Annotated in this window: 57 protein-coding genes and 1 tRNA gene (2 of these 58 cut by a window edge); 30 read left to right on the forward strand and 28 right to left on the reverse strand. The window is 45.3% G+C overall.

The genetic code is table 11. The annotated features are described in order from the left end of the window. From IQP38_RS13415 to IQP38_RS13430, 4 genes are all read left to right on the forward strand, one after another. A protein-coding gene (locus tag IQP38_RS13415) for an AraC family transcriptional regulator (RefSeq protein WP_193837654.1) crosses the window boundary here: on the forward strand, positions 1-489 show its final stretch. The gene continues 2,889 nt to the left of window position 1, outside the view; only the last 489 of its 3,378 coding nucleotides appear in the window; its start codon lies beyond the left edge, outside the window; the stop codon is at positions 487-489. 832 nt (positions 490-1,321) lie between these two features. Beyond that, on the forward strand, positions 1,322-1,549 hold the full coding sequence (locus IQP38_RS13420; protein ID WP_005382190.1) for a FeoA family protein: 228 nt from the start codon (positions 1,322-1,324) through the stop codon (positions 1,547-1,549). Then, the gene (gene feoB, locus IQP38_RS13425; protein ID WP_193837655.1) at positions 1,549-3,825 is read left to right on the forward strand and encodes a Fe(2+) transporter permease subunit FeoB; all 2,277 of its coding nucleotides are present in this window, start codon (positions 1,549-1,551) and stop codon (positions 3,823-3,825) included. The genes IQP38_RS13420 and feoB overlap by 1 nt, the downstream gene beginning before the upstream one ends. Next, positions 3,822-4,052, forward strand: a complete 231-nt coding sequence (locus IQP38_RS13430) for a FeoC-like transcriptional regulator (RefSeq protein ID WP_005382192.1) — start codon at positions 3,822-3,824, stop codon at positions 4,050-4,052. The genes feoB and IQP38_RS13430 overlap by 4 nt, the downstream gene beginning before the upstream one ends. Before the next feature lie 108 nt (positions 4,053-4,160). Here IQP38_RS13430 and IQP38_RS13435 read toward each other — a convergent pair whose 3' ends face one another. The 3 genes from IQP38_RS13435 to argS form a co-directional block, all read right to left on the reverse strand. After that, positions 4,161-4,682, reverse strand: coding sequence for a YqhA family protein (locus tag IQP38_RS13435; RefSeq protein WP_005382193.1), 522 nt, complete (start codon positions 4,680-4,682; stop codon positions 4,161-4,163). A 150-nt stretch (positions 4,683-4,832) separates the two neighbouring features. Then, entirely contained in the window at positions 4,833-5,261 is a 429-nt protein-coding gene (locus IQP38_RS13440; protein WP_005382194.1) for an HIT family protein, read from the reverse strand. 124 nt (positions 5,262-5,385) lie between these two features. Next, positions 5,386-7,119 (reverse strand): arginine--tRNA ligase, encoded by a 1,734-nt coding sequence (gene argS, locus IQP38_RS13445; RefSeq protein WP_005388349.1) that lies wholly within the window; start codon positions 7,117-7,119, stop codon positions 5,386-5,388. 220 nt (positions 7,120-7,339) lie between these two features. Between argS and IQP38_RS13450 the strand changes: the two genes are divergently transcribed. After that, the gene (locus IQP38_RS13450; RefSeq protein WP_017634806.1) at positions 7,340-7,939 is read left to right on the forward strand and encodes a VOC family protein; all 600 of its coding nucleotides are present in this window, start codon (positions 7,340-7,342) and stop codon (positions 7,937-7,939) included. A 74-nt stretch (positions 7,940-8,013) separates the two neighbouring features. Here IQP38_RS13450 and purU read toward each other — a convergent pair whose 3' ends face one another. Beyond that, positions 8,014-8,847 (reverse strand): formyltetrahydrofolate deformylase, encoded by an 834-nt coding sequence (gene purU / locus IQP38_RS13455; protein ID WP_005382206.1) that lies wholly within the window; start codon positions 8,845-8,847, stop codon positions 8,014-8,016. A gap of 218 nt (positions 8,848-9,065) precedes the next feature. Here purU and IQP38_RS13460 point away from each other — a divergent pair, with 218 nt between their 5' ends. From IQP38_RS13460 to rnd, 7 genes are all read left to right on the forward strand, one after another. Then, positions 9,066-11,006 carry an ATP-dependent DNA helicase gene (locus IQP38_RS13460; protein WP_005382210.1) on the forward strand — a complete coding sequence of 647 codons (1,941 nt, stop codon included), beginning with the start codon at positions 9,066-9,068 and terminating at the stop codon, positions 11,004-11,006. Positions 11,007-11,035: 29 nt separating this feature from the next. Further along, the gene (gene tsaB, locus IQP38_RS13465) at positions 11,036-11,737 is read left to right on the forward strand and encodes a tRNA (adenosine(37)-N6)-threonylcarbamoyltransferase complex dimerization subunit type 1 TsaB (RefSeq protein WP_017634804.1); all 702 of its coding nucleotides are present in this window, start codon (positions 11,036-11,038) and stop codon (positions 11,735-11,737) included. A 60-nt stretch (positions 11,738-11,797) separates the two neighbouring features. After that, positions 11,798-12,103 carry a hypothetical protein gene (locus IQP38_RS13470; RefSeq protein WP_005382213.1) on the forward strand — a complete coding sequence of 102 codons (306 nt, stop codon included), beginning with the start codon at positions 11,798-11,800 and terminating at the stop codon, positions 12,101-12,103. A 41-nt stretch (positions 12,104-12,144) separates the two neighbouring features. Then, complete coding sequence (locus IQP38_RS13475; protein WP_005382214.1) at positions 12,145-12,702, forward strand: Slp family lipoprotein; 558 nt, start codon at positions 12,145-12,147, stop codon at positions 12,700-12,702. 6 nt (positions 12,703-12,708) lie between these two features. Beyond that, positions 12,709-13,563, forward strand: a complete 855-nt coding sequence (locus IQP38_RS13480) for an alpha/beta fold hydrolase (RefSeq protein WP_005382215.1) — start codon at positions 12,709-12,711, stop codon at positions 13,561-13,563. 106 nt (positions 13,564-13,669) lie between these two features. Next, positions 13,670-15,361: a long-chain-fatty-acid--CoA ligase FadD gene (gene fadD, locus IQP38_RS13485; RefSeq protein WP_005382216.1), complete on the forward strand. Its 1,692-nt coding sequence runs from the start codon at positions 13,670-13,672 to the stop codon at positions 15,359-15,361. Positions 15,362-15,440: 79 nt separating this feature from the next. Beyond that, a complete protein-coding gene (gene rnd, locus IQP38_RS13490) occupies positions 15,441-16,559 on the forward strand; it encodes a ribonuclease D (RefSeq protein ID WP_031777213.1) in 1,119 nt (372 codons plus the stop codon). 77 nt (positions 16,560-16,636) lie between these two features. On the opposite strand, the gene minE is transcribed toward rnd, so the two are convergent. Genes minE through minC form a run of 3 tightly spaced genes read right to left on the reverse strand, consistent with a single transcriptional unit; the run spans position 16,637 to position 18,395 of the window. Next, complete coding sequence (gene minE / locus IQP38_RS13495; RefSeq protein ID WP_005388332.1) at positions 16,637-16,900, reverse strand: cell division topological specificity factor MinE; 264 nt, start codon at positions 16,898-16,900, stop codon at positions 16,637-16,639. Between the two features lie 2 nt (positions 16,901-16,902). After that, the gene (gene minD, locus IQP38_RS13500; protein ID WP_005388331.1) at positions 16,903-17,715 is read right to left on the reverse strand and encodes a septum site-determining protein MinD; all 813 of its coding nucleotides are present in this window, start codon (positions 17,713-17,715) and stop codon (positions 16,903-16,905) included. Positions 17,716-17,732: 17 nt separating this feature from the next. Continuing rightward, positions 17,733-18,395, reverse strand: coding sequence for a septum site-determining protein MinC (gene minC / locus IQP38_RS13505; RefSeq protein ID WP_005382304.1), 663 nt, complete (start codon positions 18,393-18,395; stop codon positions 17,733-17,735). A 197-nt stretch (positions 18,396-18,592) separates the two neighbouring features. On the opposite strand from minC, the gene IQP38_RS13510 reads away from it, so the two are divergent. From IQP38_RS13510 to IQP38_RS13525, 4 genes are all read left to right on the forward strand, one after another. After that, positions 18,593-18,874, forward strand: a complete 282-nt coding sequence (locus tag IQP38_RS13510; protein ID WP_005382303.1) for a YcgL domain-containing protein — start codon at positions 18,593-18,595, stop codon at positions 18,872-18,874. Between the two features lie 48 nt (positions 18,875-18,922). Beyond that, a complete protein-coding gene (locus IQP38_RS13515; protein WP_017634802.1) occupies positions 18,923-19,894 on the forward strand; it encodes a lytic murein transglycosylase in 972 nt (323 codons plus the stop codon). An 88-nt stretch (positions 19,895-19,982) separates the two neighbouring features. Next, positions 19,983-20,927 carry a LysR family transcriptional regulator gene (locus tag IQP38_RS13520; protein WP_017634801.1) on the forward strand — a complete coding sequence of 315 codons (945 nt, stop codon included), beginning with the start codon at positions 19,983-19,985 and terminating at the stop codon, positions 20,925-20,927. 257 nt (positions 20,928-21,184) lie between these two features. Next, on the forward strand, positions 21,185-22,384 hold the full coding sequence (locus tag IQP38_RS13525; RefSeq protein ID WP_005382298.1) for a NupC/NupG family nucleoside CNT transporter: 1,200 nt from the start codon (positions 21,185-21,187) through the stop codon (positions 22,382-22,384). Positions 22,385-22,451: 67 nt separating this feature from the next. Here the strand turns inward: IQP38_RS13525 and folD are convergent, their stop codons facing one another. Beyond that, the gene (gene folD / locus IQP38_RS13530; RefSeq protein ID WP_005382297.1) at positions 22,452-23,312 is read right to left on the reverse strand and encodes a bifunctional methylenetetrahydrofolate dehydrogenase/methenyltetrahydrofolate cyclohydrolase FolD; all 861 of its coding nucleotides are present in this window, start codon (positions 23,310-23,312) and stop codon (positions 22,452-22,454) included. Between the two features lie 203 nt (positions 23,313-23,515). On the opposite strand from folD, the gene IQP38_RS13535 reads away from it, so the two are divergent. Continuing rightward, a tRNA-Arg gene (locus IQP38_RS13535) sits at positions 23,516-23,592 on the forward strand. Positions 23,593-23,777: 185 nt separating this feature from the next. On the opposite strand, the gene IQP38_RS13540 is transcribed toward IQP38_RS13535, so the two are convergent. The 17 genes from IQP38_RS13540 to IQP38_RS13620 are packed head-to-tail and all read right to left on the reverse strand — an operon-like array spanning position 23,778 to position 38,992. Continuing rightward, positions 23,778-25,001, reverse strand: coding sequence for a beta-ketoacyl-ACP synthase (locus IQP38_RS13540; RefSeq protein ID WP_193837656.1), 1,224 nt, complete (start codon positions 24,999-25,001; stop codon positions 23,778-23,780). Further along, complete coding sequence (fabG, locus tag IQP38_RS13545) at positions 24,998-25,723, reverse strand: 3-oxoacyl-ACP reductase FabG (RefSeq protein ID WP_193837657.1); 726 nt, start codon at positions 25,721-25,723, stop codon at positions 24,998-25,000. Before fabG ends, IQP38_RS13540 begins: the two co-directional genes overlap by 4 nt. Beyond that, positions 25,720-26,184, reverse strand: a complete 465-nt coding sequence (locus IQP38_RS13550) for a hotdog family protein (RefSeq protein WP_193837658.1) — start codon at positions 26,182-26,184, stop codon at positions 25,720-25,722. The genes fabG and IQP38_RS13550 overlap by 4 nt, the downstream gene beginning before the upstream one ends. Next, positions 26,177-27,364, reverse strand: a complete 1,188-nt coding sequence (locus IQP38_RS13555) for a beta-ketoacyl-[acyl-carrier-protein] synthase family protein (protein WP_017634798.1) — start codon at positions 27,362-27,364, stop codon at positions 26,177-26,179. The genes IQP38_RS13550 and IQP38_RS13555 overlap by 8 nt, the downstream gene beginning before the upstream one ends. A gap of 20 nt (positions 27,365-27,384) precedes the next feature. After that, positions 27,385-27,996 (reverse strand): DUF3261 domain-containing protein, encoded by a 612-nt coding sequence (locus IQP38_RS13560; protein WP_017634797.1) that lies wholly within the window; start codon positions 27,994-27,996, stop codon positions 27,385-27,387. Continuing rightward, a complete protein-coding gene (locus IQP38_RS13565) occupies positions 27,993-30,335 on the reverse strand; it encodes an MMPL family transporter (protein ID WP_064369068.1) in 2,343 nt (780 codons plus the stop codon). Before IQP38_RS13565 ends, IQP38_RS13560 begins: the two co-directional genes overlap by 4 nt. After that, on the reverse strand, positions 30,307-30,927 hold the full coding sequence (locus IQP38_RS13570) for a LolA family protein (RefSeq protein ID WP_017634795.1): 621 nt from the start codon (positions 30,925-30,927) through the stop codon (positions 30,307-30,309). Before IQP38_RS13570 ends, IQP38_RS13565 begins: the two co-directional genes overlap by 29 nt. Then, positions 30,927-31,373 (reverse strand): acyl-CoA thioesterase, encoded by a 447-nt coding sequence (locus tag IQP38_RS13575; protein WP_005388315.1) that lies wholly within the window; start codon positions 31,371-31,373, stop codon positions 30,927-30,929. The genes IQP38_RS13570 and IQP38_RS13575 overlap by 1 nt, the downstream gene beginning before the upstream one ends. Continuing rightward, positions 31,373-32,926, reverse strand: coding sequence for an HAL/PAL/TAL family ammonia-lyase (locus tag IQP38_RS13580; protein ID WP_193837659.1), 1,554 nt, complete (start codon positions 32,924-32,926; stop codon positions 31,373-31,375). The genes IQP38_RS13575 and IQP38_RS13580 overlap by 1 nt, the downstream gene beginning before the upstream one ends. Next, positions 32,910-34,616 (reverse strand): glycosyltransferase family 2 protein, encoded by a 1,707-nt coding sequence (locus tag IQP38_RS13585; protein ID WP_193837660.1) that lies wholly within the window; start codon positions 34,614-34,616, stop codon positions 32,910-32,912. Before IQP38_RS13585 ends, IQP38_RS13580 begins: the two co-directional genes overlap by 17 nt. Next, positions 34,609-34,977, reverse strand: coding sequence for a 3-hydroxyacyl-ACP dehydratase (locus tag IQP38_RS13590; RefSeq protein WP_193837661.1), 369 nt, complete (start codon positions 34,975-34,977; stop codon positions 34,609-34,611). Before IQP38_RS13590 ends, IQP38_RS13585 begins: the two co-directional genes overlap by 8 nt. Before the next feature lie 10 nt (positions 34,978-34,987). Next, positions 34,988-36,388, reverse strand: coding sequence for an AMP-binding protein (locus IQP38_RS13595; protein ID WP_193837662.1), 1,401 nt, complete (start codon positions 36,386-36,388; stop codon positions 34,988-34,990). 4 nt (positions 36,389-36,392) lie between these two features. Next, entirely contained in the window at positions 36,393-36,953 is a 561-nt protein-coding gene (locus tag IQP38_RS13600) for a hypothetical protein (protein ID WP_025766967.1), read from the reverse strand. Continuing rightward, positions 36,953-37,210 (reverse strand): acyl carrier protein, encoded by a 258-nt coding sequence (locus IQP38_RS13605; RefSeq protein WP_005382279.1) that lies wholly within the window; start codon positions 37,208-37,210, stop codon positions 36,953-36,955. The genes IQP38_RS13600 and IQP38_RS13605 overlap by 1 nt, the downstream gene beginning before the upstream one ends. Before the next feature lie 15 nt (positions 37,211-37,225). Continuing rightward, positions 37,226-37,486, reverse strand: a complete 261-nt coding sequence (locus IQP38_RS13610) for a phosphopantetheine-binding protein (protein WP_193837663.1) — start codon at positions 37,484-37,486, stop codon at positions 37,226-37,228. 13 nt (positions 37,487-37,499) lie between these two features. Then, a complete protein-coding gene (locus IQP38_RS13615; protein WP_005388305.1) occupies positions 37,500-38,267 on the reverse strand; it encodes a lysophospholipid acyltransferase family protein in 768 nt (255 codons plus the stop codon). After that, entirely contained in the window at positions 38,264-38,992 is a 729-nt protein-coding gene (locus IQP38_RS13620; RefSeq protein WP_193837664.1) for a beta-ketoacyl synthase chain length factor, read from the reverse strand. Before IQP38_RS13620 ends, IQP38_RS13615 begins: the two co-directional genes overlap by 4 nt. Positions 38,993-39,068: 76 nt before the next feature. Here IQP38_RS13620 and IQP38_RS13625 point away from each other — a divergent pair, with 76 nt between their 5' ends. From IQP38_RS13625 to IQP38_RS13685, 13 genes are all read left to right on the forward strand, one after another. Next, complete coding sequence (locus IQP38_RS13625; protein ID WP_005382272.1) at positions 39,069-39,467, forward strand: hypothetical protein; 399 nt, start codon at positions 39,069-39,071, stop codon at positions 39,465-39,467. A gap of 27 nt (positions 39,468-39,494) precedes the next feature. Next, complete coding sequence (locus tag IQP38_RS13630; RefSeq protein ID WP_193837665.1) at positions 39,495-40,562, forward strand: methyltransferase; 1,068 nt, start codon at positions 39,495-39,497, stop codon at positions 40,560-40,562. Between the two features lie 7 nt (positions 40,563-40,569). After that, positions 40,570-41,814, forward strand: a complete 1,245-nt coding sequence (locus IQP38_RS13635; RefSeq protein WP_193837666.1) for an NAD(P)/FAD-dependent oxidoreductase — start codon at positions 40,570-40,572, stop codon at positions 41,812-41,814. A gap of 210 nt (positions 41,815-42,024) precedes the next feature. Further along, complete coding sequence (locus IQP38_RS13640; RefSeq protein ID WP_081008346.1) at positions 42,025-42,765, forward strand: transglycosylase SLT domain-containing protein; 741 nt, start codon at positions 42,025-42,027, stop codon at positions 42,763-42,765. A gap of 99 nt (positions 42,766-42,864) precedes the next feature. After that, on the forward strand, positions 42,865-44,073 hold the full coding sequence (locus IQP38_RS13645) for a DEAD/DEAH box helicase (RefSeq protein ID WP_193837667.1): 1,209 nt from the start codon (positions 42,865-42,867) through the stop codon (positions 44,071-44,073). Positions 44,074-44,322: 249 nt separating this feature from the next. Further along, positions 44,323-44,985, forward strand: a complete 663-nt coding sequence (locus IQP38_RS13650) for a potassium channel family protein (protein ID WP_053303271.1) — start codon at positions 44,323-44,325, stop codon at positions 44,983-44,985. Beyond that, complete coding sequence (locus tag IQP38_RS13655) at positions 44,982-46,349, forward strand: TrkH family potassium uptake protein (protein WP_193837668.1); 1,368 nt, start codon at positions 44,982-44,984, stop codon at positions 46,347-46,349. The genes IQP38_RS13650 and IQP38_RS13655 overlap by 4 nt, the downstream gene beginning before the upstream one ends. A gap of 360 nt (positions 46,350-46,709) precedes the next feature. Further along, the gene (locus IQP38_RS13660) at positions 46,710-49,694 is read left to right on the forward strand and encodes a M6 family metalloprotease domain-containing protein (protein WP_193837669.1); all 2,985 of its coding nucleotides are present in this window, start codon (positions 46,710-46,712) and stop codon (positions 49,692-49,694) included. 172 nt (positions 49,695-49,866) lie between these two features. After that, positions 49,867-50,679, forward strand: a complete 813-nt coding sequence (locus IQP38_RS13665) for a sugar transporter (protein ID WP_193837670.1) — start codon at positions 49,867-49,869, stop codon at positions 50,677-50,679. A gap of 176 nt (positions 50,680-50,855) precedes the next feature. Next, positions 50,856-52,325: a protein adenylyltransferase SelO gene (locus IQP38_RS13670; RefSeq protein WP_193837671.1), complete on the forward strand. Its 1,470-nt coding sequence runs from the start codon at positions 50,856-50,858 to the stop codon at positions 52,323-52,325. A gap of 212 nt (positions 52,326-52,537) precedes the next feature. Beyond that, the gene (locus IQP38_RS13675) at positions 52,538-53,536 is read left to right on the forward strand and encodes a TRAP transporter substrate-binding protein (RefSeq protein ID WP_017634784.1); all 999 of its coding nucleotides are present in this window, start codon (positions 52,538-52,540) and stop codon (positions 53,534-53,536) included. Between the two features lie 70 nt (positions 53,537-53,606). Beyond that, positions 53,607-54,281, forward strand: coding sequence for a TRAP transporter small permease (locus IQP38_RS13680; RefSeq protein WP_193837672.1), 675 nt, complete (start codon positions 53,607-53,609; stop codon positions 54,279-54,281). Between the two features lie 3 nt (positions 54,282-54,284). Further along, a complete protein-coding gene (locus tag IQP38_RS13685; RefSeq protein ID WP_005382255.1) occupies positions 54,285-55,646 on the forward strand; it encodes a TRAP transporter large permease in 1,362 nt (453 codons plus the stop codon). Between the two features lie 33 nt (positions 55,647-55,679). On the opposite strand, the gene IQP38_RS26430 is transcribed toward IQP38_RS13685, so the two are convergent. The 3 genes from IQP38_RS26430 to IQP38_RS13695 all read right to left on the reverse strand — a co-directional run. Then, a complete protein-coding gene (locus IQP38_RS26430; protein ID WP_021034161.1) occupies positions 55,680-55,862 on the reverse strand; it encodes a hypothetical protein in 183 nt (60 codons plus the stop codon). Positions 55,863-55,940: 78 nt separating this feature from the next. Further along, a complete protein-coding gene (locus IQP38_RS13690) occupies positions 55,941-57,278 on the reverse strand; it encodes a sigma-54-dependent transcriptional regulator (protein ID WP_017634783.1) in 1,338 nt (445 codons plus the stop codon). A gap of 4 nt (positions 57,279-57,282) precedes the next feature. Next, positions 57,283-57,671, reverse strand: the 3' end of a protein-coding gene (locus IQP38_RS13695) for a sensor histidine kinase (RefSeq protein WP_017634782.1). The gene runs 1,417 nt beyond the window's last position; 389 of the gene's 1,806 nt are visible here — the last part of the coding sequence; the start codon falls outside the window, past its right edge — the gene reads right to left on this strand; the stop codon is at positions 57,283-57,285.

Below are 57,671 nucleotides of genomic sequence, written 5' to 3' on the forward strand. Positions count from 1 at the left end.
GTGACAACGAGTGGTGGTTATTTGGCTGTCTTCTCTTCTGATGCTCAAAACAAAGTCGAGATTACATGGCCATCTGCGAAGGAAAGTAGTTATCTGGATGAACCGCAGCAAGAACTCAATCCTGTAACTATTGCAGAAGATCAAGTCACACCAGAGAAAGAGTGGTTGCAAAAAGTCTATCAATTAGTGGCAGAGCATTACCATGATCCTGAATTTGGCACTGCGTCAGCCGCTAAAATGCTGTATATGTCTGAACGCTCTTTGCAGAGACGTTTTAAATCTGCCTCGTCAAGAACGTTAAAAGACTATGTCACAGAGGTTCGTTTGGAAACGGCGTGTGAAAAGTTATTGGCGGGTGAGAAAATCAGTGAAGTCGCCTTTAACTGTGGCTTTAATGATCCATCTTACTTTAGCCAAAAGTTTAAGCTGCATTTTGGTTTGCCCCCTTCCAAGTTTGCTTTGACTCAAGAAAGCCAAGAAATTAACTAGAAAACCTTCATTATACGCTCCCTAATTAATAGTTAAGATGCTGGGGAGCTGCATACAGTGCTCTATTATTGCTGCAGTTGCTAACGCAGTAAGTTTCATTGTTTCTTCATCACATCTAGCCTACAAATCCATTCTCAACACGTAAGCACGATCACGTTCTATCTGTTAGTCGCGATGTTCATAGCAATAAGCATAAATGGCTTCAAGAGAATGATTTACTGATAGTTGCAACAAATAAATGACAGTTGTATTGCTGTATCAAAAGAGCGTTGTTCATTTGGGGGAGTGATGGCATGCGACATTCGTGAAAACGAAAACTGTGTTGAAAAGATGGATAAGGTAAAGAAGTTTTGAAAGAGGTGAAAAAAATATCGTGGTATAGCCGGGGGGACTATACCACGGGTGTCAAGGACACCTTCGCTTGCTGCCGGAGTGACATGTTGCCATGCCACCTCTGGAATTTATTAGAGAGGTTGCCCTCTCGATGGAGTAACTATACGAGAGGTTACTTATTTTTCTTATAAAAATAACGCCATGTTTATATGAGAAAAGCGACAACGTTTTGTTTTTTAATTAACCCACTGTTTTAATTTGCATTTTTTGTTTTCTATCTTGGTTTGTGACATTTTTGTTTCGTTAGGTGTCATTTTTAATTGTTAATTTTGACGTAAATAACGAGAGGAAATTTACGAAGTTAACGTTTGAAAGCGTGAAAACATTTACGGAATCTTTGATTTCACACAAGGATTGAAGGGGTATAGGGGAGTAATATTGGCAACCTAAACTTATTAAATAATAATATTTCTCATTAGCAATACTCTTAAGGGCCACTATGAAGTTATCAGAGATTAATCCTGGCGATACGGTGACGATTCGGTTGTTAGATGGTCTTTCATCAGATATCAGAAAGAAACTCATGGTAATGGGGCTGCTTCCCAATACAGAAGTCAAAGTGATTCGACGTGCGCCAATGGGCGATCCTTTACAAGTCGAAGTCCGTGGTGTGTCTGTCGCATTGCGAGAAACAATTGCTCAGAAAATTGAAGTGGAGCGAGTGTAATGCAATATCAAGTGCTAACCGTAGGTAACCCTAATAGTGGTAAAACGACGCTATTTAATGGTTTAACTGGCGCAAAACAGCAAGTTGGTAACTGGGCAGGCGTCACGGTTGAAAAGAAAACGGGACAATTCAAGCATGCTGGGGATGAGTTTTTGCTCACTGACCTTCCGGGTATTTACTCATTAGACAGTGGTAATGATAGTAATAGTATTGATGAATCCATCGCATCGCGTGCGGTTCTAACTCATCCTGCTGATCTCATTATTAACGTGGTGGATGCTACAAGTTTAGAGCGCAGCTTATATATGACGCTGCAACTTCGCGAACTTGGTCGCCCTATGATTGTTGTCCTCAACAAGATGGATGCGCTAAAGCGTGAACGTCAGATGATTAACGTTGCAGAGCTTGAGAAAACGTTAGGTTGTCCGGTTGTCAGTTTATCTGCAACCAATAAAACTCAAGTGGCAGAGTTTAGAGAAAAGCTCCATAAATCCATCGTTCAAGGAGTGCCACTTAAAGAATTGTCTTTGCATTACGGTGAGAAGATGGAGTCGGCAATTCAAACGGTTTCCGCACTTTTTAATGACCAAAACGTCGCTCATCGTGCACTAGCGATTCGTGCGCTTGAAAAAGACACAATGGTGCTCAATAGTCTTTCTGATATTGATAGAAGCAAAGTCTTGGAAGTCATTACGACGTTAGATTTGGATATCGATTTGCATGTCGCGGATACTAAGTACACGCATCTGCATGAACAGTGTAAAAAAGTTCGCCGAAGCGAAGGCAAGTTAAGTCGTAGTGTGACTGAAAGACTCGACCAGTTTATTTTGAACAAGTGGATTGGAATTCCTTTCTTCTTTGTTGTTATGTACCTGATGTTTATGTTCTCGATTAACATCGGTAGTGCATTTATCGACTTTTTTGACATTGGTGTGGGCGCATTGTTGGTTGATGGTGGGCATCACTTGTTAGACGGTCATTTGCCTGTGTGGTTAGTGACGGTTCTTGCTGATGGTATCGGTGGTGGTATCCAGACGGTTGCAACCTTCATTCCGGTTATCGCGTGTTTGTACCTGTTCCTAGTGGTACTTGAGAGCTCAGGTTACATGGCTCGTGCAGCATTCGTACTAGATAAAGTGATGCAGAAGATCGGCCTACCGGGCAAAGCATTTGTACCGTTGGTTCTTGGTTTTGGCTGTAACGTACCGTCAATCATGGCAACTCGTACTCTAGACCAAGAACGTGAGCGTAAACTGGCTGCATCTATGGCGCCATTTATGTCATGCGGTGCTCGTCTGCCTGTATACGCGCTATTTGCTGCGGCATTCTTCCCAGGTTCTGGCCAGAACATTGTATTCGCACTTTACCTACTTGGTATTGTGGCAGCGATCTTCACAGGTCTTTTCCTTAAGCACACGCTTTACCCAGGTAGCAGTGATAGCCTAGTAATGGAAATGCCAGACTATGAGCTTCCGACGCTACAAAACGTGGTGATCAAAACTTGGCAAAAGCTAAAGCGCTTTGTACTTGGTGCAGGTAAAACCATCGTTATCGTTGTTGCTATTCTGAGTTTCTTCAACTCATTGGGTACTGATGGCAGTTTTGGTAATGAAGACAGCGAAAACTCGGTGCTTTCTAAAGCTGCGCAAGTTGTAACTCCAGTATTCGCGCCAATCGGTGTTCAAGAAGATAACTGGCCAGCGACGGTTGGTATCATTACCGGTATCTTCGCAAAAGAGGCGGTAGTTGGTACGCTTAACAGTCTATACACCACGCCAAGTGACGGTGAAGACGCAGAATTTGATCTAATGGGCAGCCTAGAAGAGGCAGTAATGAGTATCCCTGAAAACTTAGCCGGTTTGAGCTACTCAGATCCACTAGGCATTGAAGTGGGTGACTTAACTGACTCAAATGCCGTTGCCGAAGAACAAGAAGTCGATGCTTCTATCTTCGGTAACATTAAATCGCAGTTTGCTTCTGGCAATGCCGCATTTGCTTACCTAATCTTTATCCTACTGTACACTCCTTGTGTGGCGGCGATGGGTGCTTACGTACGTGAGTTTGGTCATAAGTTCGCACGCTTTATCGCGGTTTGGACAATGGGCTTGGCTTACCTATGTGCGACGTTCTACAACCAATTGACGCATTTCGCAGATAGCCCAGTAACAAGTGGTATTTGGATGGCTGTGATCGTAGCTATCTTCTTTGGCACATACCGTGTGTTCAAACAAGTTGGTAAGAAACAAAACGGTGCATTAGAGGCGCAAGTAGCATGATTTTAAAAGAGCTTTATCAATACATTGCAGACAAAGGAACCGTCTCCCAGTCAGATCTGGCTAAACAGTTTGGGATGAGTGAAGATGGCGCCGACGCGATGTTAAACGTGTGGATTAAGAAGGGCAAAATTAGCCGCCTAGTCGACACTAATAAAGCTCATGACGTGACTCGTGTTCGCTACTCAGTGACTAAACAAGATGGTTTGTCTCTGACAGTCACCATGTAGCGACTATCAAAATTAGTCACCTAAAAATTATCACGTAAAAACGACAAAGCCGCATCAGCAATGATGCGGCTTTTATTTTGCTGGTTATTGTTTGTGAATACAGCGAAATTAATGTTCTTCAGAGTGTTTAGTCGCGCCTAACTCTAGGAACTTTAAACCAAGACTTAAAACTAAAATCGAAATAGGTAATGTTAAGATCGTCCAATCTAAGCTGTCGAAGTTAATCAGCACGAGCTCTAAGAACTTCACAAACAAGATCACGATGATGACTTCAGCCAAAATGTTTTTTAGATGGCCGATGTTTGGGGTTCTGATCCAATGCAAAACCGACTGCTCTTGTGTTTTCGCTTTAGCTTTGTTGGAAATAAATAGTGTGTAGATGCCGTGAGCAAAGATGAACAAAACTAGTGCGACAAGAAACGTATCCAGTGACTTGATCAAATAAGCGATCGCGATGTCTGCTTTATCTAAATGTGCGAGTGCTTCTGGAGGTGTTTGATTGAGAATGAAGACCGCAAATGCCGAATAGGTTTTTGCTGCACCCATAAGAAAAAGCAAGAATGAAGCAGCCATAGAACAGATAATGGCGATCCAGCTGACGTATCGGAATGTGTTGAAGACTTGTTTCATGATGACCCTCTCTAACTGAGCTGGTAGTCTAAACAAGTTTTATTTTAGTGATAATCCCAGAAAAATGAGAAAGATTGTTACAAATACGTATTAATCTTTCTCTGTCTATTTCAGCCGTATTCAAAGGCGAATTATTTTCGCTAGCAGTGCTTATGCTTTTTGGAAAATAGAACTCAGTGACAGCACATTTTTAATGCGACCAAGCAATTCGTTTTGCTCTTCTTCTGTACGGAATTCACCTTTGGTGTTACCCCAAACCGGTCCCGGCCATGCTACGTCATCTTTGAAGCGAGCAATATGGTGAATGTGCAGCTGTGGCACCATATTACCTAGCGCACCAAGGTTTAGCTTGTCTGGACGGAATGTTGCTTCCAGTGCTTGGCTTACCGCTTGAGACTCTAGCAAAAACTGTTGCTGTTCTTGCATTGGCAAGTGGTGAAGCTCTTTTAGGTTTGCACGTTTAGGGACCAAGATAACCCATGGCACGGCGTTATCTTTATGCAGAAGCGCCACACACAGTGGGAAGTGGCCGATAACGGTGGTGTCTTTTGCCAGTTGAGGGTGCAGTTCAAAACTCATTATGTTGTCCGATTTGAATTGAATGACATCAGTATACGCCAGATAAAACAAAAGGTTGACGCTTTCACGTCAACCTTTGTCATCATTTAGCTTGTGCTACTTAAGCTACCTACGTAAAAGCGGATTACATACGCTCTAGAGTATCAATACCTAGTAGAGACAGACCTTGCTTGATGGTCTTCGCTGTTAGCGCAGCTAGTTTCAGACGGCTTTGTTTCACAGCTTCGTCTTCAGCAACTAGGATAGGGCACGCTTCGTAGAAACTAGAGAACTGACCTGCTAGTTCGAATAGGTAGCTACACATGATGTGCGGTTGGCCTTCGCGAGCGACAGATTGAACCGCTTCTTCGAACTGCATAAGTTTAGCAATAAGTGCTTTCTCTTTCTCATCAGTGATTTTGATGTCGCCTTGGAGAGCGTCCATAGCAACACCAGCTTTAGCGAAAATAGAAGCTACGCGAGTGTATGCATATTGCATGTATGGTGCTGTGTTACCTTCAAACGCTAACATGTTGTCCCAATCGAACACGTAGTCAGTCGTACGGTGTTTAGATAAGTCAGAGTATTTAACCGCTGCCATTGCAACTGTTTTAGAGATCTTCTCTTTTTCTTCCGCATCCAGCTCAGGGTTTTTAGATTCGATCAGTTGTGCTGCACGAACTTCTGCTTCATCTAGAAGGTCGGCAAGGCGAACGGTACCACCCGCACGAGTCTTGAATGGCTTACCATCTTTACCAAGCATCATGCCGAACGCGTGGTGCTCAAGAGATACTGACTCAGGTACGTAGCCTGCCTTACGAACAATTGTCCAAGCTTGCATTAGGTGCTGGTGTTGACGTGAGTCGATGAAGTAAAGCACACGGTCTGCGCTTAGCTCTTCATAACGATATTTTGCACATGCGATGTCTGTTGTTGTGTATAGGAAACCGCCATCGCGTTTTTGAACGATAACGCCCATTGGTTCGCCATCTTTGTTCTTGTATTCATCTAGGAATACAACTTGCGCGCCATCATCTTCAACGGCAAGACCTTGTTCTTTTAGGTCTGCAACGATCTTAGGAAGCATGTCGTTGTACATGCTCTCGCCCATCACGTCGTCACGAGTCAGTGACACGTTTAGACGGTCGTAGTTGCGCTGGTTTTGGATCATGGTTACATCAACGAGTTTTTTCCACATTTCTGCACAGTACTCGTCACCGCTTTGCAGTTTCACAACGTAGTTTCGCGCCTTTACTGCGAAGTCTTCATCTTCATCGTACAGCTTTTTCGATTCGCGGTAGAAGCCTTCAAGGTCCGCAAGCTCCATAGAAACTTCGCCAGACTCTTGTTGTACACGTTCAAGGTTTGCGATAAGCATACCGAACTGAGTACCCCAGTCGCCGATGTGGTTCGCACGGATCACTTTGTGACCTAGGAACTCAAGAGTACGTACCACCGCATCACCGATGATGGTTGAACGTAGGTGACCAACGTGCATTTCTTTAGCTACGTTTGGTGCAGAGTAGTCAGCAACGATAGTTTGAGCTTCGTCTGCTGCAACGCCAAGACGTGAGTCAGCCAGTGCTGCTTCCGCTTGTTTTGCTAGGAACTCTTCGCTTAGGAAAATGTTGATGAAACCAGGACCAGCGATTTCTGTCTTGCTTGCAATACCATCTAGGTCTAGAACATCCAGTACTTTCTGTGCAAATTCTCGTGGGTTAGTACCCAGTTTTTTAGCAACGCCCATTACGCCGTTTGCTTGGTAGTCACCAAATTGTGGCTTTGCTGATTGGCGTACTGCCGCAGGACTGCCTGCAGGTGCGCCAGCGGCTTCTAGAGCCTGAGATACTTTGTCATTAATAAGTGCTTGGATATTCACACGCGTTTCCTTCAATTCAAGGACGAAGAACTCGGCGAAGTAAGTGCCGAGTTCTGTTGGAGTTCACAAAAATGGGGCTAATGATAACAACTTTATTGCTTTTCATACAGAGAGGAATTGGGGAAATTTATACTTTTTCGATTGAATGGAAATGTGGTTTGGTTTGAGTTTACTATTGCGCTCAGAGTAATGAGATAAATCGCCCCAAAAGAGAGCCACAATGACGACTCAACTAGTTGAAAAACGCCTAGCGCCTAAATTGATGATCCAAGATCTGGATGCATTTATGGCGAAGATTGAAGAGCTTGCATCCCTGTTAAAACTGGATCTGAGCTTTGCTCAAGCTGACCATATTGCGCTGCGAATTAATGATACTGAAACAGCAAAAGCCGCGCATGAAGCATGGAATCAATACGGTAAGGTGATTTCACAAGCGAAAATCAACGGTCGCCCAATCATCGTTATCGAATTCGATAAAGCGTTGGAAAGTCGTGGCTGGAAGATTGAGTGTCTGGAACTGCCATACCCTGCGGAAGGCAAAATCTACTCAACTGAAAGCTGGGAACATGTGGAGTTTGTTATTCCGTCTCATGCCGAAACTGCAGACGAGTTTCTTGCTGATTTGAAACACACTTACCCAGCGTTTGGGGCGCGTTTTAATGAGTTGGAAGAGCTGGGTGTGAAGATCAAACTGTCGAGCCCGAAAGGGGATGGCGAACGCTTGAACAACCCAACGGTGGCGTTTAAGTACCAAGACATTTGTATCAAACTGCACCCGCATTCACTTAAGCGTATTGTGGAGTCTGAGCAGGCTGAATAAGCAAGTTTTGAACGACTAGAAAGAAGAAAGGTTTGCAAATGAGCAACCCTTTCTTTCATTCAAAAGCGATGAACTTAAAGGATCACTGTCTTATTCCCATAAACAAAGACGTGGTCATTGATCACTTTATTCAAAGCCTTACTCAATACGTTCTTCTCTACATCGCGTCCCGCTTGCGCCATATCTTGGGCATTGAATGTATGGTCGACAGGAATTACGTCTTGCTTGATGATCGGCCCTTCATCTAAATCATTAGTCACGAAGTGTGCTGTTGCACCGATGATTTTCACACCGCGATCGTAAGCTTGTTGATATGGCTTCGCGCCAATAAAAGCAGGTAAGAAGCTGTGATGAATATTAATGATTTTGTGGTGATATTTCTCAACAAACGTCGGCGTTAATACGCGCATGTATTTAGCTAGCACCAAAAAGTCAGCATCGTATTGATCGATCACTTCTAGCATCTTCTGCTCGTGTTCTTCACGGCTAAGGTTTTCATGGGTCACATGGTGGTAAGGAATGTCGAAGCGTTCAGTGAGAGTTTGCAGTTTGTCGTAATTCCCCACCACAGCGGCGATCTCAACATCTAGGCTTCCATCGTAGGTTTTCATCAGAATATCGCCTAAACAATGCGCTTCTTTTGTGACGAGAATGACGATGCGCTTACGGCGAGAGCCAACCAATTTACGCTTAGCACCTTGCGGGAGAGCTTGGTCCAAGTCGGCAAGAAACGTTTGATCGTTGAAGTACCCCTCCAACTCCGTTCTCATGAAAAAGTGGCCACTGGTATTATCAACAAATTCGTTATTGTGAACGATGTTGAGTTGGTGCTTGTAACAGATATTAGTAATTTTCGAGATGAGACCCGGGGCGTCAGAACAGTGGGTCAACAGTGTTTTCTTTTCCATAAATCAGGTACTTCCATGCATTAATATTTTAGCGTACGAATTTGTTATTATTCCCTGGCGGGTGTAACTGTACTGCCATGTTTCACCATAAATAATCTATTCTTACGTTGGTTTCAACAAAATATCCGCGTGTCGCCGCAAGCTGGTCAGATTGTGGGCTGATGTCACTCCTATTCCTCTGATATACTCTCGATAATTTTTCAAACTCAATACCAAGCATGATCGCAAAAACTTTTTCCTCTGATGGCGCGTTAGGTAAGGCCATTCCTGGCTTTCAAGCTCGTCAGCCACAAATCGATATGGCGGAAGCCGTCAGCAGTGCGATCAAAGATCAAACCCAGTTGGTGGTGGAGGCAGGAACCGGAACCGGTAAGACCTTCGCCTACTTAGTCCCTGCGCTGTTAAGCGGTAAAAAAGTGATCATCAGTACAGGCTCGAAAAACTTGCAAGAGCAGTTGTACCATCGTGACTTACCGCTCATGGTCAATGCGCTTGGTTTTTATGGCCAAGTGGCGTTATTAAAAGGGCGTTCTAATTATCTGTGTTTGGATCGTTTGAGCCGCCAAATGGTCGAAAGCCACACTAATGAATCTGACCCGACGTTATTAACTCAACTGGTTAAAGTGCGTGCTTGGTCATCAGAAACCAAAACAGGTGACCTTGGTGATTGTGATGATCTGCCAGAAGACAGCATGATCATTCCGACTATCACCTCAACCAATGATAACTGTTTAGGTAAAGAATGTCCGAGCTACACTGATTGCTTTGTATTGAAAGCGCGTAAGCGAGCCATGGATTCCGACATTGTTGTAGTGAACCATCACTTGTTTCTTGCTGATTTAGCGATCAAAGAAACAGGATTCGGTGAACTGATTCCAGAAGCCGATGTGTTTATTTTTGATGAAGCTCATCAGTTGCCAGATATTGCGAGCGAATATTTCGGCCAGTCAGTTTCAAGCCGCCAAATTCACGATCTTGCCAAAGACATTGAAATAGCCTATCGCACCGAAGCCAAAGATATGCGTCAATTGCAAAAAGTGGGCGACAAACTCATGCAAAGCGCAATGGACATGCGGATTGTATTGGGTGAGCCAGGCTTTCGTGGCAACTGGCGTGAGGCGTTGCAATCAGGTTCTATTAAGCGAGAATTATTGCGCTTAACTGACAGCCTCGAATTGGCGATTGATGTACTCAAAATAGCCTTAGGGCGCAGTCAATTACTGGATACCGCCTTTGAACGAGCAAATTTGATCAAAGGCCGTATCGACCGGGTATGTGATGTCGATATTACCGGTTACTCATACTGGTACGATACCTCGCCTCGTCATTTCGCTCTGCACATTACGCCTCTTTCTGTCGCGGACAAGTTCCATGAGCAAATAGAGATTAAACAAGGCGCTTGGATTTTCACGTCAGCAACCCTAGCCGTATCGGGCGATTTCAAGCACTTTACTGAGCGCCTTGGCCTCAAGCCTACAAAGCAATTTTCTCTGCCGTCCCCCTTTGATTATCAAAAGCAAGCGCGCCTTTGTGTGCCAAGGTATTTGCCAGAGCCAAACAGTAACGGCTTAGCGGATAAGTTAGTCCGAATGCTTGCTCCGGTGATTGAAGAAAATGATGGTCGCTGCTTCTTTTTATGTACCTCGCACAGCATGATGCGTGAACTAGGTGAGAAGTTCCGAGAAGTACTTGAGCTGCCTGTGTTAATGCAAGGGGAGATGAGTAAGCAGAAAACCTTGGCGGAGTTTATGGAACTGGGTAACGCTTTACTCGTGGCGACGGGCGCTTTCTGGGAAGGGATTGATGTTAGAGGTGATGCGCTGAGCTGTGTTATTATCGACAAATTACCGTTTACCGCCCCTGACGATCCGTTACTCAAAGCCCGTATCGAGGATTGTCGATTACGTGGCGGTGAACCATTTGCTGAAGTACAAATCCCGGATGCAGTGATTACGTTAAAGCAGGGAGTCGGGCGATTAATTCGAGATCAGAAGGATCACGGTGCGTTGATCATTTGTGATAATCGCCTCGTCACGCGAGACTATGGTGGTATTTTCCTCGGAAGCCTACCACCTATCCCAAGGACGCGAGACTTAGATGGAATCAAAGCATTCCTGAAAGCAGAACAATCTGTCACAGACGCAAGTGCTGAGGCATAACCCAATAAATGAAAGTTGTAGAGAGTTAAATGAGCGCAAAAATTCTTGCTATCGATACAGCGACTGAAAACTGTTCAGTTGCGTTGTTGGCTAATGATCAAGTGATTTCACGTAGCGCGGTTGCACCACGCGATCACACCAAAAAAGTACTGCCAATGGTTGATGAAGTACTCAAAGAAGCTGGCCTGACTCTACAAGAGCTGGATGCGTTAGCGTTTGGACGTGGTCCAGGTAGCTTTACTGGCGTTCGTATCGGTATTGGTATCGCACAAGGTTTGGCGTTCGGTGCTGACTTACCTATGATCGGCGTTTCAACGCTGGCTGCAATGGCTCAAGGTAGCTATCGCTTACATGGTGTGACCGATGTCGCTGTGGCTATTGACGCACGTATGGGTGAAGTTTACTGGGCACGTTACACTCGCCAAGCAAACGGTGAGTGGGCAGGGATGGATGCAGAGTGCGTAATTCCACCAGCACGTCTCGTTGAAGAAGCACAAGCAGACGACAAAACGTGGACGACAGCAGGTACTGGTTGGGATGCTTACCAAGAAGTATTAGCAGGCCTACCGTTTAATTTGACGCATGGTGACGTTCTGTACCCTGATTCACAAGACATCGTGATTCTTGCTGAACAAGAATTTAAAAAGGGTAATATCGTGCCGGTCGAAGATTCGAGCCCTGTTTATTTACGTGATAATGTGACATGGAAAAAACTTCCTGGTCGCGAATAGTCCGTTTTTCATTAACCTGACAAAAAGCAGGGCGTTTGCCCTGTATTTTTATGGAGTGCTATGGCGTCGATTAATGGCTTGCCTCCTTCTTTGATTCCCGGTGCAAATCGCACTAATAAAGCCAGTCAAAAGAAGCCGGTAAATAAATCACAAACAAAGCAGCCTGTAGGTCAGCCTTCAAAGGTTGCTAACGCCGTGGCGCACTCCATAAAACACGTGGATGAGTCCCAAATTCACCGAGCTCAAGTGCAATATGACCTTCCTGAAGGGGGCGCACGTAAAGCAATGGAGCAGTACATGGATGTCATGAATCGAGCTAAAAAAGAGGAACTGGCTCAATTACTTGGTGTCGATATTTACGTGTGAGATCTCCCCAGCTTGGGGTTACTAATATTGAAAGGTGGTTTATGAAGGTTTTTGGACGGTTTTTTCTCGCATTATTTGCTACGGTTGGTTTGTCTGCGTGTAGCTCGTTGCCTGAGGAGCTAAATGCAAGCACAGAATTGGTCGTTACAGACTATAAAGCTTTTGCTGAGTCTCAGGGGCAAGTGAGTGAAGATGTTCGCCTTGGTGGAATCATCGCTAAAGTGGATAACTTTAAAGATAAAACGCGTCTAGAGATTGTAAACCTTCCTATCAGTAAGTCTGGTAAACCTGATATCGATGAAGAGCCTACGGGGCGTTTTGTCGCCTATTTTGATGGCTATTTAGAGCCTGTCGCCTTTAGTGAAGGCCGTTTGGTGACGGTTGTAGGCAAAGGAGCAGGGGAAGAAGAAGGAAAGATCGGTGAGCACGGTTACATCTTCCCGGTAATAAAGGGGGAAGGGTACCGTTTATGGAAAATTGAAGAACGTGTACGCATGTATGACTCGCCAACCTACTTTTACCCATGTTACTCGATTAACTGCCGCATGTGGCGTAATGATTTCCCACAAGACGGTAAAGTGATAAAACAGGTCAAATAATCTGCGATGCATGAGCGTCAATTCGAGCTTCCTGCCGGCAAAATGGCAGCCCTTGAGATAGGGAACGAGAAAACGGCTGACTTGTCAGTCGTTTTTCTTCATGGGTGGTTAGATAATGCGGGCAGCTTTAAAGCGCTCATGGAGCAGTTGAATCAACTTAATCCTCACTTACACCTCCTAGCCATCGATCATTTTGGTCACGGTTTATCGAGTCATAAATCTCACGATAATTATTACCCCTTTCACGACTATATTGCCGATTTGTATCAGTTTTTGGACGAATTATCACCAAACAGACTGATATTAGTAGGGCATTCACTTGGTGCTTTAATCGCAAGTTGCTATAGTGCAGCGTTTCCAGAGCAGGTCGAAGCTCTTGTGCAAATTGAGGGAGCAGGACCTCTTCATGAGGATCCTACTAACAGTTTGCCTCGTCTTCGCGATGGCGTTTTAAGTCGAATAAGACAGCAAAACAAGCCAGAGCGAGCCATTGCCTCCTTCGATCTGGCGTTAAAATTACGCATGCAAGCCAACCAATTAACCGCTGAGCAGCTTCTACCGATAGTAGAGCGTGGAACAGAGCAGCGAGGAGATAAATGGTATTGGCGGCATGACGCCAAGTTAAAATGTGCGTCGCTTTACCGAATGGCGCAAGCGCATGCTAACTCGATTACCAGCCAAATACGTTGTCCTCATTTGATTGTATTAGGCGATCAAGGATTTCAGAATTTACCATCTAACCAAGCTGATTGGGGAGAGAACCCACCGCAAGTGGTTTCTGTCAAGGGTGGTCATCACTGTCATTTAGAGCAAATACTCGAGGTCGCAACGCGAATTCTTGGTGTAGTTAACAAAATTTAAACAAGTGTTTGAGAGTTGCGTGCTCAAGCACGTTCGCTGTGCTGTAATAGCTTTCAAAATAAAAAGGACGCTATTTTTTAGCCAGTTATAAACGAGGAGTAACATCGTGGATAAACCATGGCTTTCACGTTATCCAAGTGACGTACCTGAAACCATTAATCCAGAGCAATATGAGTCTTTGGTAGAAATGTTTGAACAGTCTGTACAAAAATATGCAGACCAACCAGCATTCATGAACATGGGCTCGGTTATGACCTTCCGTAAATTGGAAGAGCGTAGTCGCGCATTCGCAGCGTATCTGCAAAACGAGTTAAAACTGCAAAAGGGTGACCGTGTTGCTCTGATGATGCCAAACCTACTGCAATACCCAGTGGCGTTGTTTGGTATTTTGCGTGCAGGTTGTATCGCCGTAAACGTTAACCCACTTTACACTCCTCGTGAACTTGAACACCAATTGAATGACTCAGGTGCGACGACGATTGTGATTGTGTCTAACTTTGCGAATACGCTAGAACAAATCGTCGATAAAACACCAGTCAAACACGTAGTGTTAACCAGTCTTGGTCAAATGCTGCCACGAGCGAAAGGTACGATTGTCGATTTTGTCGTGAAGTACGTTAAGGGCATGGTGCCTAAGTACGATTTACCTGGTGCTATCTCAATGCGTCAGGCTCTACGTAAAGGTCGTCGTCTACAATACGTTAAACCGTTTATGTCTGGGGATGACATTGCATTCCTGCAATATACGGGGGGGACGACAGGTGTCGCGAAAGGTGCGATTCTGACTCACCGCAACATGATTGCGAACGTTCTACAGGCAAAAGGCGCGTACGGACCGGTTTTATCTCCGGGGCGTGAATTAGTCGTAACAGCGTTACCGCTGTATCACGTATTTGCTCTTACCGTAAACTGTCTGCTGTTTGTCGAAATGGGTGGTCGTAACTTACTTATTACCAACCCTAGAGATATTCCAGGGTTCGTGAAAGAGCTACAAAAGCATCCGTTTACTGCGATTACGGGCGTGAATACCTTATTTAATGCATTGGTCAATAATGAAGATTTCCACGAGTTGGATTTCAGTAATCTACGTTTAGCTGTTGGCGGCGGCATGGCAGTGCAGCGCTCAGTGGCAGAAAGATGGCAAAAGACCACGGGTTGCTACTTGCTCGAAGGTTACGGTCTAACAGAGTGTTCTCCGTTGGTGGCGGCATATCCGCATGATCTTGTTGAATACAATGGCTCTATTGGTCTGCCGGTACCATCAACAGAAGTTCGTATCGTGGACGAAGAAGGCAACGCTCTTGCGAATACTGAAACTGGTGAACTTCAAGTTCGTGGTCCTCAGGTTATGCAAGGTTACTGGCAACGACCTGAAGCAACGAAAGATACGATTAACGAAGACGGCTGGCTATCAACTGGCGACATCGTTAAGTTCGATGACGAAGGCTTCCTGCATATCGTTGACCGTAAGAAAGACATGATCTTAGTATCAGGCTTTAATGTTTACCCGAACGAAATCGAAGACGTTGTAGCACTACACGGCAAAGTACTTGAAGTTGCTGCTATTGGTCAGCCGCATGAAGTGTCTGGTGAATTAGTGAAGATTTATGTCGTGAAACGCGATCCGAGCTTGACCAAAGACGAAGTGATCGCGCATTGTCGAGAACACCTAACTGGCTACAAAGTTCCGAAGTTGGTTGAATTCCGCGAAGACTTACCTAAAACCAATGTCGGTAAGATCTTGCGTCGTGTTTTACGCGAAGAGAATGACGCTGAACTTGCGAAGAAAAGCGCATAAGCCGATTTCGTCGAGTCGAGAGATTTAAAAAATGATAGAATGCCAGCGTTTTGCTGGCATTTTTTATAGCGAGAAGTATGTGAACTATCAAATTATTACTAAAAACAAAGACCTAGAAGAGGTTTGCACTCATGCCCGAGAGGCAGACGTAGTGATGCTGGATACCGAATTCGTTCGTATTCGCACTTTCTACCCGCAGTTAGGTCTGATTCAGCTTTTCGATGGTAATCGCCTCTCGCTGATTGATCCGACTGAATTAACGGATATGACGCCGTTTGTAGCGCTATTAAAAGATACTTCTGTGCTAAAAGTGCTGCACGCATGTGGTGAAGATTTAGAAGTTTTCCAAAACGCTTTTGGTTGTACACCATTCCCTATGGTGGATACGCAGCTGATGGCCGCTTTTCTCGGTCACGGCCTATCGACAGGCTTCGCATCGCTGGTGGAAGAATATTTAGGCGTAGAGCTCGACAAAAGTGAATCACGTACCGACTGGATGGCTCGTCCACTGACACAAAAGCAATTAGATTATGCTGCCGCAGATGTTCATTACTTGTTACCCTTATACGAAAAGCTGTTCGATAAGGTGACGCAAGCAGGTTGGTGGGAAGCTGTACAGCAAGAAAGTGATTTACTCGTTTCGAAACGTATTCGCGTAACCAATGAAGAGAATGCCTACCTTGATATTAAGGGCGCTTGGCAATTAAAACCTTCTGAGCTGGCGATTTTAAAGCCATTGGCGACGTGGCGTTATCGTGAAGCAATCAAACGAGATTTAGCGCTGAACTTTATCTTCAAAGAAGGTGATCTATTAACGGTCGCTCGTCTTGGTTTAACGAACTTTAAGAAGATGGAAGCAGAAGATATTGATATCCGAGCGATTAACCGCCATGGCGCGAAGATTGCCGCGATTGTTAAACAAGCGAAGCAAACACCTTCTGAAGAGTATCCTGCGAAAATTGAGCGTTTAATGGACTATCCGGGTTACAAGCAGGTCTTCAAAAATATGAAAGACTTGGTGAAATCGGCTTCGCAGAAGTCAGGTTTAGCCACGGAGTTCCTTGCCTCTAAAAAGCAGATCAATCAGTTGATCAGTTGGGTTTGGAAAAAAGATCGTGACCCAGAAGTATTGCCTGATTTGATGCAAGGGTGGCGTTTGGATTTACTCGGCGACAAGATGAACAAAGCATTAAAGTAATGAAAGATGAAAAAGGTTGGCCTCGATGCCAACCTTTTTCGTTCTAATTAGAGTATTCGTCTTGCGAGAGAAACTGATTACTTTTCTTCGTCTGGTAGCTTCACATTCAGCTCAAGAACTGAGATATCGTCGTCTTTGTGCTCAAATGTTAAGTCAACCATATTTGGATCAATTGCCACGTACTTGCTGATCACCTTCAAGATGTCTTCTTTTAATTGAGGCAAGTAAGACGGCGCAGGATCATTTTGGCTGCGGCGCTCTGCGACAATGATTTGCAAACGCTCTTTAGCTAGATTCGCAGAAGTTTTCTTCTGTGGACGGAAAAATTCTAATAATGACATGTCTAGCCTCCAAAGAGTCGTTTAAAGAGTCCTTTCTTCTCCTCAGTAAGGAAACGAAATTCAACCTGATTGCCTAATAAGCGATCAACGGTGTCAGAATAAGCCATACCCGCATCGGTGTTATCGTCAAAAGTGACTGGCACACCTTTGTTTGACGCGTTAAGCACGGCTTGGCTTTCTGGAATCACGCCCAGTAGTGGAATATGTAAGATCTCCTCTACGTCTTCAACGCTTAGCATTTCGCCTTGAGTGACGCGAGATGGGTTGTAGCGAGTCAGTAACAGATGCTGTTTTACTGGCTCTAGCCCTTGTTCTGCACGCAGTGACTTAGAATCTAAAATACCGAGAATGCGGTCAGAGTCACGTACAGAAGAGACTTCTGGGTTCGTTGTGACAATGGCTTCATCGGCATAGTACAAGGCCATTAACGCGCCTTGCTCGATACCTGCTGGTGAATCACAAATAATGAAATCAAAGCCCATTTCATCAAGTTCGCCGAATACGCGCTGAACACCATCTTTTGTCAGTGCGTCTTTATCACGAGTTTGAGAAGCAGGAAGAATAAATAGGTTGTCCGTGCGCTTATCTTTGATCAGCGCTTGGTTTAATGTCGCTTCACCGTTAATGACGTTTACAAAGTCATACACGACGCGGCGCTCACAGCCCATGATTAGATCGAGGTTACGCAAACCGATGTCAAAATCGATCACCGCGGTCTTTTTTCCCTTAAGAGCTAGACCAGAGGCGATGGCTGCGCTTGAAGTGGTTTTACCAACGCCACCTTTACCAGACGTTACTACAATAATGCGTGCCATTTTTTTTCCTTTTTAGATTAAATCGCGAGAACTTCTAAATGTAATGATTCATCGGCTTTACTGATCATTACTTTCTTTTGCCAGTACTCGCTTTCAATTTGATCGCTTAACCAGTAGTCACCCGCAATGGATACCAGTTCTGCTTGTAAATCGTGGCAAATAATACGCGCTTCCTGCTGACCACTTGCTCCTGCAATCGCACGACCTCGAAGTGTGCCATGGATATGAATAGAGCCGTCAGCAATGACTTCAGCACCAGCACTTACGTGCGCTAGCACCACCAAATCACCATCTTTTGCGTAGATCTGTTGTCCTGAGCGGACAGGCGTACGAACTACTTTCGTTGGTGCCATTTTGGCAGGTGCTTGGCTTGGTGATTTGCTCGCCGACATAATGGCGAAGCCAGCTTCGGAAGCAAGGTTTTGTACACGCTTGTCTTTACAGCCCGTTACACCGACCGGAATAAAACCAGCATCTGAGATGCCTTGTTTAAGCTTAGGGAAATCAATGTCGCCTTGTACTTTTGCTATATTGATTACCAAAGGCGCGGATGCAAAAAAAGAAGGTGCTTGAGAAACTTTTTCTTGCAAAAATTCGACAGTCTTTGCGATCTCATTGTCAGAAAGGTGTAAAACTGACAATGTAAAACTGCTACCTTTAAGGTCTGGTGAATGGGTCATCGTGGACTTCTTGCCTTTATTGAAAGAGCGTTGCCTTAAACTAGGTATGTCATGTTATATTTCATCCTTTGACGCAGCAAGTTCTCTCGTGGGCAAATAGGTGAATTAATCTCAAATTTGCTATTAAGTTTGCGAGAATTTGACGTTTACAACCTAATCCGCACTCAACGCGGCTAAATCAGCATAAAAGGCGTGTCATGCTTTGTTCTATTTATAAAAGCTCGAAAAAAGAAGGTACTTATCTCTATATTCCGAAAAAGGATGATTTTTCACAGGTTCCTGACACCTTAATGCAGATGTTCGGTAAGCCTATCGCTGTCATGACGATTAAACTTGATGGCCGTAAATTGGCACAAGTTGATATCGAAAAAGTGAAGGCTTCATTACAAAATGATGGCTTCTTTCTTCAGGTTCCACCGCCGCCGGAGAACCTATTAGAAAAGTACAAAGAACAAAAAGCCCAGCAGAAAGGCGAATAACGTCATCGTTTTTCATCTGGGATTTCTGCCTTGCTCAAGGAGGGCAATATGAAAAAGATACTGGCTACCATGCTTAGCGTTGGTATGTGTACCTCGGCTTTTGCAAGTAGCGAGGGTTTTGATGAATACTTGAATAAGCTGCGTGCTGAAGCTCGTGATAAAGGTATCTCAGAGCAGGTCATTAGTGCTGCTTTTGCTAATGTTGAGTACAAGCCCCGAGCAGTAAAAGCGGACCGAAACCAACCAGAAAAGAAACTGACATTGGATGAGTACATTCCTCGCGCGGTGCCTGAATGGAAGGTGAAGCAAGCCAGACAACTCTACAAAGAGCATTACACCGAGCTAAAGCGTATAGGCGATGAGTACGGTGTCCACCCGCGCTTTGTTGTGGCACTTTGGGGAGTTGAAAGTAACTTTGGTAAGTTTACCGGCAACTTTAAAGTGATTGATGCACTATCCACAATGGCATTTGAAGGCCGTCGTGAAGAGTTTTTCCGTAAAGAGACTATGTCGGCACTTCAGATCCTCGATCAAGGCCATATTGAGCTAGAGAACTTTAAAGGCTCATGGGCTGGTGCGATGGGTCAATGCCAGTTTATGCCAAGCTCTTTCCTTCGTTTTGCTGCTGACGGCAACGGTGATGGTAAAAAAGACATATGGCAATCTGAAGCGGACGTGTTTGCATCAACCGCTAACTATTTGAGCAAGTCTGGTTGGGATGATAAATATACTTGGGGTCGCCAAGTTAAGGTTCCTAAAAATATTGATCGCAGCCTAGAAGGGCGCACGGCTGAAAAAGGCAAATACCTTCAAGAGTGGAGCCAATTAGGTATCACAAAATATGACGGTAGCCCGTTGCCAAAACTGGATGAAGACATCAAAGCATGGTTGATCATGCCGGACGACGAGAATGGTCGTACGTATCTGGTTTACAATAACTACAACGTATTGATGAAGTGGAACCGCTCTTACTACTTCGCACTTGCTGTGAGTCACTTGGCTGACCGCATTAAATACTGATCTGCCATCAAACAATTTGGCATTCAGTCTTCAATACAAGGGCTCTTCGGAGCCCTTTGTTTTTTCTATAACCAAATCGAGGTAAAGCGTGTTATCTGAACGTGCCGCACAAATGGTGATTTTCTCCGCTCTTCTTAAACACAAAAGCTTCACAGCTGCTGCAAAGAGCTTAGGCGTGTCGGTGTCTCATGTGAGTAAACAGTTGAGTCAGTTAGAAGCGTCTCTTGGTATCAAGCTTGTTCAACGCACTACGCGAAGCTTTACGCCGACTGAGGCAGGGAAAACCTTTTTTCATCACTGTGAGCAAGTGGTACAAGCGGTGAGCAGCGCCACATTAGAGATGGAAACCCAGCGGGATGAAGTAGCAGGTTTGGTACGTCTTGGGTTGTCGCAATCATTTGGTACCTTACACATTATTCCAGCGATTCAAGAGTTACGCGAACTGTATCCTCAACTTCAAGTGGAAGTACATCTGTTTGACTATAAGGTCGATATGTTAGCCGAAGGGCTCGATTTATGGGTAACCAACAACGAGCATTTGCCTGAAGGTTACATTGCGCAGCGTTTGACGGATTGCCAGTTTGTTGTTGCGGCATCGCCAGATTACTTATTGAAACATGACACGCCAACAGAACCGGATGACCTATCTGCTCACAACTGCCTCATATACAGAAGCTGGGAGCGTGACTATACGGGGTGGGCGTTTACCAAAGATCAGCAAGAATTGAACGTAAAAGTCTCGGGTAACTATTCAGTAGATCTGGCAGAAGCCGTTCGGGATGCGGCTATTGCAGGTTGGGGTATTGCCTACCTTGCCACTTACTTGCTGGGTGATGAGTTCAGAACGGGTAAGTTAATACAGCTGTTACCTGATTGGAAAGCCAGCCAGTCGATGCCGTTTTATGCGGTATACCCAAGCCGCCAGCATATGCCAAAAAAAATATCCGCAGTGATTAACTTTATCAAACAGAAGATCGGCAACCCTTGTCATTGGGACCAACGTTTGGCGCCTTACATCTCTATTCCTAAATAACAGGATCAATGACGTTGTAGAACGACACATAAGGTGATTCACTTCACAAAAATTTTTCCTGAATCAGAAACATATTTTCCATATGGAAACAATTAAAATAAGCAAACGTTTATCTTCAATAAATTCAATTGGTTATTTTGTTGGTCAGTTATTGGTCGCTTAAACTTTTCACACTGTTAACATCCTCAACTTGCAGCATTTTGAGTCCGCTATACAATCCGGTGCCTTCTATATCCCCCTTCTGTCGGATTCATTTTATGAACTCAATTATTGGTATCGTAGCCATACTATTCCTAGCATGGCTACTTTCTACAAATAGAAAAAATATAAAGCTGAGAACGGTGTCGTTTGCGTTTGCTTTGCAGGTACTGTTTGCGTTGTTGGTTTTATATGTACCAGCAGGACGAGATGCGCTGAATTCAGTGAGCAGTGTTGTGTCGAATTTGATCAACTATGGTCAAGAGGGCATTGCGTTTTTATTCGGTAATTTGGCGACAGGGGGCTTCACCTTTGCGATCAATGTTCTGGGTATCATCGTTTTCTTCTCCTCTCTTATCTCAGGTCTTTATCACATTGGTGTGATGCCAAAAATCATTAACTTTATCGGTGGTGGTATTCAAAAGCTGCTGGGTATCGGTCGTGCTGAGTCTTTGTCTGCTACGGCGAATATCTTTGTTGGCACCATTGAAGCACCATTAATGGTAAAGCCTTACCTAAAACACATGACTGACTCGCAGTTCTTTGCAGTTATGACAGGTGGTTTAGCGTCAGTTGCTGGCGGAACGTTGGTTGGTTACGCATCACTGGGTGTCGACCTCAACTATCTTATTGCTGCTGCATTTATGTCGGCACCTGCCGGCTTGTTGATGGCAAAAATTTTAATGCCAGAAGATACGGATAAAGCAGCAGATATCGACATTAGCCAAGTTGAAATTCCACGTGCAACCAACGTAGTAGAAGCATTAGCCGATGGTGCCATGGCGGGTGTACGCATTGCTGTATCGGTCGGTGGTACGTTACTGGCGTTTATTAGTGTCATTGCAATGCTAAACGGCATGTTAGGCTGGATAGGTGATCTGATTGGGACACCATTAAGTTTTGAGCTCATCCTAGGTTTTGTGTTTGCGCCAGTCGCTTGGTTGTTGGGTATACCATGGCAAGAAGCAACCACAGCAGGCTCGCTGATTGGTAACAAGATTGTGGTGAATGAGTTCGTCGCTTTCATCCAGCTTGCAGAAGTGAAGTCTCAACTTAGTGAACACTCACAAGCAATCGTGACGTTTGCTTTGTGTGGCTTTGCAAATATCTCAAGCATGGCGATGCTGATTGGTGGGTTGGGCTCTTTGGTACCAGAAAAGCGTGCATTTGTTTCTAAGCATGGTTTCCGTGCGATTATCGCTGGTGTCATGGCGAACTTAATGAGCGCTTCTATTGCGGGCGTGATTTTAAGTCTGTAATTGAAATAGATATCAACAATTAGCAAAAAGGCTCCTTGCGGAGCCTTTTTCGTATCTGAAATTTACGTTATTTGTCTGTGTGGAACTGTTCGCAAGCGAGCATCGTGTTCTCAATTAAACTTGCGACGGTCATTGGGCCAACGCCACCAGGAACAGGAGTAATAAAGCTCGCACTTTCACGTGCTTTGTCGTATTCCACGTCGCCAACTAGTTTGCCTGAATCAAGACGGTTAATACCGACATCGACCACCACTGCGCCTTTTTTAATCCACTCACCAGGGATGAAGTTAGGTTTACCAACCGCAACCACGACAACGTCAGCTTGACGCACATGACTCTCTAGGTCTTTGGTAAAACGGTGACATGTTGTTGTTGTGCAGCCCGCAAGCAGCAGCTCAAGTGTCATTGGACGACCAACAATGTTTGATGCGCCAACCACAACCGCATGCTTACCACGTAGCTCAATGTTGTAACGGTCGAGTAGGGTAATGATGCCCTTTGGCGTGCAAGAGCGAAGCTTTGGAATACGTTGCGCAAGACGGCCAACGTTATAAGGGTGGAAGCCATCCACGTCCTTCTCTGGGTGAATGCGCTCTAAAACATGTGTTGTGTCTATGCCCGCAGGAAGGGGTAATTGCACTAGAATGCCGTCAATTTCATCATCATTGTTTAATTCATCAATCAGCGCTAGTAACTCTTCTTCTGAGCTAGACGCAGGAAGGTCAAAAGACTTAGAAACAAACCCAACTTCTTCACATGCGCGGCGTTTGCTACCGACATAAACCTGAGAGGCAGGATCTTCACCAACTAGAACCACTGCTAAACCAGGAGCACGTAGCCCAGCTTCAACACGTGCTTTAACACGTGCAGCCACTTCGGATCGAACAGTTTGGGAAATGAGAGTTCCGTCTATATTTTGAGCAGTCATGACTTTCCTTATAAATTAAGAAGGCAGATTATCTGCGGCGCATTGTCGCAGAATTTCTTATCAACATCCATACGCAAACGTTTGCTTTGTGGTGTTTTTGAACATTAAGCGTTTTAATGGACTTTTTTTAGGCATTCAGATCAGAATGTTATGAAAACCCGTTGATTTACCCGTTTGAACTCGTATAATCCTGTCCCTGTAGCGCGCCCTTAGCTCAGCTGGATAGAGCACGTCCCTTCTAAGGATGTGGTCATTGGTTCGAATCCAATAGGGCGTGCCATTTATTCAAAAGCCCCGATAACTCTTTGAGTTGTCGGGGCTTTGTCGTTTTTAGGTTTTTGGCTGTAATTGCCACTCTATCTACAACTTTTGAATGGCATTCTAGCCATTGCAATTTCTAGCAATCTGGATAGCCACCAACAAAAAAGCGCTGGTTAACCAGCGCTTTTGCATTTACTAAGGGCATTACATCTTTTTAAAGATGATGGAGGTGTTGATGCCGCCAAAGGCGAAGTTGTTACTCATCAAATATTTCACGTCCAGCTCTCGGCCTTGTCCGGCGATGTAGTCTAAATCGCCACATTGCTCGTCGAGGTTTTCTAGGTTGAGCGTTGGGTTAAACCAACCTGTGTGCATCATTTCTAAACCTAGCCACGCTTCAATCGCGCCACAGGCGCCTAGTGTGTGGCCAAAGTAGCTCTTGAGTGAACTGATTGGCACTTTGCCCAGAGCATTCGCTGTTGCGTTGCTTTCCGCAATATCGCCGCGGTCGGTGGCAGTGCCGTGAGCAGATACATAGTCGATCTTCTCAGCAGGAATGCCCGCGTTTTGCAAAGCCATTTCCATACAGATTTGCATGGTTTCCATCTGTGGTTGAGTGACGTGTGTGGCATCACAGTTGCTGGCAAAACCGATGATTTCTGCATAGATTTTCGCGCCACGAGCGACGGCGTGTTCGTACTCTTCCAGAACTAGCGTTCCCGCACCTTCACCAATCACCAAACCATCGCGATCGGAGTCATAAGGTCTTGGTGTGCTTTTCGGGTCTTCATTCTTCAGACTGGTGGCAAAAAGGGTATCGAAGACAGCGGATTCCGTTGGGCACAATTCTTCAGCGCCACCAGCAACCATTACCGTTTGGTAGCCATGTTTGATCGCTTCGTAGGCGTAGCCGATTGCTTGGCTGCCAGAGGTACATGCACTGCTGGTTGGGATCACTCGGCCTTTCAAACCAAAAAATAGACCAACGTTCACTGCTGTGGTATGCGGCATCATCTGCACGTAAGTCGTTGCGGTGATCGCTTTGGTGGTTTTCTCATTCAGCATGACACCAAATGCACCGATTGCGTCAGTACTGCCTGTTGATGAGCCGTATGCGATACCCGTTTGACCATTGGTGAGTACGTCGTTACCAATCAAACCTGCTTGGCTCAGTGCGTTTTCTGTTGCGACGGTCGCCAATTTAGAAACACGCCCCATGCCGCGTACTTGCTTGCGCTTGTAGTGCTTTGGCAGTTCAAAATCTAAAATTGGTGCCGCGAGCTTGGTGTTCAAACCATCATACTGTTCGTAAGAAGGCATGTATTGCGTCGCGTTCTGGCAGTCACGCAGTTTTGGTTCGACAGATTGCCAATCGTTACCAAACGCAGTCACGCCCGACATTCCGGTTACAACGACTCGACGGTTCATACTAGGCCTCCGTTTACCGAAATGACTTGGCGAGTTACATAGCCTGCGATGTCAGACATAAGGTAACTGACTAAACCAGCGACTTCTTCTGGTTCTCCCATGCGGCGCAAAGGAATTTGCGGCATCGCGTGTTCTTTTACGTGTTCGTCTACCATGCCTGTGTCGATAAGTCCCGGTGCAACGCAGTTAACGGTGATTTTGCGTTTTGCCAGTTCAAGTGCGAGTGATTTTGTCGCACCAATTACACCCGCTTTTGCTGCGCTGTAGTTGGTTTGACCACGGTTACCCATCAGGCCAGAGACTGATGCAAGGGTAACAATTCGACCACCTTTACGCCTTTGCACCATTGGCATAACACAAGGGTGAAGAACGTTGTAGAAGCTATCTAGGTTGGTATGAATCACGCCATCCCATTCTTCTTCGGTCATCGCAGGGAAAGCGGTATCTTTTGTGATGCCAGCGTTGTTCACGACGCCATAGTAAGCGCCGTGTTCGGCGATATCGGCTTCTAGTTTCTCTCGGCAATCTGCGCGGTCACTGATGTCGAATTGGATAAGACGACCGTTACCCCCATGCTGTTCGATGGTGTCTAGGGTATCTTGCGCGCCTTGTTGATCGCCCATGTAATGGACAATGACTTGGAAACCATCTTTGGCTAATTGAACGGCAATGGCTTTACCGATGCCTTTGCTGGCACCTGTAACGAGGACTTGTCGGGTCATTGTTGACTCCTGATTTTCATTTCTTGTAATTTTTCTTCTGATGGAACGTAAACGTTCAATTGGCAAGTCGCTACAACAGTTCCTTGTAGCTCAATACGGGCTGAAAAAACCGCCATACCGTTATCTTCCATAACTTTTTCAGCATACACATCGAGCATTTGTCCGCGAGAAAACGTATCGCATTCAGACGTGTATCGACGGCTACCAAGCAAAAAGCCAATCGGTGGCGCTTGTTCCTTCATTAATGCGTGGTAACCAGACCACGCCGCGACAGATTGCGCCATAAACTCAATGCCAACGTAAGCTGGCACGGTTTGAGAGGTCGAGTCGAAGAACGGGTTGTGTTCTGCGATATCAACCTGGCAGTGAATCGTATCTTGTTGAACATCCAAAGCACGATCAACCAAGATCATTGGTTTGTCGTGTGGCAAAAGTTGTTCGATGGGAGGAAGTTTAGTCATGAGCGTAACCAAAAATAAGACTAATATTATTGCCACCAAAAGCAAAAGAGTTGCTGAGAATCGCTTTGTTACCCAGTTTGGTTGGCGTCTCAACTAACGATATATGGATATCGTCTGCTTTGGTTTCGCAGTGTTGTATTGGCAAATCAAGGTTGTACTTGAGAATATGCCAAGCGATAGCCGCTTCCGTTGCACTTGCTGCACCTAATGTGTGTCCGGTAAGTGGCTTTGTCGAGCTTACGGGAACGGAGTCTCCAAAGCAGCGATGAATGGCTTTGCTTTCCATCGCATCGTTTAACGGCGTTGCTGTGCCATGCGCGTTGATGTAACCAATGTCTTGCGCTGTAAGTCCTGCATTGGCCAACGCTTTTTTCATCGCTTCTTCTGCGCCTAACCCTTCTGGATGTGGTGCGGAAATATGGTGTGCGTCTGAGCTGTCGCCAGCTCCGAGAAGAGCAACGGGCGCAGGTGTTTTGCTTAGCAACATTAATGCTGCGGCTTCACCGATATTGATGCCGTTGCGATGTTGGTCAAACGGCTTACAAAGGGTATCGGATAGAGCTTCTAAACCGTTAAAGCCGTTTAGTGTGAGGCGACAAATGGTATCCACACCACCCACAATAACCGCATCAACAATGCCAGAGCGAATCATGCGTTGCGCGGTTAAAAAGACACGGCCACTAGAAGAACAGGCGGTTGAAACTGAGTAATGTGGGCCGCTCAAATCAAAGTAGGCGGCAATAAAATCGCTGCAGTTGCCAAGCTCTTGTTTGGTGTAATGGTAGTCGGCAGGAAAATTACCGTTTGCCAGCTTTTCGCCAAATGCGATTTCGCCATCTGAAATGCCAGATGTGCTGGTGCCGATCACGACTGCGATACGGTCACGACCATATTTAGCAATGGCGTCACGCACGTCGCCTTCGATTTGCAGCAAAGCCGAAAGTGCGAGGCGGTTGTTTCTCGTATCAAACTGGCTGAGTGCGGTCGGTAATTGCGGTAACGTCTGTGCAATTCGACCGATTACTGTTTGGCGGCCTGAATTTAAAATATCTTGGTCAACCACCATGTTGGATGGCTTCGCTCCTGATAAACACTGGTGGATGAGCGCATCATCTTGTCCCATGGCAGAGTGAAAGCCACAGGCCTGAATATACAAAGGTTGAGAAGAGCGAATAGGCATATTGTTATTCTAAATTGTTCTTAATTAATCTGATGTTGCAGTGTTTGAATAGAAATTGAAAACTGATGTTTGAGGTGATGAAAATCAATCTTACCCTCTAACTTGTTAGAAGAGCTGTATTGAATCTTAATGATCTTTTCACCGTCGCTATCAAAGATGGCGCGAGAATTATTTTTATCAATAATTCGCCACCTTACCTCATTTAACGACCCTTCCCAAGCGGAACTCGGCCAGAGCGTGATCATCAGGTTAAATAATACCTGTTCTGGCTGCGGTAGCGAACCTTGTAAACCGTTGAGCACTTCGGTTTGAATTTGTTCTCCATCGTAAGACAGTGAGAGTACTCTCGTCCCCCAGGATGAGAAGCCTGCCAGCACCACTTCGTTGTTGATCACTTGCAGTTGTACCGGAAGTTGCTCAGATTTGGTTTTACCATCTATTGCCCAAGAAGCCGTAATTAACTGACTGGCAGACAACTGATAGCCCAAGCTTGCGGGAGTGGGCAAGCTAACTTGGGTGTGCTCGGCAATGTCGACCTGAGGCGTCGATTGGTGAGGGACCAAGCTGCATGCACTTAAAAACAGGCTCAGTGCGAATAACGTCGCGCAGCGAAAGGCGTGATTGAAAATCATGACGTCGTTTCCTCTGTTTTAATTGCAATCGGAGAGAGCAGCCAAGCGACAAAAATACCACTTAACACCGTAATGCCGAAACTGTGAATCGCGTGAGTTTGGCTGAGTGACAGCAACCCAAATGACAACACAGTGGTCATTGCCGAAAGGGTGATCGCCAATAGTGTGCTCACACTGCGGGCTTTCTCGGCAAAGAACAGAGTGTAATCGATCCCGATACCAAGAATGAGCACCAAGCCAAGCAAGTTGAACAGGTTTAATGTTGTTCCCATCGCGACAGCAGTTGCAAGACCGCAGGCGCAAGCAATCAATGATGGCAGTAAAACTCGCCAACTGTGTTGCAGACCGTACCGCTTGATTAATACCAGAAAGATCACAGCACTGGCGGCTGCCAATAGCTCCATGATTTTGATTCGGTATTCACCAAATAGGGCGGATATTTCTTCAGCTTTGTTTAGGTAAACAACATCAGACTGTGATTTGGCAAATGCCTTAACAACAGCGGAGTCTTGCAATTGGTTTAACACCACAACCGTTGCCGATTTTTCTTTAATTTTACCCAAATGAAGAAAACGTACAGGCGCTGATACCGGGTTTTGCAAGTACTGTTCAACCGTAACAGGGATAAAGTCGGCGTCCATTTTGGGCTTTTTACTTAAGCCCAACCCGGAAGTAAGTGGGCTGGATTGTGTCGCGTAAAGATCGCGAATCAATTGATAGTCTTGTTGCTGACGTTCCACTGAGCTCAAGTAGCGGCTCAGGCTCTGGTAGCTTTCGATGGTGCTTTCCGCTTTCCACGCTTCTAAAGTTGGTGTCAAAGACTCCAGCTTTTTCATTAGGCTTTCGTCATCGTCGGCGGTAACGACCAACATTTGCTGCGAAGATTGCATGCCACTGAGCGTCGTAATCAAGGTTTCTTGCTGCTTGAGATCTTTCGGCATCGTTTGCAGCAGACGAATGTCGTCATCGTAGTTCAATTGCAGCAAGAAAAAGCCACTCGCAACCACACATAACATCGGTAATCCGACTTTAATTCGAGGTTGATTCCAAAGCGTTAACCATTTCGCCAACAGTGATTGTCCTGGTAAGTTCGAAATGGATCGCGATGGGTTACGAGCCAGTATCGGATACCAAGCCACCACGGTGATGTAAGCAGCAATCAGACCAATGGATGAAAACAGCGCAAGCTGCTGCAAACCTGGAAACGGTGCCACTAACATGCCCAAATAGCCGATCAAACTGGTGATTAAGCCAAGTGTGATAGCTATGAAAATATGCTTTAATCCTTGCTCGCTATCCCATTCATTTCCCGCCGCAAGACGTTCGGTTAGGTAGTGGAATGCGTAGTCGATAGACACGCCGATTAAACTTGCGCCAAACACTAAACTGAACAGATGGACTTTTCCAAAAATCCACGTCGTAACGGACAAAGCAACGAGCAAACCAATGGTGATGGAAAGCAGTGCCAGAGACAGTGGCATCACACTACGAAAGACCAACACGAGCAATGCAATGATACCGAGCAGAGAGAACACACCGATGGTACTGATCTCCGATTTGGCACTTTGCGTACCAAAGTCGGCGTAAAATAGAACGCCAGTATGTGCCACTTTAGCGCCATATTTCTGCGCGACGCTTTGCTCTAGCGCTTGAATGTCAGGGACGGCAAGCTGCCCAGTTAGGCTATAAGGCGAGTCTTTTAGCTCAGCAGTAATAAGCAAGTATTGAGCACCGTCTTTTTCGACGGACAGATAGCCGTTATCCAATCGGAAAGAGGACGATTGCTGGGTAACTTGGCTTAAATAATCACGAAATAGCAAGAAAGGATCATTTTGTAACTCTTGCCCAGTCACTCCAGAAAACGGGTTGTACAGAGACTGAATCACATGCTGCACTTGCTGTTCTGGATTTTTGCTTAAACGCTCTCGTTGTTCAGGCGTCAGCAATTGGAAACGGTGCTTAAAGTAGTAACTCGCCCAAGCTTGCTGCTCTTGAGGTGAGATTTTTCCCACCACATCGCGAAAATGATTACTTTGTCGTAACCCCTTATCAAATTCAGTGGCCGCTGCAAAAAGGGCATTTTTGTCCGGCGCTGTGATCACGAAAATGACTTTGTCGCTCATACTTGCCGAGACCGACTCAAAGGCTTGCTCTGCCACTGGGTTTTGTTGGTTCTTCGGCAACAGTTTTAAAATGTTGGTCTCAATCGGAGATTCTGCGCTCCAAACCCATTGTTTGAGTAGCAACGCGCCCGCTAAAACAACGAGATTGAGCCAAACCAGAGCAAAGGTATGAGTGCCAAGACTGAGTTTAGAAACGGAATTGAGCGTCTTCGGCATCCGTGAGTTCCTGAGGTAGAGAGGTCTGGTTCGTAAACGTGATTTCGGTCTTATCGCCACGCAGCTCTTGTAGGGTTAGGCGATCAATGTGCGTTTTACCGGAAAGAGTGATGGATTGAAACACCGCATTTAATGGCGACTGTTTTGGCACTAAAACGAGCTGCCATTGATTGTTCTCAACTGAAAAATCGAGTGTGAATTGTTCTTGCAGTGCAGAAGTATCCCCGTGGAACACGGATAAAAACACATGGCTAAAGTAGAACGCCATTGGGTTTTCTTCAGCAGAAATCGTTTTCGGAGCTTGGTCGGCAAAAGTCTGACGAAGTTTGTTTTCCGTCAATACCAAATTGACTGCGAAAGGTTCAGTTTGTTGCCACAACAAGCCATGTGTTTTGCTCAGTGTGAACTGACCTTTAGAGGTTAAAGGTTGACTAAACATTTCCAGATGACGCTGCTGCGTAAAATCTCCGCGTACGATTTCATGCTGAGACAACTGCTGTTGAAGCGATGCCAAATCCGTTACGTTTGCTGTCGGTGTGGCCAGTGCTGGAACAGAAAATATCAACAAAAAAGAGAGTAACCACTTTTGCATTAGTTCAGGCTCCCATGGTTGTGCCATTGCTCTACTTTATCTAAAAAGACTGCTGGAGAAACAAAGCACATCTCTTGCTTTTCAATGGATACGGCGACTTGCGTTGTATGCGCTTTGCACATACGTTGATTCGTTTCGGCGTCGTAAATCACGTAATCCACACGCAAGCGGTTTTCCCACTCCGTGAGTTGCGCGGTAATGCGAATGGTGTGATTAAACGGAATCGCCTTGACGTATTTAACGCGCGTGTCGATGATCGGCCACATATACCCAGAGTCTTGCATATCGCGATAGCTGTATTGGATCTTCTCCATCAGCACACGACGCGCTTCTTCAAAATACCGAAAGAAGTTGCCGTGATATATCACGCCCATCGGGTCAGCATCTTGGAATGAGGTGACCATAGTCACCTCCGCTTCTAATGGGTAGAGAACCTGCTCTTGCATTATACCTCCGCGTAGAGTGGCCAATGACGTTGCTGAATGCGTTCAATGAAATGACGCAAATCTTGTTCCAATGGGCGATCTTCAATCACAAACTCAAACTCGCTCAGCACGGCGTCACGAATTACTCGCAAACTCTGACTCATGTGGTGTTCGTCCAATTCGTTATGACGACGACGTATCTCAACCGCTTGAACGCTTGCTAGGAGTGAAGCCGCAGCAACTTGCTCTGTTAACTCAAGTACGCGTAAGCAATCACGAGCCGCAATGGTGCCCATGCTCACTTTGTCTTGGTTGTGACATTCGGTTGAGCGAGAAAAAACGCTCGCTGGCATGGTGTTTTTCAACGCTTCTGCCGTCCAAGCTGAGATACCAATCTGAACCGCTTTAAAGCCGTGGTTGATCGGTTTACGCTCGCCTTCTGCACCGGTTAAGTTAAACGGCAGGCCGTTATTGAACTTGTAATCCATCAGTTGCGCCATCTGACGGTCCAGCAAATCAGCTAAGTTGGCAATGTTCACTTTCAACGTATCCATCGCCATTGCGATATGACCACCGTAGAAGTGACCGCCGTGCAGAACGCGCTCGTTGTCGCCATCGATAATTGGATTGTCGTTGGCACTATTTAGTTCATTCTCAATCAATTGACGTAGCCAAGGCAGTGAGTCTTGCACCATGCCAATTACGTGTGGCGCACAACGCAGCGAGTAGCGATCTTGCAGTCGGTCGCTATTGCGTGGCGGACGCTCAGCATTGAGATCATCACGCAGCCAAGCCGCAACTTGCTGTTGACCAGGGTGAGGCTTTACCGCAAACAACGCTTCATCAAAGTGGAAGTCATTACCTTGCATACCCACAGAGACCATCGCGGTAATCTTGGTGCAAAGCTGAGCTAGGTATTCTGCGCGTTTGTAGGCAAGACAGGCGAGAGCAGTCATCACGGATGTACCGTTCATTAACGCCAAACCTTCTTTTGGTTTTAGGCGAATTGGCTCAATGCCCAGTTCTGAAAACACTTCTTGTGTTGATCGCACATCGCCTTTGTAAAGTACTTCACGCTCGCCAATCAAGGTCGCCGCTAGGTACGACAGAGGCGTTAAATCGCCACTTGCGCCCACCGAGCCTTCCTGTGGAATACGCGGCGCAATGTCGTGGTTGATAAGCGTAACGATTTGGTTCAACAGATCGTGAGACACGCCAGATACGCCTTGCGACAATGAACATAAACGTGTTGCTAGCACCGCACGAGCTTGCTCATGAGAAAGGATTTGACCTAAGCCACAACCATGGAAGCGTGTAAGGTGCAACGGAAGTTCATCCACAAGAGCGGGTGGAATCGCCACAGTACATGAATCGCCGTAACCCGTGGTCACGCCGTAAATAACGCCTTCTTCTTTCAGTAATCGTTCCAGAAACGCCACGCCACGATCAATTTTCGCGGTAAATTCTGGCGAGGTGTTCATGCTTGCTTTTGCACCTTGAGCAATGGCAACGACATCTTCGATGGTTAAAGATTGGGCACCAAAAGTGATGTTGTGATTATTGTTGTTTGTCATGTGGCTGATTACTTAAAGTCCAGAAGTTAAAAAAGTTGTACCACTGTAACGGCGCTTGCAGTGTGTGGTGTTCTAATCTGTGTGCGTACTGTTGAACAACGCGTTCTAGTGCCTGCTGACGCTCCTTGCGCGGTAGCGTGATTTGGTCACTAAAGTGTTCAAAGTACACATTAAAATGCGGAGTGTTTGCTTCATCGTCGCGTAGGCCGAAGAGTAGATAAACCGGCGCTTTTAATACCGAGGCCAGCATGAATGGGCCTTGCGGGAATGGGGCAGGTTTACCAAGAAAATCTGCCCAAACGACACGATTTTCTTTGCTGGTGGAAGTGCGATCGCCAACGATCACCACCCATTCGCCTTGCTCGATTTTTTGTTGAAGCAGAATCGCGGTGTCTGGTCCCATTGAGCTGACTTGAATCAAATTCAGTTCCGAGTTTGGGTTTACCGCCTTCATTACCGCATTAAATTGTTCAGCGTGTTGGGTAAATACCAAGGCGTTGATTTTGACATGAGAGTGTCGACGACCAAGCGCGCGGCAGAGTTCGATATTGCCAAGGTGCGAGCCTAATATGAGCACACCTTGTTTTTTCTGCGCCATCTCTTCGAAATGATGCTGGCCGTGAATGGTTAGGTTATCGACGTTAAAGTCACCTTGCCATGCTGCCAGTTTGTCGAGCATGGTACGCCCAAAGGAAAGCAGATGATGATAGCTGTCCAACTGCTTTGGCAGTGCGATGTTCTGCTGCGCTGCGTAGTGCTGTAAGTTGTTCAGGTAAACCTCAGACGCTTCACGGGCAGATTTACCCGTGAAGTGGTAGTAGCGCATGACTAGCTTTAAAATCAGGTCGAACGCTTTTCTACCGAACAAGCGGTAAACCGCGAGCAAGGTTTTGATGCCTAAAATCGTGCCTTGTTCTTTTCGTTTCGACCAGTGGGCATTGCTGTCGTCTGTGTGACTGTGCTTTCTGGCGAGTAGCGAAGGAATGCGCGGCAACATGCCAAAAAATAGGCGAGTGTGCATCCAGCTTATCTTGACGTTGTCCCACAATGCGTCGAAGTGGGAAATGCCACCTTCAGGGTAGATCACGCGCGTTGGAACAAAATCAATGTCGACGCCTTCCCAATACATTCGCACTAGAATTTCGATATCAAAATCCATGCGTTTGCCGATGCTGTACTTGTTCAACACGGCGACCGTTTTCGCCACTGGGTAGGCGCGAAAACCGCACATGCTGTCTTTGATAGACAGTGACAAGGTTTCTATCCACACCCAAACGTGTGTAGCGTAGCGACCATACAAACGGGATTTGGGTACGCTCTCGTCGTATATCGGTTGGCCCGAAATCAGGTTATCTGGTTTTGTTTCGCTGGCGCTGAGCAATTTCGGCAATGCTTCTAGGTCGTGCTGACCATCTGCGTCGATTTGAATGGTGTGCGTAAAACCAAGTTGGTGAGCTTGATGTAGGCCTGCCATCACAGCGCCACCTTTGCCTTGGTTTTCTCTCAAACTAATCAGTTTTATCAGCCCTTGCTCACTCAAAGCAGAAAGCGCTTGTTTGGTGTCTTCATTGCTGCCGTCGTCCACGACCAGCACTGGCAAAGCGAAAGAGGATAACGACGCAACCACGTCTGCAATTGTGCTGCCGTGGTTGTAGCAAGGAATTAAAAAGCAGGGGCGATAATCACTCACGTGACTCACCCAGTTTCATTTTGCCTGAAGAGTGAGTCACCAAGGTTTCACCGTTTTTCGATGTGTACTTAAAGGTCAATTTCTCGCGCTCATTGTCCCAAGAGAGTGAGAGGCAAACGTCGGCGTTTGGCAGAATCGGCTCTTGAAATTTGATGACTTCCATTCCTTTAAATACCTTGGGAGTATTCAAATGTTGAACGGCGTAGAACAGCGCCCAATCAATTTGAGTGACGCCGGGTAAAAGAGGGAAGTGATTGAAATGACCTTGGAAATCTAAGATGTCAGCATCCACTCGCAGCGACAGCTCCGCGGTATGGTCACTCACTTCAATATTCTGAATAGTTGGTTTTCTTTTTTCCATGTTACTAGCTTTATTGGAATAGTTTTTCAATTTCAGCAACTTGGCGTTTGCCTTGGCTGTTCAATGGAATTTCGTCGACCACTCGGAATTTTCTCGGGATAGCGATCGGTTCTAACCAATTGCGCAGTGCCTTGCGAAGTTCAAGCCAAAACTTGCCTTTACCAAGTTCATCAAGCACATCACCGCCTTTATCGTTAAGTACGATGATTGAGACTAATGTGAGACGACCAGATTCTTCCATTGGGATCACCACGCTTTCTTGAACCCACGGCAATTGCTCTAAACGTTTTTCCACTTCGACAAGGGAAATACGCTTTTCTTCGACTTTGACGATTCGGTCAGTGCGTCCACGCAATTCAAAAGAAATACTATCATGGAAATAGCATTCATCCGCAGTTTGGTACCAAGTGTTTTCATCAATGTGTGGCGAGCGGAGCTTTAAACAATTTTCATGGTTAAGCTCGGCTTCAACACCAGGGAATAACGTCCAGGGAGTGCTAGCTACGTGCTGCTGACGGTAAGCGATGCCGCCGGTTTCTGTGCTGCCAAACACTTCAATAGGAAGTGACCCAAACAACTCCTGGCTGTGCTGCGCCGCTTGGTTTGGCAAGGGGCCACCAGAAGAAAATACACACCGAATCGCAACCGGATCGTGCTCTTCACTGAGTCGTTTTAGTAACGCAGGGCTGCTTACTAGCGTGGTGTCAGCATCAGCGTGATGGACAATTTGCTCTGGGAACTCAAGGTTGTGTGCTGAAAATGGACGTGCGGAGCACAAAGGCCACAATACGCGGAACAGCAAGCCGTAAATGTGTTGATGAGAAACGGTGCTTTCAACGCGTGTGCTGGCAACCGTGTCGCCCCATAGGTTATCTAGAATAGAAACTTCGATATCGAGCTGTTTCAGCGTTTTTGCAATGGCTTTTGGTGTGCCGCTTGAACCCGAAGTAAATAGCGTTACTGGTATTTCTGCCAGGTTTAATTCACGCCAAAAATAAGGTTGTTTGGCCTCTGGCTCGTTAATCACGGTGGTTTCTAGCAATGATTGAGCTTCGATCAAAAGCGAGCTCACGAGTTCTGGAGCCGAGACATCGGCATCATGCAGCAACAAATCGTAGTGCTCACTGAGCTCTTTGAGTGCTTCTGGTTGGTAATTACCAGGTAATACAATGGATTTTCCTGCATAACAACAAGCAAAAAAGCCAACGGCAAACAGGTAGCTGTTGCCAAAACACAACGCAATGTTTTGCGTTGGTTGGGTTTCTAGCTGTTGAGTAAGTGTTGCGACGTGCTGTTGGAAATCACCCCACGTGATAACCGTATCGCGATCGTAAGAGACTGGGGATTGCTCAGACCTCTCCGCGATGAACAAGGTCGCTAGGGAGGTAAAGCTCGAATACGTTGTATTCATACGATTAGTGTTCCTTTCGAACAAATTGACGCACGATCCATTCTCCAGCGAACAAGCCACCAGCAAGTAAGTAGCTGATGAGGCCGTTATAAAGCGTCCATATTTTTACTGGTAGGAAACAGGTATAGAGTGCAACGGCAGCGTTGAGCGTAAAAAAGGCGCACCAAACCATCGTCACTTTGCGAGTGTAAGCCACGCCACTAGCCGGAAGGTCGGGTTCTTGCAAGCGAGCAAGCCTCTCTATGATCGATTGCGGCTGTTTTAAGCTCAGTCCAAATACACACAGCATACATACATTGACAACGACAGGGTAAAACTGAAGCCACCCATGTTGTTTAAACACCATGCCAAGCGTAATTAGGACAATGCCAACAGCGCCCGTAACGAGCGCCAAGAACTTAAACTCTTTTAGTGGGGTCTTATTTGCGACGAAAACACGCAAAAGTAACGCAGCAATTAACAAGCCCCCAACTAAGTTCAAGCCAAATTTATCTATACCGAAATAGACGGCGAAGGGGTAGGCAAACAGTACAATTGCAGACAGACCAGTCAGCAATTGGCGCATTAACTTTCCTTCAATAATTCAGTGACAGCGTTAACCACATCGTCAACGGTTCTTACTGCACTAAACTCTGCTGGCTTGATTTTTTTGCCAGTGACATTCTGTAGGTGTACGACCAAATCAACGGCGTCAATGCTATCAAGATCGAGATCTTGGTATAAGTGCGCATCTGATTGAATGTCGGCTGCGTCAATTTCGAACAGCTCAACAAGCGCATCTTTAACTTGTTCAAATACTTGATCTTTATTTACATCAGTCATGAATATACCTACAACTTATTCATTAGTTTGAGAAGAAACGTATTTCGCTAGATTTGCTACAGACGCAAAGTGTTCGCGCGTATTTGAGTCGTCGGCATCAATAACGATGTTGTATTGTTTTTTTATTGCGAGTCCAAGCTCAAGCGCGTCGATAGAATCTAAGCCAAGTCCATCACCAAAAAGTGGTGCATCCGTTTCAATATTATCTACGGTTAAATCTTCAAGGTTTAAAGCATCAATAATAAGTTGCTTAATGTCGTTGTGTAACTGTTCCACTGGGACCTGCTTATTAATAAAAGTTTTCTGGAAAAATGTTTTCAGCTAGGTGCTGTTGTAAGCGTCGCGCCGCTATTGTCGGCGACGTAGTTTGCTTTATAAAGGGGGTAATCTCAACTTTATCCTTAACTTCAACCCTGAAAAAGGGCTTTGTTGCCGGTACTTGATACCATTTTTTCTCTTTTGTGAGGAAACTTGGTGTTACCGTAATATGGACAACTCTTAAATCTCGTTCTGTTCTTACCGCAATTTGTGCTGCACCGCGTTGTAATTTCGGCTCTACACCTGGTGTTGTTCTTGTTCCTTCAGGAAATATAAGCAACACGTTGCCTTTGTTAAATCGTTCATCACAAAGTGCTAATAAATCATCCGGTGCTTCATTGGGAATATATCCGGCTGCTTTTACGATGTGCTTCATAAAAGGATTCGACCATATTGCCGATTTTACTAAACAGTCGCAGCGATTTAATTGTGAAGCAATGAGAACGTAATCGATTAAACTAGGGTGGTTGGCAACAATTAAACAATTACGATCTTGTTGAAGAATATCGGCACCAATAATTTGATAATCGATTGCGCCACTCAACTTCATCAATTTACAAAATGTGTTGAATGAATATCGAATCGCACCCTGAACTTTATATTCGCGTTCCGTTTGGTCTGAAACAAAAATACGAATGGTCGGAATAACAATGAAACTCAGTACTAAACCACCTAACCCAAATACTGAAAAACAAAAGCCTGTTGCTAGCACACGCCAATACTGATTTAAGCGAGTCATTTTTTGTGCCATTCCCAAGCTTGTTGCGGAGCGAAAATAGTCCACTGGCTTTTATCTAACAAGTATTGTTGCAAAAATACTAAACCTTGAGGAAGAGGATGACCGGAACGTTCTGCGTTTATGGAGCTTTGTATCGCGAACTTGTCTCCATGAGAAAGTATTAAGCCAAGTCCAAACCCTTGGTATTGTTGGCTTTCATATTCTAAATAAGAGTCAGGCATAGGCTCATCAAAATCAACAAGCAGTACTTTTTTGTCAGGATTGTCGGACAAAAACAGCCATGCTTCTAATATTGCGCTTTGGAATGTGTTTTCTGCCGCAGCGATAGAAGTTAGGGGAATGGGTTGTTTAGTTGCGATAGTGGCAAGCCCTGCGGCGGTATTGTGCACCGATTGAGAAAAAGCCATCGGAGACGCCTCTTCTCCATTAATTATATCTTCAACTAGTGCGACGCTGCGATGCAGTTCACCATGACGGCTTGAAAATACAAGGTAATCAACTTGATGTTGATTAAGCATTTCGATTGCAGTTTGTACCGCCAGTTTACTGAGTGGGCTCATTCTTCTGCGCATCATCGCAGGAATATTTGCAACATTGATTTTGCCATCTTCTGGCCATTTTATCTCTGTTGCCCATTGTTTCCATTCATTGGATTCGGATAAACCTAATGAATTCGCTGTCCACGCATCAATATTGAACGAAATGTTGATCTTCGAGTTTGGCATATTGGGTTAAATTGTTTATTTTACAGCTCGATACAAATTGGGGTTGACCCAAATTCACAATAAAAAGGAAATTATCATGTCGCGTTTTAAGCTGTATGTCTCGTTATTATTAACTTTGCTTCTTGTTGGTTGTGGACGAGTACAACCTGTAATGAATGTGGAGGATACTCCAGTTGCTTATGATCTTCAAAATAAACAAGTAAAAATGGCCATAGTGCAATCAGCAACTAACCGAGGCTGGACGATCGAAGAAGTAAGCCCTGGTGTTCTTATTGCAAAAATCCACGTTCGTAAACACTCTGCAGAAGTAAAAATCCCATACAATAATAAATATTACTCAATTATTTATCTCAACTCAGTAAATCTCAAAGCAAGTGATGGCAAAATCCACCGCAATTACAATCGTTGGGTAAACAACTTGAATGTTGATATTCAGCGAGCTATTGCATTGTTGGGCAATCAATCTCAACAATAAAACTATTAATTGCAGTTAGGTTTTTCCGTGTTAAATCAAAATAATGACCCTTTTAATGCTTTTGAAGCGAAGACAGAGGCTCAGAAGTTATCTTTTGCACCAATCGTGTTCCAGACCGCCAAAACGCTTCGAGATTTAGGTATTTTAGCCGCTTTAGACAGCGCTGGCGCACAAGGCATGAGTGCCACAGATATTGCCGAGAAAACGGGAGTATCAGAATATGGTGTTAAAGTACTGTTGGATATGGCGATTAGTGCGCATATTGTTTTATGGGAACGACCTAACTATTCGCTTGCAAACCTTGGTTTTTACCTTCTTCATGATGGTATGACGAATGCAAACATGGATTTTACGGCAGATGTTTGTTACGCCGCGATGATGCATTTGACGGAAGCAATTCAAGAAGGTAAACCGTCAGGTTTGAAAGCGTTGGGCAATTGGGAGACCATTTATCAAGGTCTATCGACGTTACCAGAACAAGCCAAACAGAGCTGGTTTAAGTTCGATCATTTCTATTCGGATCGCTCGTTCCCACTTCTGCTTAAAGAGGTATTTGCAAGGAAGCCAAAGCATCTTGTGGATATTGGCGGAAATACGGGAAAATGGGCGATTCAGTGTTGTAAACATGACCCTGACGTTCAAGTGACGATTGTTGATTTACCGCAGCAATTAGAAGTAGCGATGAAGAATGTTTCAGAAAACCAGTTCGTCGAGCGTGTACGTCCATACCCTGCAAACATGCTTGATAAAGCACAAACATTGCCTGAGCATGCTGACGTATGGTGGATGAGCCAGTTCTTGGATTGCTTTTCCCCAATTGAGATCCTCAATATCCTTAAAAAAGTTAAAGCCCAGTTAACGAAGGGAGATACTATTTACGTATTGGAGCTGTTTTGGGATGCTCAAAAATACGCGGGAGCTTCCTATAGCCTTAATGCCACTTCTCTTTATTTTACCTGTTTAGCTAACGGTAATAGTCGCTTTTATCGCAGTGATGATTTCTTAGAAATTGTCGAAGCGGCAGGTTTATCTGTCGTTGAAAGAACCGACAATATTGGCCTTGGTCATACCTTATTAAAACTACAAGCAAACTAAATTCAGAATGAAAACAGAGCTCAAGCAAGTTGTTGTCGTAGGAGCGGGGCCATCAGGTTCAACCGTTTCTGCCTTATTAAAATCGCGTGGCATAGATGTTGTTGTCTTAGAAAAAGCGACTTTTCCACGTTTTTCCATAGGAGAAAGCCTACTCCCTGCATGTATGGAAGTTGTTGAACAAGCAGGAATGACTCATGCAGTAAAGCAGTTTGGTTTCCAGTATAAAGATGGTGCTGCATTTCGTCGTAATGGCGTATACACCCAGTTCGACTTTACAAACAAATACACACCAGGACCGGGCACGACGTTTCAGGTTCAACGTGCCAACTTTGATAAAGTATTGGCAGATAGCGCTGAAGAGCAAGGCGTAGAGATTCGTTATCAGCATGAGCTGCTCAACCTAGTGTTTGAAGGGAAAAAGTCTCGATTAGAAGTGCTCGACTCAAATAAGAAGGCTTATCAAATCGAAGCAGATTTTGTGCTGGATGCAAGTGGCTTTGGGCGTGTTTTGCCACGCTTGTTGGAGCTAGAAGAACCTTCTTGTCTTCCGCTTAGAAAAGCGATCTTTACCCATATCGAAGATCATATCTCTCCCCAAGAGCCGGAATACGATCGCAACAAAATTTTAATTTCAGTTCATCCTGAAAATCACGACGTATGGTACTGGCTAATCCCATTCTCTAATGGTACCTGTTCGTTTGGTGTGGTGGGTGAGCCAGAATTTTTCGAACAATACCCAGAAGATAAGATTGCAGCGTTGCAGCAGTTAGCCAATGAAGAGCCGGGTTTGGCTGCTTTATTGCGAAACGCGAATTACCCGAATCCAGCGGGCGAGTTGGGTGGCTATTCTGCTAACGTCAAACGTTTAGCGACAGAGCACTACGCGTTGCTTGGTAATGCTGGTGAGTTTCTTGATCCTGTATTTTCATCGGGTGTCACTATCGCCATGAAATCGGCAGAGTTTGCAGCGGACTGCGTGGTTCGTCACCTGAATGGTGAAAAGGTTGATTGGCAAGAAGAGTACTCGCAACGCTTAATGGTGGGAGTGAACACATTCCGCACTTATGTGGAAGGCTGGTACAACGGCACGTTGCAAGATGTGATTTTCTATCAAAACCCGAACCCACGTATTAAACAGATGATTAGTGCGATTTTGGCTGGATATGCTTGGGATACGAATAATCCTTACGTAAAACAAAGTGAGCAGCGTTTGTCGACGCTTGCAGAACTGGTTCGGGAAGCTGAACTGTAAGAATATACATTCGCTTATCCGAGAATCAGTAAGCCCAGGTCTTACCAAAAAATTGGTAAGACCTTTTTAATGCCTCTTTACTTTTACTTCTAGCGTGTTGGAGACACATTGACCACTTACATCGGTGTGTATCGAATTTGAGAATTTTTATGGTGACATTGATCACATCTAGAATTCCTGTTGCTGATATTTATATTAAATTTGTAGGAAATGGATTACATTCTGGGAGTGTTCCCTACATCCGGCTTCGTTGTGAAAACGGTTTATAAGCAACTGTATAAGTTAGTAAAGTTCCAAAAACTACATCAAAAAAAAGACAAGTTTCTTACCAAATCAATTCGCTTGGTGAGTTCGAGCCATCGACTACGCCAAACGCTTCCTCTACTTTCTAAAATTGTCGAAGAACATGACGCATCAACGGTCTCTTCGATTGCAGATCCCGAGAACGCGGTCGCGTGGGGAGGTAAAGTTTCTCCAGAGTTCAAATCTAAAGTCATCCGTATTAGTAAAGAGCTAAAGATCAATCCTAATCATCTTATGGCGTGCATGGCATTTGAAACTGCTGAAACTTTCAGTCCAAGCATCAAAAATGGTTCCGGAAGCGGGGCTACAGGGTTAATTCAATTTATGCCCTCTACCGCAGAATCATTAGGAGTGAACACAAAGACTCTTGCGAGAATGAGCGCGCTTGAACAACTTGACTATGTGAAAGCGTACTATTGGCCCTATCGAAATAAAATTAATAGCTTAGAAGATGCTTACATGGCCATTCTCTACCCTGCTGCGATTGGCAAACCGCCGTCTTTCGTTTTGTTCAGACAAGGCTCAATTGCCTATCGACAGAATGCAGGTATCGATCGCCACAACACGGGGAAAATCACGCTTAATGATGTTTCCTACAAAGTGAGGAAAAAATTAGAAAAAGGTTTGCAGCCCAATTTCATGGGCTAAGATTGTGTCATGTTCCTAGTTTTTCGCGCATGAATCCTTCTGTTACTTCACGGGGATTCTGATACACTACGCGCCCATTTCCTCTGTTGAGACCTTTCTATGCCATTTTCTAAGCTTGGTTTAAGCGCATCGATTGCTGATGCAGTAAAAGCGCTAGGTTATGAAAAACCCACTTCTATCCAACAAAAAGCCATTCCAATCGTATTGCGTGGCCGCAATTTAATTGCAGCAGCGCAAACGGGCACAGGTAAAACGGCCAGTTTTGTTCTGCCAATCTTAGAAAAGCTTAGTCGAGGCGAAACGCAACGTAAAAAACGCGCTCGGGCGATTATCCTAACGCCAACACGCGAACTTGCGCTTCAGGTTCATCAAAGTATTGAAGCTTATGGTAAAAACTTACCATTACGCTCAATGGCGATGTTTGGTGGTGTGGATTATGCACCACAAAAACAAGCCTTGATCGAGGGTGTCGATATTGTGGTAAGCACGCCTGGGCGCTTGATTGATCTGTACGGTCAACGCGCGATTCACTTTGATGAAGTGGAAATGCTAGTGCTTGATGAAGCCGACAAAATGTTGGATATGGGATTCATCGATGCGATCGACAAAATCGTCGACTGTATGCCAGAACATGTGCAAAGTTTGCTGTTCTCAGCGACGTTATCTAACCCTGTTCGTGACTTGGCGAAAAATGCGATTATTGATCCTGAAGAGATCACGATTGCAAAGCACAGTGCCTCAAAATCAAATATTAAACAGTGGATCACGACCGTCGATAAAGATATGAAGTCGTCGCTGTTAAGTCACTTGCTTAAAGAAAATGACTGGTCGCAAGTACTGGTATTTATTGAAACTAAACACGGCGCAGCCAAACTGGTAAGCCAACTTGAGAAACGTGGCATTGTGGCAGAAGCATTCCACAGTGGCCGTAATCAGCGTGTTCGCCAGGAATTAATAGAAAAGTTTAAAGCGGGTGAAATCCAGTACTTAGTCGCAACCGGCGTTGCTGCGCGCGGTATTGATATTGATAATCTGCCAGTTGTCATCAACTACAATTTACCTTACCCAGCGGATGAGTATGTACATCGTATTGGTCGTACAGGTCGTGCTGGCGCGAAAGGTGAGGCGATATCACTGGTTTCAAAAGACGACTTTAAGAACCTCTGCATGATTGAAAGTCGTTTAGGGCACTTGCTAGAGCGAGTGGAAATTGAAGGTTTTGCGCCAAGAAAGCCAGTACCAGTTTCAATTTTAAATTACGTGCCTAAGAATAAACGTAAACCGCACGATAAGCGCGAATCAAAATAGCCAGTTTATCCCATGATCTAAAAGCCGCATTCTTGCGGCTTTTTGCGTTTTTAGGCATCCAATTATGTAGCCATCGCGACGGTTTCTATTCGGTAATGAGGAAAAAGTTAATCAGTGTCATACGCTTAACACGTAAAGTGAATCAAGGTGCGTTAAGCTTTTGTCAATTATCTGTCCGCAGGTTTGCACAAGGTAAGGAATGGGCGCAAACTTTTTTGCTTGCTAATGAATGCATAAGATGGGGCACAAATGAAAACAGGTGATAAGCAATTCGCCGTTATTGGTCTTGGCCGATTTGGTTTGGCAGTGTGTAAAGAGTTACAAGATTCAGGCGCTCAAGTTTTAGCCGTTGACATCAACGAAGACAGAGTTAAAGAAGCCGCCAGTTTTGTTAGTCAGGCGGTTGTGGCTAACTGTACTCACGAAGAGACGGTTGCTGAGCTCAAACTTGATGATTACGACATGGTGATGATTGCCATCGGAGCGGATGTCAATGCCAGTATTCTTGCGACATTGATTGCTAAAGAGGCGGGAGTAAAGTCAGTATGGGTTAAAGCCAACGACCGCTTCCAAGCTCGTGTTCTGCAAAAAATTGGCGCAGACCACATTATCATGCCTGAGCGTGACATGGGGATACGTGTCGCGCGTAAAATGCTCGATAAACGGGTTCTTGAGTTCCACCCATTAGGCAGTGGCTTAGCTATGACGGAGTTTGTGATTGGCTCTCGTTGGATGGGTAAGACACTAAGTGATTTGGCTCTGTGCAAAGTCGATGGCGTGCAAGTGCTAGGGTTTAAACGGGGCCCAGAAGTTACCAAGGCACCTGACCTTAATACCACACTAGAAATTGGTGACCTAATTATTGTGGTCGGCCCTCAAGATGCGCTCGCAAATAAATTAAAATCGCTATGACGTATTTTCATCAGAAAGGTGTTTTTTACGCACCAGATGGTAAACAAGAGAAAGCGAAAGGCAACGAACCGCGAATTATATTGCTCAGTTTTCTCGGTGTTTTACTGCCTTCTGCGGTATTGCTAACCTTGCCAGTTTTTTCTGTTACGGGCCTGTCGATAACGGATGCTTTGTTTACCGCAACGTCCGCTATTAGTGTGACAGGGCTTGGTGTTGTCGATACTGGGCAACACTTTACGCTTGCGGGTAAAATCTTGCTGATGTTTTTAATGCAAATCGGTGGGTTGGGGCAGATGACTTTGTCGGCGGTCTTACTCTATATGTTCGGCGTGCGTTTGAGTTTGCGTCAACAAGCGCTGGCGAAAGAAGCATTAGGGCAAGATCGGCAAGTCAATCTAAACCGACTAGTAAAGCGGATTGTTGTTTTCGCGCTTGTTGCAGAAACGATCGGGTTTATTTTTCTCTCTATCCGCTGGGTCCCTGAAATGGGCTGGAAGACTGGTATGTTTTACGCCTTGTTTCATGCAATTTCTGCATTTAACAACGCTGGGTTCGCGCTGTTTTCTGACAGTATGATGAGCTTTGTGAATGATCCGTTGGTTATCTTTACACTGGCGGGGCTATTCATTTTTGGCGGGCTTGGCTTTACTGTTGTGGGTGACATCTGGATAAACTGGCGCAAAGGTTTCCACTTTTTGCATCTTCACACCAAAATCATGCTGATTGCGACACCGATATTGCTCTTAGTCGGAACGATGATGTTTTGGTTACTTGAGCGAAGCAACCCAAACACAATGGCGTCTTTACCTGCAACAGGACAATGGTTGGCGGCATTCTTTCAATCTGCGAGTGCTCGAACGGCAGGGTTTAATAGTGTTGACTTGGCGTTGTTTACCCAGCCAGCCTTACTGGCCATGATTGTTCTAATGTTAATTGGAGCGGGTTCCACCTCAACGGGGGGCGGTATTAAAGTTTCCACATTTGCTGTTGCGTTTATGGCTACGTGGACCTTTTTACGCCAAAAGAAACATGTGGTTATGTTTAAGCGAACCATAAATTGGCAAACTGTGACTAAGTCATTGGCAATTATCGTTGTGAGCGGAGCCATCCTGACAAGCGCAATGTTTTTATTGATGCTTACCGAGAAGGCCAGCTTTGATAAGGTTATGTTTGAAACCATTTCCGCATTTGCCACAGTGGGGCTCACCGCCGGTTTGACTGCGGAACTTTCTGAACCTGGTAAATACATTATGATCGTGGTGATGATCATTGGTCGTATTGGGCCGCTCACGCTTGCCTACATGTTGGCACGTCCTGAACCTACCTTGGTCAAATACCCAGAAGACGCCGTTCTTACAGGTTAATATAGCGTTAAACAATGGCCGCGCGACCATTACGAGCATTGATTAATAGCAGTGCTCGTACATTTATAGAATATGTGGAATGTTGCCCAGTTTTACCTACAAATTCGTAGAAGTTCATTTCTTCTTCCTTTCGTTTCGATACTATTCATTCACTCAATTTATATTCTCAGAAGCTACGCTCATAACAGCGTTTTGGAATCCGACGCTTTTGTAGTGTGACACCAAACTACGTCGTGTTATCTGAGCGAATTGATACCAGCCTTCGTCAATAGTCACTCAGTCTTACTCTATGCCCATAGGGTTACTTTGTGTTTGTTGTGCTTGGTATTAATTAACGAATCGAAAAGATGGAGTCGTACTTTGAAATTCAACACACTCGCCATGGCTATGCTAACTGCGCTTCTTGCAGGGAAGAGCATGGCAACTACTCCGCCATCACCGGTTTGGCATACTATTGCGTTGAGCGATGGTAGTTCCAGTGAGGCAATTCTACGTGGAACGGCAGATTTCCACTGGTTTGAAGATAAGCAGGGCAATACCTTACTTCAGGAAGACGGCGTTTGGTTTTTCGCGCGGATTCAGCGCGAGTCAGACACGCCAATATTGATCTCGACAGGTGTGGTGAAAACGCAGTCGAGTGAGCCACCTGAGTCGGCGAAGTTTCGCCCGGATTTACAATTTAAACCGCAATTATCTTCTCTAAAAACCATTGAACCGATGGCACGAAAAAACCTACTGCGTTCGGCGCAAGGTTACCAGGCGATGAGCAGTTCAACGGTGAAGCAGCAGCCCCTATTGGTTGTGCAAGTTTCGTTTGATGACCAAGCAATGGTGCACGATTTTGAGCAACGCGTATTTAATACCAATGGTCAAAGCGTTGTGGATTACTTTGATAAAAACTCTCAAGGTAAATTCAAAGTTGTTCCTGCACTTGAGAGTTACGGCACCGCCAATGACGGTGTGATAGATGTGACTGTGGCACAAAGCCACCCTAACTGTCACTCTAGTTCTACTGATAAGACATGCACCGCCAAGTTGAATGCGGTTTTCACCGAGGCTTATCAAAAACTGGATCCATACTTTAATCTTTCGGCCTACGACAGCAATCAAAATGGTACCGTAGAACCGTCAGAACTCTCTGTCATGTTTATTTTTGCGGGGGGCGATCGTTCAACAGGGGTTCTCAACCGTCCTGCTATTTGGCCGCACAAATTCTCTCACGATGATGTCACACTAGATGGTAAAAAGATCACAGACTATTGTGTGTTCGCTGACTATCAAGTTGATCATCAAGCGACCTTGGGCGTGATCGTACACGAGCTTGGCCACTTAATGCTTGGCTTACCGGATTTGTACGCAAGGAACAGTGATGCCTCGATCGGCTCTTGGGGCGTGATGGGTGGCGGTTCATGGGCGCAGAAACCGGGAGATTCATACGCTGGTGACACTCCGGTGAACATGAGTGCATGGAGCAAACACGCTGCTGGTTTTGTTGTACCAACGGTAACTCATGAAAGTCCAGCGCCTATTTCTGTGAACAACGACGATGTCAAGCTGGTGTATCTCGACCCGTACTTGAAAGAGTTTGGCCCACGTGTTTACTTGGAAAATCGCACCTTTAGCGGTTACGACCGAGCATTGGCGGCTGAAGGTATCCTGGCGACGTCGGTCAATGTCCAGAACCGCTTTAATGATGTTGGTGCGATGCAGGTTCAAATCATGCAGGCTGATGGTCTGAATGAGTTAGAAAATGATGGTAGGAGTGACGCTGACGATTTGTACCCTAATGGTGGCGATGTCATTTCAGATACATCGACCCCGGGTCTGAGAGCGATCACAGGGTTTGATACTGGGGTTCGTATTTCCAACATTGCCAGCAACACCAACGGCGGTAGCTTTTCTCTTGAGCATACAAACGAACCAAATAAATCAGCATGGCTGAACTCTCTTCACCAAGGTTATGTGTACGCGAGTGGGAGTAACACTCTGGCGGTGCCACTGGACTTGAATAGTGATACAGAGCTTGATGGTCTTCAACTTTACGCGCAAAGAGATAGCGCTCAAAGTGACATGACTTATCGAGTTTGGCGATTCCCATTTTCTGGAAACATTGGCTATCGATTAATATTGAATCAAAACAACGCTGAGCTTTTACAGCAAGGTAACTTCCAAAAGTCATCTCGAATTTTATTCCCCCAACCAAGCCAATTGAGTGCGGGTCAGCATTTATTGGTCGTTGAATTGGAAGGCGGTCAATTTGATGCAAACTTTGATTTCGGTCGCTTGCTAAAAACTGAAAAAGCCTCTCTACCTGTAATGTGGACTGGTGATTACAGTGAGATTGGCACGTTTGGTCTAGAAAAAGCCGGGTTCTCTTATATTCCGTTTGCAGCATTATTAAATGTGGATGCGAGCAACTTGGTTGAAGCGAAATCTGATTCGTTACAAACCAATAAAAATACGCCAATCAAACTGAACCTGATGGACAATGATTTCATGGCGGTAGGGTATCAGTTCAATGTGGACATTGTGCAGAAGCCTGAGCACGGCACCATCTCTGGCAACCAGTACCAACCTGAAGCTAACTTCGTTGGTCTGGACACTTTCCAATATCGTTTGTTGTCGGTTGATGGTGCGTACTCATCTTCAATCGTGAATGTGCAGGTGGAAGTGCTTGGCAGCAACGAAGCGCCAGTGGCCGTGATTGATGTTGATAATAAAGACATGACGGTTGGGCAGCGAGTCACGTTGTCTGCGTTAAATAGTACGGATGCTGATGGTGACGTGTTGAGTTATAAATGGGAGCAGTTGGCTGGCACTTCAGTTTCTCTTGGCAATGCAACCAGTGTTAGCACAAGCTTTACGGTGCCTCAAGGTGCAAAAGCGGGTGAGGTTCTGACATTCCGTTTAACCGTGACTGATCCTAGTAATGAAACGTCCAGTGCTACCGTCGATTTAACCATGAAAAACGCAGCGCCACTTACGCTTGCAGATACGGCGACCGTTGCCGTTGGTGAAAGTATTCTGATTGATGCAGCGAGCAATGATTCGGATGTGAACGGCGATAAACTGGTTGTAGAAAGCGTACAGAACGTAACGGGTGTGGGAAGTGCGAGTGTAGAGAATGGCAAAATCCGTTTTCAAGCACCGGATAGCCCTACTGACGGCATCAAGCTGCAATATACGGTTTCAGATGGTCATGGTGCCACTGCTACGGGGGAAGTTATCGTGACGGTTGTTGCTTCTTTGAAGACAACGACATTCAAGAACTCTGAAGGTAGCGGCAGTGTTTCTTATTGGGCTTTGATGTTACTTGCAACATTAGGCTGGCGACGTCGCGTCTAAAACGGTATGGAATTGCTGTATAAGCCACTCACATTGAGTGGCTTATTTTTTATCTGATTTATTTTGGTTTCGTTCTCATTATCTTATGAGATGTGTTTCTCATTATTTTTAAAGCGATTTTTCTACTCTGCGGTTACCCTAGGGGCCGATTTTTATGAACTAAGGATGTTATATGTCTACCGAGGGCTTTTCTGTTTCGGAAATATGCCGAGAAGCGGCAGTGATGGTCAGAAGGAATCTACTCGCAATTGTTATTGCTTGTATTCCGTTGATTATCGTGCACTCAATTTTTGCTTTTATGTATCCTGAAATGACGGGGCAAGATCAAGCGAACGTTCAAGAAGGCAATGTCGCTGGGTTTTATTTCGTCACAATTATTTTGTACCCACTTGTTGCCGCTATGGCGGCTGTGCGTGTGCATCGAATTTATTTAGTCGGTGATTACATGCACTCGGCGTTGGATGTATTTCGTTTGTCAGCTCGAGAATTCCGTTTCATAGGCTGGTGGATACTGTTTGGACTGATGATGATGCTCGTTATTGGTATCCCGATCTTTGCGTTGTCGTTTATCTACATTGCAGAAAGTGGTGAAGCCGACTTTGTTGCTATGGCTATTATCACAACGATTGCAAGCATTCCTGGCTATTGGGTAATGGCGCGATGGTCATTTGTGTTGCCAGCGACTGCAATGGATCATCAGCCGCGCAGTTTGCGTCGTTCGTGGAACCAGAGCAGAGCATACAACAAACAAGTATTCATTTTGATGGGACTAATTCCATTGGGTGCGGGCTTGCTCAGTCAGCTGATCTTTAGCCACTTTACGAATCTCTTTATGTTGAGCCTCGTCGGTGTGGCCTATGGTATTTTTGGCGCGTACCAGCTGGCATTGTTATCGTTGAGCTATAAAACGGTAGTGGATATCGAACGCGCTCGTTTTGATACGCCATCACTGCCACCAAAAACGGGTGAAGAATTTTCCGCTTAACCCTTTGATTGCTTTTACATGCTACCTCCGTTTAGGAGATGGTCTGCGGCAGGTTGATACCTTCCTGCCGCCTTCGCGTTATTCACGCAAAATACCCATGTCCATTTCATGGCTGAATGACAGGGACATTCACACGTATACTCACAACAGTACTTCTTTTTATTAAGGAACCCTACATGTCCATTTGGCAACGGGTCAATTTCACCCATCGCTTTAGTCAATTACCGTCAGCGTTCTATACGTTGGTCGAGCCACAACCCTTGGACAACACTCGCTGGGTCGCTTGGAATGGTGAGTTTGCACAGCAGTTTGGTTTACCAGAAGAGCAAAACGATGAGTTATTGGCGGTTTTTTCTGGGCTTAGTGAATTCGAACAATTTCGTCCTCTTGCGATGAAATATGCAGGCCATCAGTTTGGCGTTTACAACCCAGATTTGGGCGATGGACGTGGATTACTGTTGGCAGAAATTGAGCATCAGGATGGTACTTGGTTTGATCTTCACCTCAAAGGTGCAGGGCTAACGCCTTACTCGCGAATGGGGGATGGGCGAGCGGTATTACGCTCGACTATCCGTGAGTACCTGTGCAGTGAAGCCATGGCGGGCCTTGGGGTTCCCACGACACGTGCTCTCGGTATGATGGTCAGTGATACACCTGTTTATCGAGAAAAAACGGAATCGGGCGCTTTGTTACTTCGAATGGCTGAAACCCATGTTCGATTCGGTCACTTTGAGCATTTCTTTTACACCAACCAGTTAGCAGAGCAGAAGCTGTTGGCGGATAAGGTGATTGAGTGGCACTTTGCTGATTGTGCATCGGCGGAGAAACCATATGCCGCGATGTTTGACGCCATCGTGACTAAAACAGCCGAGATGATCGCATATTGGCAAGCTTTTGGTTTTGCGCATGGCGTGATGAATACCGATAACATGTCAATTCTTGGGCAAACTTTTGATTATGGTCCGTTTGGCTTTCTTGATGATTATGAGCCGGGATACATTTGTAATCATTCAGACTACCAGGGTCGTTACGCATTTGATCAACAGCCTAGAATTGCGCTTTGGAACCTGTCAGCACTGGCGCATGCGTTATCGCCACTCGTTGAACGAGAAGATTTAGAATCGTCGTTGAGTCAATTTGAAGTTCATTTAAGCCAGCAGTTCAGCCGCCTCATGCGTGAGAAGTTGGGCTTAAAAACCAAGATAGCGGAAGATGGGCGTTTGTTTGAAGCTATGTTTGAGCTTCTTCACCAGAACAAAACGGACTACACTCGCTTCTTCAGAACGCTTTCAAACCTTGATAATGCGCCTTCCCAAGCCGTAATCGATTTATTTCTCGACCGAGAAGCTGCGCGAGCTTGGCTTGAACTGTACTTAGCTCGGTGTGAGCTAGAGGTTGATGAACTAGGGGGCCTGATTTCAACCGAACAGCGTTGCAAACAGATGCGTCAAGCCAATCCCAAATACATCTTGCGTAACTACTTGGCTCAGTTGGCGATTGATAAAGCGGAAGAAGGGGACTTTAGCGAATTACACCGATTGGCCGAACTGTTAAAACGCCCATTTGATGAGCAAACCGAGTTTGATGATTATGCGAAATTGCCGCCGGAATGGGGGAAGAAAATGGAGATAAGCTGTTCTTCATAAATGGGTCATTTCCCACCCATTTGTATCTTTTTCTTGGGTGGAATTCACTCGTTACACTTCGGATTCATGTTAATGGGCTATGTTAATTTATTGAAATACATGTAAATTTTAACATGGTCCATTAATTGCTCCTTGTTGAACATCCGTACCCATCGCCTAACACCTAGTTACTCATGGACGGGATGGGATGTGATTCAACAAGGAGAATAATAATGTTTAAGCCTCTAACTCTACTATCTGTCTCTGCACTTGCTGTTACCAGTTTTAATGCTGCCGCAAATTGTGACCCGGGTGAAACGGTCATCAAGTTTAGCCATGTAACGAACGCGGACAAACACCCTAAAGGCATCGCGGCTTCGTTACTTGAAAAGCGCGTCAACGAAGAGATGAACGGTAAAGTCTGTATGCAGGTGTTTCCTAACTCAACACTGTATGATGATGACAAAGTGTTGGAAGCGCTACTGAATGGTGATGTTCAACTCGCTGCTCCTTCTCTTTCTAAGTTTGAGAAATTCACCAAGAAGTACCGCCTTTTCGATCTTCCTTTCTTGTTCGATGATGTCGACGCGGTTGACCGTTTCCAAAACTCGGAAGCGGGTGAAAAGCTGAAAAATTCAATGAAACGTCGTGGCCTACAAGGCATTGCGTTTTGGCATAACGGCATGAAGCAAATGTCAGCCAACAAGCCGCTCATTTCTCCAACTGATGCTGAAGGACTTAAGTTCCGTGTTCAAGCGTCTGATGTACTCGTTGCTCAGTTTGAGCAGCTAGGTGCTAACCCACAAAAAATGTCGTTCAAAGAAGTTTACGGCGGCTTGCAAACTAAGGTTATTGATGGTCAAGAAAATACTTGGTCAAACATTTACGGCAAAAAATTCTTCGAAGTTCAAGATGGCATTACGGAAACGAACCACGGAATTCTGGATTACTTAGTTGTGACGTCAAACGACTTCTGGAAAAACTTACCAGATGATCAGCGCGAGCAGTTAAACACCATTATTCAAGAGGTAACTGCGCAGCGTAATGCTGAGTCAACCAAAGTAAACCTTGCGAATAAGAACAATATCATCGAAGCAGGTGGTGTGGTTCGTACTCTAACGCCAGAACAGCGCCAAGAATGGGTCACTGCACTTCAACCAGTATGGAAGAAGTTCGAAAAAGACATTGGTTCTGACCTAATCGAAGCCGCTTTGGCGTCTAACCAAAAATAATAACACCTAGCACATTTAGCCCTCTCAAACTGAGGGGGCTCTTTCCCCCTACAGACGACGTGATGTAATTATGGAACAGACTTTTTTTGCCAAGGCTGGACGAATCACCGATGCCATTGAAGAGACTTTGATTGCTTTCTTCTTGGGTGCCATGACCTTGCTGACCTTTGCCAATGTCATCTTTCGTTATGTCTTTAACGACAATATTCTTTGGGCGCTTGAGCTCACCGTTTTCATGTTCGCATGGATGGTGTTGGTTGGCGCATCTTATGGTGTGAAAAAACACTTTCATATTGGTGTCGATGTCATTATTAACATCGTTCCGGAAAGTAAACGAAAAGCCCTGGCGCTTTTTGCTGCAATGTGTTGCTTAGCCTTCTCTATTTTGCTGTTAATTGGCGCTTGGAACTACTGGTATCCGTTCGCTACTGACCGAGCGTGGTATGAAACGGACGATATTCCGATGCCTGAAATACTCCAGTTCATGGCCGACTGGTTAAATGAGGGAGAGCGTTATGAAAAGCTGCCACGTTTTATTCCTTACTTCGCTTTGCCACTTGGAATGGCGCTACTAACGTTTAGATTTGTTCAAGTCACGTGGCAAATCGCTACTAGTAAGCTCGATCGCTTGATTGCAGGACATGAAGCGGAGGAAGAGCTCGAATCTCTTAAAGCTGAGATGAGTGACGCTGAAGACGTAATGGCTCCAAAGGCCTCGCAAGACGCTAAAAACAAGGAGCAATAAGCCATGGATATCTTATTTCTATTTTTGATGGTAATTGGCTTTATGCTGGTTGGCGTGCCAATTGCTATTTCGCTGGGCCTTTCCAGTGTTCTTTTCCTTTTAATGCATTCGGATGCCTCTTTAGCGTCAGTTGCTCAAACGCTGTTTAATGCATTCGCGGGCCACTACACGCTATTGGCTATTCCATTCTTTATATTGGCTTCAAGCTTTATGTCGACGGGTGGCGTAGCAAAGCGGATCATTCGTTTCGCCATTGCCATTGTAGGCTGGTTCCGCGGCGGTTTGGCGATGGCTTCGGTTGTAGCGTGTATGATGTTTGCCGCGTTGTCAGGTTCCTCACCTGCAACGGTTGTTGCCATAGGTAGTATTGTTATCGCAGGTATGATCAAAAACGGTTACTCAAAAGAGTTTGCCTCTGGGGTAATTTGTAACGCAGGTACGCTAGGGATTTTGATCCCACCTTCGATTGTGATGGTGGTGTATGCAGCCGCAACGGATGTGTCAGTTGGACGTATGTTCCTTGGTGGTGTGATTCCCGGTTTGCTGGCGGGTGTCATGTTGATGATCGCGATTTACATTGCCGCGAGAATCAAGAACCTTCCAAAGCAACCTTTTGTCGGTTGGAAAGAAACTTTTGATGCCGCCAAGGATGCAAGCTGGGGCTTGTTGTTGGTCGTCATCATTCTTGGTGGTATCTATGGCGGTATCTTTACGCCGACAGAAGCCGCTGCGGTTGCTGCTGTGTACTCATTCTTTATTGCTAACTTTGTATACAAAGACATGGGGCCATTTGCAGACAAGAAAAACACTAAACCTGCGCTCGTTAAAATCTTCCAAACCTTTGTTCATAAAGACACGAAACACACCCTGTATGAAGCGGGCAAACTCACCATCATGCTGCTGTTCATCATTGCTAATGCCTTAATTTTGAAGCATGTTTTAACGGAAGAACGCATCCCGCAAATGATCACCGAGTCGATGCTCTCGGCTGGTCTCGGACCCATCACTTTCTTGATTGTGGTGAACGTCTTGTTGCTGATTGGTGGTCAGTTCATGGAGCCATCAGGCTTGTTGATCATTGTTGCGCCGCTCGTGTTCCCAATTGCGATTGCATTAGGTATAGACCCAATTCATTTGGGCATAATGATGGTGGTGAATATGGAGATAGGAATGATAACGCCGCCCGTGGGTCTTAACTTATTTGTGACCGCTGGTGTTGCCAAAATGTCGATGATGAACGTAGTGAAGGCAGCATTACCCTGGGTTGGAGTGATGTTCTTGTTCCTAATTATCGTCACATATGTACCATGGGTTTCGACTTGGTTGCCTACTACCTTGATGGGGCCGGAGATCATTACCAAGTAATGGAAGCCAGAAAGTAGAAAGAGGTGTGAGAATTCACACCTCTTCGTCTATTGACTTGTAACAAGTTTTGCGCGGGTCTGAATTAATTCGACGTTCATAGTGTCGCCACCTCTTTTTATTTTTACGACGCTCTTCACCGAATCTTCTCTCTTCTTGATAGCAACCGTCTACGAGCACGGTATCTGTAACAATCGGTATTCTCACTTTTTCGTTCATATCTATAACAACCATGATAAACCCGTTGTTAAAAATTATGATTCAAGTTGAATATAATGCCAGCTATTTGAACGTGTTTTATTTGTAAAGGTCTTTATTTATTTGGTAGCGCTGCATCTTGTCGTAAAGGGTTTTTCTTGGCACATTCAATTGGCACATTGTCTGTTTAATACTACCGTTGTTCTCTAATAAAGCGCCTTCAATGGCTGCTCTCTCAAACTCCGCCACTTGCTCTGCAAGGCTTGAGGAAGACTTAGCAACTGGGTTCGATTCTCCCAACTGAATTAACTTACCCAATAGCACAAAACGCTCTGCAGCATTTCTGAGTTCTCGAACATTGCCAGGCCAGTCATGGCTCATCAGTTGCGCTAGATCTTGGGGTGACAAGCTAGGTGAGCTTTTGCCATAACGTGAAGCTGCTACCAACAGAAAGTGGTGAAAGAGGGCTGGAATGTCTTCTTTTCGTTCGCGTAGTGGCGGGAGATCCAAGGTCACGACATTGAGCCGATAATAGAGGTCCTGACGGAAAGTACCTTCTTCAGCTGCGTGTTTTAAATCGACCTTTGTTGCGGCAATCACTCGAATATCTAAAGGCAATAATTCATTTGAACCGACACGCTCAATCACGCGCTCTTGTAATACCCTCAATAAACGAATTTGGGCTTGGATAGGCATCGACTCGATCTCATCCAAGAAAAGTGTGCCGCCTTGTGCAAACTCAAATTTACCGATACGACGGCTTTCGGCGCCAGTGAATGCGCCTTTTTCATGGCCGTAGAGTTCACTCTCAATTAAGTTCTCTGGAACCGCTCCACAATTTACGGCGACAAAGTTTTGGTTCCGGCGAGAGCTTTGCTCATGTAAAGAACGAGCGATTAACTCTTTCCCTGTACCGGTTTCACCAAACAATAAAATATCGGCGTCGGTATCGGCGATTTGGGTGATGGTCTCTCGTAATATTTGGATGCTAGCGGTTTCACCAATAACTCGTGGACCAAGGGTTTTACTGGCTTTAAGTGACAGGCGCAGTTTTTCATTTTCATTGGTTAGTTTGCGCTTCTCAATCGCCCGCTTAACCGTTTCAACCAAATGTTCTGGCGCAAAAGGTTTCTCAATAAAGTCGTAAGCGCCTTGATGAAGGGCTTGCACAGCCATGGAAATATCACCGTGTCCAGTGATCATGATGACGGGTAAGTTTGCATCGCGTTGAGTCAAAGTTGTCAGCATATCCATACCAGAAATGCCCGGCAAACAGATATCAGTGACCACGACGCCAGCTTCTTCTCCTTGCTGCATCGCTATTAAAGCCGATTCTGCATCCACAAAAAACTTGGCGTCGATATCCGCCAGTTCAAAGGTCTGTTCTATAGCGATTCTGAGATCGGCCTCATCATCAATAAAAAACACCTGACACATGATCTTATCCTTTTGATGGTTCAGTGTTGTAAGAAGTGATAGGTAAACACAATGAGAATCGAGCGCCGCCTTGTTCTCGATTATGGGCACATAATTTTCCATTCATACTGGCTAAGATTTGTTGCGAGATAGAGAGACCCAAACCTAAACCGTTCAGTTTAGTGGTTAGAAACGGTTCACATAAATCAGAAAGTGAGAAAGAGCCAAGCCCTGGGCCATTATCATCAACATGAATCCAAACCAAATCAGTGTGCTCATCGTGTTCTACAGATAATTCTACCTGTTTGTCTTGTTGTTCTTTGAGTGCTTCTATCGCATTAGTCAGTAAATTGACCAACACTTGCTCCAGTTGAATAATATTGATCTGCACTTCAACATCATGCTTTGGCAAAT

Origin of the sequence: Vibrio sp. OPT41 (assembly GCF_015163595.1) — a bacterium.
In the GTDB taxonomy this organism is placed as follows: domain Bacteria; phylum Pseudomonadota; class Gammaproteobacteria; order Enterobacterales; family Vibrionaceae; genus Vibrio; species Vibrio alginolyticus.

Bases quoted from the DNA above. Each gene is read 5' to 3' on its own strand.
- IQP38_RS13420 (WP_005382190.1), top strand. From the start codon at position 1,322: ATGAAGTTATCAGAGATTAATCCTGGCGATACGGTGACGATTCGGTTG.
- feoB (WP_193837655.1), top strand. From the start codon at position 1,549: ATGCAATATCAAGTGCTAACCGTAGGTAACCCTAATAGTGGTAAAACG.
- IQP38_RS13430 (WP_005382192.1), top strand. From the start codon at position 3,822: ATGATTTTAAAAGAGCTTTATCAATACATTGCAGACAAAGGAACCGTC.
- IQP38_RS13435 (WP_005382193.1), bottom strand. From the start codon at position 4,682: ATGAAACAAGTCTTCAACACATTCCGATACGTCAGCTGGATCGCCATT.
- IQP38_RS13440 (WP_005382194.1), bottom strand. From the start codon at position 5,261: ATGAGTTTTGAACTGCACCCTCAACTGGCAAAAGACACCACCGTTATC.
- IQP38_RS13450 (WP_017634806.1), top strand. From the start codon at position 7,340: ATGACGACTCAACTAGTTGAAAAACGCCTAGCGCCTAAATTGATGATC.
- purU (WP_005382206.1), bottom strand. From the start codon at position 8,847: ATGGAAAAGAAAACACTGTTGACCCACTGTTCTGACGCCCCGGGTCTC.
- IQP38_RS13460 (WP_005382210.1), top strand. From the start codon at position 9,066: ATGATCGCAAAAACTTTTTCCTCTGATGGCGCGTTAGGTAAGGCCATT.
- tsaB (WP_017634804.1), top strand. From the start codon at position 11,036: ATGAGCGCAAAAATTCTTGCTATCGATACAGCGACTGAAAACTGTTCA.
- IQP38_RS13470 (WP_005382213.1), top strand. From the start codon at position 11,798: ATGGCGTCGATTAATGGCTTGCCTCCTTCTTTGATTCCCGGTGCAAAT.
- IQP38_RS13475 (WP_005382214.1), top strand. From the start codon at position 12,145: ATGAAGGTTTTTGGACGGTTTTTTCTCGCATTATTTGCTACGGTTGGT.
- IQP38_RS13480 (WP_005382215.1), top strand. From the start codon at position 12,709: ATGCATGAGCGTCAATTCGAGCTTCCTGCCGGCAAAATGGCAGCCCTT.
- minE (WP_005388332.1), bottom strand. From the start codon at position 16,900: ATGTCATTATTAGAATTTTTCCGTCCACAGAAGAAAACTTCTGCGAAT.
- minD (WP_005388331.1), bottom strand. From the start codon at position 17,715: ATGGCACGCATTATTGTAGTAACGTCTGGTAAAGGTGGCGTTGGTAAA.
- minC (WP_005382304.1), bottom strand. From the start codon at position 18,395: ATGACCCATTCACCAGACCTTAAAGGTAGCAGTTTTACATTGTCAGTT.
- IQP38_RS13510 (WP_005382303.1), top strand. From the start codon at position 18,593: ATGCTTTGTTCTATTTATAAAAGCTCGAAAAAAGAAGGTACTTATCTC.
- IQP38_RS13515 (WP_017634802.1), top strand. From the start codon at position 18,923: ATGAAAAAGATACTGGCTACCATGCTTAGCGTTGGTATGTGTACCTCG.
- IQP38_RS13525 (WP_005382298.1), top strand. From the start codon at position 21,185: ATGAACTCAATTATTGGTATCGTAGCCATACTATTCCTAGCATGGCTA.
- folD (WP_005382297.1), bottom strand. From the start codon at position 23,312: ATGACTGCTCAAAATATAGACGGAACTCTCATTTCCCAAACTGTTCGA.
- IQP38_RS13540 (WP_193837656.1), bottom strand. From the start codon at position 25,001: ATGAACCGTCGAGTCGTTGTAACCGGAATGTCGGGCGTGACTGCGTTT.
- fabG (WP_193837657.1), bottom strand. From the start codon at position 25,723: ATGACCCGACAAGTCCTCGTTACAGGTGCCAGCAAAGGCATCGGTAAA.
- IQP38_RS13550 (WP_193837658.1), bottom strand. From the start codon at position 26,184: ATGACTAAACTTCCTCCCATCGAACAACTTTTGCCACACGACAAACCA.
- IQP38_RS13555 (WP_017634798.1), bottom strand. From the start codon at position 27,364: ATGCCTATTCGCTCTTCTCAACCTTTGTATATTCAGGCCTGTGGCTTT.
- IQP38_RS13560 (WP_017634797.1), bottom strand. From the start codon at position 27,996: ATGATTTTCAATCACGCCTTTCGCTGCGCGACGTTATTCGCACTGAGC.
- IQP38_RS13565 (WP_064369068.1), bottom strand. From the start codon at position 30,335: ATGCCGAAGACGCTCAATTCCGTTTCTAAACTCAGTCTTGGCACTCAT.
- IQP38_RS13570 (WP_017634795.1), bottom strand. From the start codon at position 30,927: ATGCAAAAGTGGTTACTCTCTTTTTTGTTGATATTTTCTGTTCCAGCA.
- IQP38_RS13575 (WP_005388315.1), bottom strand. From the start codon at position 31,373: ATGCAAGAGCAGGTTCTCTACCCATTAGAAGCGGAGGTGACTATGGTC.
- IQP38_RS13580 (WP_193837659.1), bottom strand. From the start codon at position 32,926: ATGACAAACAACAATAATCACAACATCACTTTTGGTGCCCAATCTTTA.
- IQP38_RS13590 (WP_193837661.1), bottom strand. From the start codon at position 34,977: ATGGAAAAAAGAAAACCAACTATTCAGAATATTGAAGTGAGTGACCAT.
- IQP38_RS13595 (WP_193837662.1), bottom strand. From the start codon at position 36,388: ATGAATACAACGTATTCGAGCTTTACCTCCCTAGCGACCTTGTTCATC.
- IQP38_RS13600 (WP_025766967.1), bottom strand. From the start codon at position 36,953: ATGCGCCAATTGCTGACTGGTCTGTCTGCAATTGTACTGTTTGCCTAC.
- IQP38_RS13605 (WP_005382279.1), bottom strand. From the start codon at position 37,210: ATGACTGATGTAAATAAAGATCAAGTATTTGAACAAGTTAAAGATGCG.
- IQP38_RS13615 (WP_005388305.1), bottom strand. From the start codon at position 38,267: ATGACTCGCTTAAATCAGTATTGGCGTGTGCTAGCAACAGGCTTTTGT.
- IQP38_RS13620 (WP_193837664.1), bottom strand. From the start codon at position 38,992: ATGCCAAACTCGAAGATCAACATTTCGTTCAATATTGATGCGTGGACA.
- IQP38_RS13625 (WP_005382272.1), top strand. From the start codon at position 39,069: ATGTCGCGTTTTAAGCTGTATGTCTCGTTATTATTAACTTTGCTTCTT.
- IQP38_RS13635 (WP_193837666.1), top strand. From the start codon at position 40,570: ATGAAAACAGAGCTCAAGCAAGTTGTTGTCGTAGGAGCGGGGCCATCA.
- IQP38_RS13640 (WP_081008346.1), top strand. From the start codon at position 42,025: ATGGATTACATTCTGGGAGTGTTCCCTACATCCGGCTTCGTTGTGAAA.
- IQP38_RS13645 (WP_193837667.1), top strand. From the start codon at position 42,865: ATGCCATTTTCTAAGCTTGGTTTAAGCGCATCGATTGCTGATGCAGTA.
- IQP38_RS13650 (WP_053303271.1), top strand. From the start codon at position 44,323: ATGAAAACAGGTGATAAGCAATTCGCCGTTATTGGTCTTGGCCGATTT.
- IQP38_RS13655 (WP_193837668.1), top strand. From the start codon at position 44,982: ATGACGTATTTTCATCAGAAAGGTGTTTTTTACGCACCAGATGGTAAA.
- IQP38_RS13665 (WP_193837670.1), top strand. From the start codon at position 49,867: ATGTCTACCGAGGGCTTTTCTGTTTCGGAAATATGCCGAGAAGCGGCA.
- IQP38_RS13670 (WP_193837671.1), top strand. From the start codon at position 50,856: ATGTCCATTTGGCAACGGGTCAATTTCACCCATCGCTTTAGTCAATTA.
- IQP38_RS13675 (WP_017634784.1), top strand. From the start codon at position 52,538: ATGTTTAAGCCTCTAACTCTACTATCTGTCTCTGCACTTGCTGTTACC.
- IQP38_RS13680 (WP_193837672.1), top strand. From the start codon at position 53,607: ATGGAACAGACTTTTTTTGCCAAGGCTGGACGAATCACCGATGCCATT.
- IQP38_RS13685 (WP_005382255.1), top strand. From the start codon at position 54,285: ATGGATATCTTATTTCTATTTTTGATGGTAATTGGCTTTATGCTGGTT.
- IQP38_RS26430 (WP_021034161.1), bottom strand. From the start codon at position 55,862: ATGAACGAAAAAGTGAGAATACCGATTGTTACAGATACCGTGCTCGTA.
- IQP38_RS13690 (WP_017634783.1), bottom strand. From the start codon at position 57,278: ATGTGTCAGGTGTTTTTTATTGATGATGAGGCCGATCTCAGAATCGCT.